At 60.4% G+C, this 55,723-nt stretch carries 58 protein-coding genes and 1 pseudogene (1 of these 59 cut by a window edge); 22 read left to right on the forward strand and 37 right to left on the reverse strand.

The window, feature by feature from the left end; genetic code table 11:
• The first annotated feature begins 438 nt into the window (after nt 1-438).
• The gene (locus ASD36_RS21810) at nt 439-2,406 is read left to right on the forward strand and encodes a M23 family metallopeptidase (RefSeq protein WP_060506336.1); all 1,968 of its coding nucleotides are present in this window, start codon (nt 439-441) and stop codon (nt 2,404-2,406) included.
• A gap of 81 nt (nt 2,407-2,487) precedes the next feature.
• Here the strand turns inward: ASD36_RS21810 and ASD36_RS21815 are convergent, their stop codons facing one another.
• Entirely contained in the window at nt 2,488-3,465 is a 978-nt protein-coding gene (locus ASD36_RS21815; protein ID WP_060506337.1) for a DMT family transporter, read from the reverse strand.
• 89 nt (nt 3,466-3,554) lie between these two features.
• On the opposite strand from ASD36_RS21815, the gene ASD36_RS21820 reads away from it, so the two are divergent.
• On the forward strand, nt 3,555-4,034 hold the full coding sequence (locus ASD36_RS21820; RefSeq protein WP_060506338.1) for an Lrp/AsnC family transcriptional regulator: 480 nt from the start codon (nt 3,555-3,557) through the stop codon (nt 4,032-4,034).
• Between the two features lie 98 nt (nt 4,035-4,132).
• Here ASD36_RS21820 and ASD36_RS21825 read toward each other — a convergent pair whose 3' ends face one another.
• Together ASD36_RS21825 and ASD36_RS21830 are read right to left on the reverse strand one after the other, a co-directional pair.
• A complete protein-coding gene (locus ASD36_RS21825; protein WP_112834733.1) occupies nt 4,133-4,450 on the reverse strand; it encodes an Atu4866 domain-containing protein in 318 nt (105 codons plus the stop codon).
• Nucleotides 4,450-5,175, reverse strand: coding sequence for an SDR family oxidoreductase (locus ASD36_RS21830; protein ID WP_060506339.1), 726 nt, complete (start codon nt 5,173-5,175; stop codon nt 4,450-4,452). Before ASD36_RS21830 ends, ASD36_RS21825 begins: the two co-directional genes overlap by 1 nt.
• A gap of 108 nt (nt 5,176-5,283) precedes the next feature.
• Between ASD36_RS21830 and ASD36_RS21835 the strand changes: the two genes are divergently transcribed.
• Nucleotides 5,284-6,174 carry a LysR family transcriptional regulator gene (locus ASD36_RS21835; protein WP_060506340.1) on the forward strand — a complete coding sequence of 297 codons (891 nt, stop codon included), beginning with the start codon at nt 5,284-5,286 and terminating at the stop codon, nt 6,172-6,174.
• Between the two features lie 60 nt (nt 6,175-6,234).
• Here ASD36_RS21835 and clpB read toward each other — a convergent pair whose 3' ends face one another.
• The 3 genes from clpB to ASD36_RS21850 all read right to left on the reverse strand — a co-directional run bounded on the left by clpB (nt 6,235) and on the right by ASD36_RS21850 (nt 11,195).
• Nucleotides 6,235-8,838 carry an ATP-dependent chaperone ClpB gene (gene clpB, locus ASD36_RS21840; RefSeq protein ID WP_060506341.1) on the reverse strand — a complete coding sequence of 868 codons (2,604 nt, stop codon included), beginning with the start codon at nt 8,836-8,838 and terminating at the stop codon, nt 6,235-6,237.
• 180 nt (nt 8,839-9,018) lie between these two features.
• Nucleotides 9,019-9,906, reverse strand: coding sequence for an aminoglycoside phosphotransferase family protein (locus tag ASD36_RS21845; RefSeq protein WP_060506342.1), 888 nt, complete (start codon nt 9,904-9,906; stop codon nt 9,019-9,021).
• A 269-nt stretch (nt 9,907-10,175) separates the two neighbouring features.
• On the reverse strand, nt 10,176-11,195 hold the full coding sequence (locus ASD36_RS21850; protein WP_060506343.1) for a hypothetical protein: 1,020 nt from the start codon (nt 11,193-11,195) through the stop codon (nt 10,176-10,178).
• A 137-nt stretch (nt 11,196-11,332) separates the two neighbouring features.
• Between ASD36_RS21850 and ASD36_RS21855 the strand changes: the two genes are divergently transcribed.
• A complete protein-coding gene (locus tag ASD36_RS21855) occupies nt 11,333-11,917 on the forward strand; it encodes a TetR/AcrR family transcriptional regulator (protein WP_060506344.1) in 585 nt (194 codons plus the stop codon).
• 24 nt (nt 11,918-11,941) lie between these two features.
• Here ASD36_RS21855 and ASD36_RS21860 read toward each other — a convergent pair whose 3' ends face one another.
• The 7 genes and pseudogenes from ASD36_RS21860 to ASD36_RS21890 all read right to left on the reverse strand — a co-directional run bounded on the left by ASD36_RS21860 (nt 11,942) and on the right by ASD36_RS21890 (nt 20,296).
• On the reverse strand, nt 11,942-12,604 hold the full coding sequence (locus tag ASD36_RS21860) for a DUF2268 domain-containing putative Zn-dependent protease (protein WP_060506345.1): 663 nt from the start codon (nt 12,602-12,604) through the stop codon (nt 11,942-11,944).
• A 154-nt stretch (nt 12,605-12,758) separates the two neighbouring features.
• Nucleotides 12,759-13,721 (reverse strand): DUF4167 domain-containing protein, encoded by a 963-nt coding sequence (locus ASD36_RS21865; RefSeq protein ID WP_060506346.1) that lies wholly within the window; start codon nt 13,719-13,721, stop codon nt 12,759-12,761.
• A gap of 354 nt (nt 13,722-14,075) precedes the next feature.
• Complete coding sequence (gene prmC / locus ASD36_RS21870) at nt 14,076-14,939, reverse strand: peptide chain release factor N(5)-glutamine methyltransferase (RefSeq protein WP_060506347.1); 864 nt, start codon at nt 14,937-14,939, stop codon at nt 14,076-14,078.
• Nucleotides 14,936-16,018, reverse strand: coding sequence for a peptide chain release factor 1 (gene prfA, locus ASD36_RS21875; RefSeq protein ID WP_060506348.1), 1,083 nt, complete (start codon nt 16,016-16,018; stop codon nt 14,936-14,938). Before prfA ends, prmC begins: the two co-directional genes overlap by 4 nt.
• 56 nt (nt 16,019-16,074) lie before the next feature.
• A pseudogene (locus ASD36_RS21880) lies at nt 16,075-16,488 on the reverse strand (DUF559 domain-containing protein).
• A gap of 196 nt (nt 16,489-16,684) precedes the next feature.
• Entirely contained in the window at nt 16,685-18,952 is a 2,268-nt protein-coding gene (ptsP, locus tag ASD36_RS21885) for a phosphoenolpyruvate--protein phosphotransferase (protein WP_060506349.1), read from the reverse strand.
• 90 nt (nt 18,953-19,042) lie between these two features.
• Nucleotides 19,043-20,296: an aspartate kinase gene (locus tag ASD36_RS21890; RefSeq protein ID WP_060506350.1), complete on the reverse strand. Its 1,254-nt coding sequence runs from the start codon at nt 20,294-20,296 to the stop codon at nt 19,043-19,045.
• A 237-nt stretch (nt 20,297-20,533) separates the two neighbouring features.
• Here ASD36_RS21890 and ASD36_RS21895 point away from each other — a divergent pair, with 237 nt between their 5' ends.
• The 4 genes from ASD36_RS21895 (at nt 20,534) to ppk2 (ending at nt 23,587) form a co-directional block, all read left to right on the forward strand.
• The gene (locus ASD36_RS21895) at nt 20,534-20,995 is read left to right on the forward strand and encodes a nuclear transport factor 2 family protein (RefSeq protein ID WP_060506351.1); all 462 of its coding nucleotides are present in this window, start codon (nt 20,534-20,536) and stop codon (nt 20,993-20,995) included.
• Nucleotides 20,996-21,002: 7 nt separating this feature from the next.
• The gene (locus ASD36_RS21900; protein WP_060506578.1) at nt 21,003-21,557 is read left to right on the forward strand and encodes a TetR/AcrR family transcriptional regulator; all 555 of its coding nucleotides are present in this window, start codon (nt 21,003-21,005) and stop codon (nt 21,555-21,557) included.
• A gap of 80 nt (nt 21,558-21,637) precedes the next feature.
• The gene (locus ASD36_RS21905) at nt 21,638-22,621 is read left to right on the forward strand and encodes a glycerophosphodiester phosphodiesterase family protein (protein WP_060506579.1); all 984 of its coding nucleotides are present in this window, start codon (nt 21,638-21,640) and stop codon (nt 22,619-22,621) included.
• Nucleotides 22,622-22,684: 63 nt separating this feature from the next.
• Complete coding sequence (gene ppk2 / locus ASD36_RS21910) at nt 22,685-23,587, forward strand: polyphosphate kinase 2 (protein WP_060506352.1); 903 nt, start codon at nt 22,685-22,687, stop codon at nt 23,585-23,587.
• A gap of 185 nt (nt 23,588-23,772) precedes the next feature.
• Here the strand turns inward: ppk2 and ASD36_RS21915 are convergent, their stop codons facing one another.
• Nucleotides 23,773-24,273, reverse strand: coding sequence for a helix-turn-helix domain-containing protein (locus tag ASD36_RS21915; protein ID WP_200954918.1), 501 nt, complete (start codon nt 24,271-24,273; stop codon nt 23,773-23,775).
• Between the two features lie 90 nt (nt 24,274-24,363).
• Between ASD36_RS21915 and ASD36_RS21920 the strand changes: the two genes are divergently transcribed.
• On the forward strand, nt 24,364-25,023 hold the full coding sequence (locus ASD36_RS21920) for a glutathione S-transferase family protein (RefSeq protein ID WP_060506353.1): 660 nt from the start codon (nt 24,364-24,366) through the stop codon (nt 25,021-25,023).
• A 171-nt stretch (nt 25,024-25,194) separates the two neighbouring features.
• Here the strand turns inward: ASD36_RS21920 and ASD36_RS21925 are convergent, their stop codons facing one another.
• From ASD36_RS21925 to ASD36_RS21935, 3 genes are all read right to left on the reverse strand, one after another.
• The gene (locus tag ASD36_RS21925) at nt 25,195-26,553 is read right to left on the reverse strand and encodes a histidine kinase dimerization/phospho-acceptor domain-containing protein (RefSeq protein WP_347360139.1); all 1,359 of its coding nucleotides are present in this window, start codon (nt 26,551-26,553) and stop codon (nt 25,195-25,197) included.
• Nucleotides 26,550-27,212 (reverse strand): response regulator transcription factor, encoded by a 663-nt coding sequence (locus ASD36_RS21930; protein WP_060506582.1) that lies wholly within the window; start codon nt 27,210-27,212, stop codon nt 26,550-26,552. The genes ASD36_RS21925 and ASD36_RS21930 overlap by 4 nt, the downstream gene beginning before the upstream one ends.
• Nucleotides 27,213-27,357: 145 nt before the next feature.
• Nucleotides 27,358-29,001 (reverse strand): phosphoethanolamine--lipid A transferase, encoded by a 1,644-nt coding sequence (locus ASD36_RS21935; RefSeq protein ID WP_244482358.1) that lies wholly within the window; start codon nt 28,999-29,001, stop codon nt 27,358-27,360.
• Nucleotides 29,002-29,275: 274 nt separating this feature from the next.
• Between ASD36_RS21935 and ASD36_RS21940 the strand changes: the two genes are divergently transcribed.
• The 6 genes from ASD36_RS21940 (at nt 29,276) to ubiG (ending at nt 33,604) form a co-directional block, all read left to right on the forward strand.
• Complete coding sequence (locus tag ASD36_RS21940) at nt 29,276-29,437, forward strand: hypothetical protein (protein ID WP_156393904.1); 162 nt, start codon at nt 29,276-29,278, stop codon at nt 29,435-29,437.
• 210 nt (nt 29,438-29,647) lie between these two features.
• Nucleotides 29,648-30,625: an HWE histidine kinase domain-containing protein gene (locus tag ASD36_RS21945; protein WP_060506355.1), complete on the forward strand. Its 978-nt coding sequence runs from the start codon at nt 29,648-29,650 to the stop codon at nt 30,623-30,625.
• A gap of 5 nt (nt 30,626-30,630) precedes the next feature.
• Nucleotides 30,631-31,011, forward strand: a complete 381-nt coding sequence (locus ASD36_RS21950) for a response regulator (RefSeq protein WP_164491971.1) — start codon at nt 30,631-30,633, stop codon at nt 31,009-31,011.
• A 166-nt stretch (nt 31,012-31,177) separates the two neighbouring features.
• Complete coding sequence (locus tag ASD36_RS21955) at nt 31,178-31,948, forward strand: SDR family oxidoreductase (RefSeq protein ID WP_060506356.1); 771 nt, start codon at nt 31,178-31,180, stop codon at nt 31,946-31,948.
• A gap of 467 nt (nt 31,949-32,415) precedes the next feature.
• The gene (locus ASD36_RS21960) at nt 32,416-32,802 is read left to right on the forward strand and encodes a hypothetical protein (RefSeq protein WP_060506357.1); all 387 of its coding nucleotides are present in this window, start codon (nt 32,416-32,418) and stop codon (nt 32,800-32,802) included.
• A gap of 55 nt (nt 32,803-32,857) precedes the next feature.
• A complete protein-coding gene (gene ubiG, locus ASD36_RS21965; protein WP_060506358.1) occupies nt 32,858-33,604 on the forward strand; it encodes a bifunctional 2-polyprenyl-6-hydroxyphenol methylase/3-demethylubiquinol 3-O-methyltransferase UbiG in 747 nt (248 codons plus the stop codon).
• A gap of 64 nt (nt 33,605-33,668) precedes the next feature.
• Here the strand turns inward: ubiG and ASD36_RS21970 are convergent, their stop codons facing one another.
• The 8 genes from ASD36_RS21970 to ASD36_RS22005 all read right to left on the reverse strand — a co-directional run bounded on the left by ASD36_RS21970 (nt 33,669) and on the right by ASD36_RS22005 (nt 38,165).
• Nucleotides 33,669-34,235: a GNAT family N-acetyltransferase gene (locus ASD36_RS21970; protein WP_060506359.1), complete on the reverse strand. Its 567-nt coding sequence runs from the start codon at nt 34,233-34,235 to the stop codon at nt 33,669-33,671.
• 271 nt (nt 34,236-34,506) lie between these two features.
• A complete protein-coding gene (locus ASD36_RS21975) occupies nt 34,507-34,821 on the reverse strand; it encodes a type II toxin-antitoxin system RelE/ParE family toxin (RefSeq protein ID WP_060506360.1) in 315 nt (104 codons plus the stop codon).
• Nucleotides 34,811-35,092, reverse strand: coding sequence for a type II toxin-antitoxin system ParD family antitoxin (locus ASD36_RS21980; protein ID WP_060506361.1), 282 nt, complete (start codon nt 35,090-35,092; stop codon nt 34,811-34,813). Before ASD36_RS21980 ends, ASD36_RS21975 begins: the two co-directional genes overlap by 11 nt.
• A gap of 97 nt (nt 35,093-35,189) precedes the next feature.
• Nucleotides 35,190-35,774 (reverse strand): DUF3291 domain-containing protein, encoded by a 585-nt coding sequence (locus tag ASD36_RS21985; protein ID WP_060506362.1) that lies wholly within the window; start codon nt 35,772-35,774, stop codon nt 35,190-35,192.
• Nucleotide 35,775: 1 nt separating this feature from the next.
• Nucleotides 35,776-36,204 carry a DUF1178 family protein gene (locus tag ASD36_RS21990; RefSeq protein WP_060506363.1) on the reverse strand — a complete coding sequence of 143 codons (429 nt, stop codon included), beginning with the start codon at nt 36,202-36,204 and terminating at the stop codon, nt 35,776-35,778.
• On the reverse strand, nt 36,201-37,058 hold the full coding sequence (locus ASD36_RS21995) for a carbon-nitrogen hydrolase family protein (RefSeq protein WP_060506364.1): 858 nt from the start codon (nt 37,056-37,058) through the stop codon (nt 36,201-36,203). The genes ASD36_RS21990 and ASD36_RS21995 overlap by 4 nt, the downstream gene beginning before the upstream one ends.
• Before the next feature lie 12 nt (nt 37,059-37,070).
• Entirely contained in the window at nt 37,071-37,328 is a 258-nt protein-coding gene (grxC, locus tag ASD36_RS22000) for a glutaredoxin 3 (protein ID WP_060506585.1), read from the reverse strand.
• 48 nt (nt 37,329-37,376) lie between these two features.
• Entirely contained in the window at nt 37,377-38,165 is a 789-nt protein-coding gene (locus tag ASD36_RS22005; RefSeq protein WP_082512294.1) for a ComF family protein, read from the reverse strand.
• Between the two features lie 75 nt (nt 38,166-38,240).
• Here ASD36_RS22005 and ASD36_RS22010 point away from each other — a divergent pair, with 75 nt between their 5' ends.
• Nucleotides 38,241-39,131: a methyltransferase domain-containing protein gene (locus ASD36_RS22010; RefSeq protein WP_060641750.1), complete on the forward strand. Its 891-nt coding sequence runs from the start codon at nt 38,241-38,243 to the stop codon at nt 39,129-39,131.
• A gap of 15 nt (nt 39,132-39,146) precedes the next feature.
• Here ASD36_RS22010 and ASD36_RS30340 read toward each other — a convergent pair whose 3' ends face one another.
• The 6 genes from ASD36_RS30340 to ASD36_RS22035 all read right to left on the reverse strand — a co-directional run bounded on the left by ASD36_RS30340 (nt 39,147) and on the right by ASD36_RS22035 (nt 43,420).
• Nucleotides 39,147-39,323, reverse strand: coding sequence for a Flp family type IVb pilin (locus ASD36_RS30340; protein ID WP_082512295.1), 177 nt, complete (start codon nt 39,321-39,323; stop codon nt 39,147-39,149).
• A gap of 134 nt (nt 39,324-39,457) precedes the next feature.
• Entirely contained in the window at nt 39,458-39,778 is a 321-nt protein-coding gene (locus ASD36_RS22015; protein WP_060506366.1) for a hypothetical protein, read from the reverse strand.
• A 194-nt stretch (nt 39,779-39,972) separates the two neighbouring features.
• Nucleotides 39,973-40,386 carry an 8-oxo-dGTP diphosphatase MutT gene (gene mutT, locus ASD36_RS22020; protein WP_060506367.1) on the reverse strand — a complete coding sequence of 138 codons (414 nt, stop codon included), beginning with the start codon at nt 40,384-40,386 and terminating at the stop codon, nt 39,973-39,975.
• Between the two features lie 2 nt (nt 40,387-40,388).
• Nucleotides 40,389-41,162, reverse strand: a complete 774-nt coding sequence (locus tag ASD36_RS22025) for a GNAT family N-acetyltransferase (protein WP_244482360.1) — start codon at nt 41,160-41,162, stop codon at nt 40,389-40,391.
• Between the two features lie 5 nt (nt 41,163-41,167).
• On the reverse strand, nt 41,168-42,409 hold the full coding sequence (gene argJ, locus ASD36_RS22030) for a bifunctional glutamate N-acetyltransferase/amino-acid acetyltransferase ArgJ (RefSeq protein ID WP_060506368.1): 1,242 nt from the start codon (nt 42,407-42,409) through the stop codon (nt 41,168-41,170).
• Nucleotides 42,410-42,553: 144 nt separating this feature from the next.
• Complete coding sequence (locus ASD36_RS22035) at nt 42,554-43,420, reverse strand: peptidylprolyl isomerase (RefSeq protein ID WP_060506369.1); 867 nt, start codon at nt 43,418-43,420, stop codon at nt 42,554-42,556.
• Between the two features lie 229 nt (nt 43,421-43,649).
• Between ASD36_RS22035 and secA the strand changes: the two genes are divergently transcribed.
• Complete coding sequence (gene secA / locus ASD36_RS22040) at nt 43,650-46,361, forward strand: preprotein translocase subunit SecA (protein ID WP_060506370.1); 2,712 nt, start codon at nt 43,650-43,652, stop codon at nt 46,359-46,361.
• Between the two features lie 29 nt (nt 46,362-46,390).
• On the opposite strand, the gene ASD36_RS22045 is transcribed toward secA, so the two are convergent.
• The gene (locus tag ASD36_RS22045; protein ID WP_060506371.1) at nt 46,391-46,624 is read right to left on the reverse strand and encodes a hypothetical protein; all 234 of its coding nucleotides are present in this window, start codon (nt 46,622-46,624) and stop codon (nt 46,391-46,393) included.
• Between the two features lie 112 nt (nt 46,625-46,736).
• On the opposite strand from ASD36_RS22045, the gene ASD36_RS22050 reads away from it, so the two are divergent.
• Both ASD36_RS22050 and ASD36_RS22055 read left to right on the forward strand, forming a co-directional pair.
• Nucleotides 46,737-48,158, forward strand: coding sequence for a lipopolysaccharide biosynthesis protein (locus ASD36_RS22050; RefSeq protein WP_060506588.1), 1,422 nt, complete (start codon nt 46,737-46,739; stop codon nt 48,156-48,158).
• Nucleotides 48,155-49,438 carry a GNAT family N-acetyltransferase gene (locus ASD36_RS22055; RefSeq protein WP_060506372.1) on the forward strand — a complete coding sequence of 428 codons (1,284 nt, stop codon included), beginning with the start codon at nt 48,155-48,157 and terminating at the stop codon, nt 49,436-49,438. Before ASD36_RS22050 ends, ASD36_RS22055 begins: the two co-directional genes overlap by 4 nt.
• 25 nt (nt 49,439-49,463) lie before the next feature.
• On the opposite strand, the gene ASD36_RS22060 is transcribed toward ASD36_RS22055, so the two are convergent.
• The 5 genes from ASD36_RS22060 to ASD36_RS22080 form a co-directional block, all read right to left on the reverse strand.
• A complete protein-coding gene (locus ASD36_RS22060; RefSeq protein WP_060506373.1) occupies nt 49,464-51,092 on the reverse strand; it encodes an AMP-binding protein in 1,629 nt (542 codons plus the stop codon).
• Between the two features lie 84 nt (nt 51,093-51,176).
• The gene (locus ASD36_RS22065) at nt 51,177-51,656 is read right to left on the reverse strand and encodes a GNAT family N-acetyltransferase (protein WP_060511831.1); all 480 of its coding nucleotides are present in this window, start codon (nt 51,654-51,656) and stop codon (nt 51,177-51,179) included.
• 212 nt (nt 51,657-51,868) lie between these two features.
• Nucleotides 51,869-52,093 (reverse strand): hypothetical protein, encoded by a 225-nt coding sequence (locus tag ASD36_RS22070; protein ID WP_060506375.1) that lies wholly within the window; start codon nt 52,091-52,093, stop codon nt 51,869-51,871.
• Nucleotides 52,094-52,534: 441 nt separating this feature from the next.
• Nucleotides 52,535-52,738, reverse strand: coding sequence for a hypothetical protein (locus tag ASD36_RS22075; RefSeq protein ID WP_060506376.1), 204 nt, complete (start codon nt 52,736-52,738; stop codon nt 52,535-52,537).
• Between the two features lie 139 nt (nt 52,739-52,877).
• Complete coding sequence (locus tag ASD36_RS22080; protein ID WP_060506377.1) at nt 52,878-53,435, reverse strand: BRO family protein; 558 nt, start codon at nt 53,433-53,435, stop codon at nt 52,878-52,880.
• Nucleotides 53,436-53,842: 407 nt separating this feature from the next.
• Here ASD36_RS22080 and ASD36_RS22095 point away from each other — a divergent pair, with 407 nt between their 5' ends.
• The 3 genes from ASD36_RS22095 to ASD36_RS22105 all read left to right on the forward strand — a co-directional run.
• Nucleotides 53,843-54,541 carry a hypothetical protein gene (locus tag ASD36_RS22095; protein ID WP_060511833.1) on the forward strand — a complete coding sequence of 233 codons (699 nt, stop codon included), beginning with the start codon at nt 53,843-53,845 and terminating at the stop codon, nt 54,539-54,541.
• Between the two features lie 374 nt (nt 54,542-54,915).
• Entirely contained in the window at nt 54,916-55,131 is a 216-nt protein-coding gene (locus tag ASD36_RS22100; RefSeq protein WP_060506381.1) for a hypothetical protein, read from the forward strand.
• Nucleotides 55,132-55,450: 319 nt separating this feature from the next.
• Nucleotides 55,451-55,723, forward strand: the 5' portion of a protein-coding gene (locus ASD36_RS22105) for a hypothetical protein (RefSeq protein ID WP_060506382.1). The gene runs 15 nt beyond the window's last position; 273 of the gene's 288 nt are visible here — the first part of the coding sequence; its start codon is at nt 55,451-55,453; the stop codon falls past the right edge of the window.

Raw genomic sequence — 55,723 nt, forward strand, 5'->3', positions numbered from 1 at the left:
CCCCAAATCCGCACCAAACTTTCGTAAGAAACTTCAGAGCGAGTTCGTCGGTCGCCAGCAGCGCCGCCGCCCTCGTTGGTGAGCGGTTTATAGTCCCAGACATCCTTCACAGTCAACAGGGTTTTTGAAAAAAATGACAGTTTTTTGACAAAAGCCTGCGCCGTAAGGCTTTGCTGCGTTGCGGCAATCGGGATAACCCTTTGTATAGGCCGGAAAACACATTCTCGCCCTCACTTCTTCACAATTGGCGCTCTAATCAGCGCTTCGCAACTGCGTCTTGAGGCTTCTTCTCTATAGGGAAGCCTTGCACTCTATAGGCACCTTATGGAGTGATGGCCGTTCTGTTTGACTTGAAGGCGTGAAAGATGCACATCTTCGCACAACATACCCGGACCATAATAAGAAACGGCGCGTAACCAGGGACCCCGCTCGATTGGCATGATCACGGACAAGACCATGATACGGTCGCTCGGCAACGAGCCGCCGATCCTTGCAGATGGACGCAAGGCTCCCGACCGGCGCGAGATTTCCCTGCGCTGGCTTTCGGGCACGTTTCTCACCGGCATTACATCCAGCCTCTTGATGGGCGTCGCATTGTTCGCAGCCCTTGACGGGCGCCAGCAACTGGCCATCCCTGCCGAAGCCTATGCCGCCATGGATCCGTCCGTCCGTGGCTCGCAGCCGACCGCAGCCGCCAAGCGCGGCGACCGTATCTTGAGCCCCAGCATCGTTGCCAAGCCATCCGACCGCACCATCATGGAAGTCTCGACCATGACCCATGATGGCGAAAAGGAAGTGGTTCGCCGCCAGCCGTTCGCGCATGTGAAGATGACGCTTGCCGCCAACCACCAGCCGGCGGAAAAATATCCCTCCTTCGATCCGCTGGCCATTTTTTCCAGCGACGATGCGGATGCGCCACCACCGGTCAGCCGGACCGGCACGCTCTATGGCTCCGATGTCGAATCCGAAGTGGCGCTGAAGACGGTGGATTTTCCGCTGAAGGGCTCGACGCTGAAATTCGCGCCCTCGATGTCGATGGACGAGGTCGAGGAGAATGTCCGCACCAATGGTTCGGTGCTGACCGACGGCAATACCCAGCTGGCCTCGTTGTTCTACATCGATCCGCGCCGCTTTGCCTCTGACGCTTCCGATCTCGACCTGATCCAGGGCCTGTCGGCCAGGGTGGTCGAGGAAAACATGACCGTCTCCGCGTTTGAGACGATCACCGACCAGACGACCGAATATGCCGACGACGTCATTCCGGTGCGCCGGGCAACGCCGATCGCCACCGTTCTGATCAATGCCGGTTATGGCAAAGCCCAGGCCGAGGATCTCGCCGGCTATCTGCGGCCAGCCCTCGACGCAACCGATCTGCAGGAAGGCGACGTCCTGCGCATCGGCATCATCCAGAAAGGTGAGAACGACGAGGCCAAGGTCGTGCGTGCCACCGTTTACACACGCGGCGCCCATGTCTTTACCATGGCGCTCGACGACAAGGGCAATTTCGTCAAGGCTTACGAACCGCCGCAACTGGCAGCCGTTGCCAGCGCCTTTGACGATAATGGAACCCCGGTCATAACCTCCGGCCACGACCTGCCGCGCGTCTATGATGGTGTCTACCGCGCCGCCCTCTCCTACGGCATGAATTCGACGATGATCGCCCAGATCATCAAGCTTCTGGCCAGCAATGTCGATTTCCAGGCGCAGCTGAAGCCGACCGACCGTCTTGAAGCCTTCTTCTCCGTCGCCGACAGCAGCGGCAAGGCAACCGACGATTCAGAACTGCTCTACGTCAACGCCAAATTCGGCGACGCCGAGACGCGCTTCTACCGGTTCCAGGATCCGGACGACAATTCGATCGACTATTACAACGAACAGGGCAAGAGCATCCGCCAGTTCCTGCTGCGCAATCCCGTTCCGAACGGCACGTTCCGTTCCGGTTTCGGCATGCGCCGCCATCCGATCCTCGGCTTTTCGCGCATGCATACCGGTGTCGACTGGGCGGCTCCGCGCGGCACGCCGATCATCGCGGCCGGTAACGGTGTCGTTGAAAAGGCTGGCTGGGATTCCGGCGGTTATGGCAATCAGACGCTGATCCGCCACGCCAATGGTTATGTCTCGTCCTACAATCACCAGAGCGCAATCTCCAAGAATGTCACTGCCGGTTCGAAGGTCGTTCAGGGCCAGGTGATCGGCTGGGTCGGCACCACCGGCCTGTCGACCGGGCCGCACCTGCACTATGAGCTGATCGTCAACGGCAACCGCGTCGACCCTTTGCGCATCCGCCTGCCCGGCGGCAAGTCGCTCGACGGCAAGGCGCTCGCCCAGTTCGACAAGGAACGCGGACGCATCGACGAATTGCTGGCCAAGGACAATGGCAGCGCCGAAGTGGCAGCCGCACAGTAGCGCGGTTTTGCCCGCTGTGGCCCCGGGTGCCCTCATCTTCCGGTGGCCGCATTTCATGCTGTGCAGCCCTGGATACCGTTTTTATACAGAACACTGTTTGGTATGGAGTTCGCAGCCGGGAGATGATGCGGTGTCATCAAGCAAGGAGGCTGCGGGTCTCCCGGAAAAGACGTTGACGGCACAACAGACGCCGGCAATCTGCAACCCGGCTCCAAGCACTTCCCACCAAAGCGGCCAACGGCCTTCGAATGCAAAGCCGTAGGCAAGACCGAAGACCGTTTCGGCGGCAATGAGCTGGGCCGCAAGAGCAAGAGGCAGACGCCGGGAAGCGACGACCCAGCACCAGGTCGCAAGCCAGGACCCGGCCAACCCCATCACCAACGCCCACCCCATGAAGCGATACAGATCGTGTTCCTGGAATGCATCCATCTGCGTCAGCGACGACAGGGGGAGCAGGAAAAGACTTGCCGCAGCAGCGCCGATCCCCTGCAGCCCCGTCCATTTGAGGCCGTCAGGCGCGTCAGCGGAACGCATGACGGCCGCGTTCACCAATCCATAGACAACCCATATCACCAGCGCGGCGATACTCGCCAGGATACCGCGTTGAAGTGATTGCGTATCGGCAGCATCGATCCGCCCAAGTGCTGCGACATTCACAATCGCGACGCCGGCCCCGGTCAGCAGCAAAGGCAAGGCAAGAGCCGCCCACGGCGCGGTGCGATCACGCGCATTGCCGATAACAGCAAGAAGCACAGGCATGGCGCCGATGATAACGGGAGGGATGGCGGCGCCCGCCAACTGAACGGCAAACGCGGCACAAATGAAATAGCCGGTATAACCGGCGCCGCCGAGAAGCAGACCCGTGAGCAACCGCCGTGGTGCAATACCGGTCGGCCGGAACCGCCTGCCGATCATCAGCAGGGCGCAGGCCAGCCCGAAAATCCCGTAGCGGGCGACGGTCAAGTCCCATGCGGTGAACGGTTCGACAGCGCGGGGCGCAACAAATGTGAGGCCCCACAACGCGCATGTGGCAAGGCCGGCCAGGATTCCGAACAGCATTTTTCATCCCTTTTTCAAAGGATGATCATTCAACATCATTCGCTTGTTTTATATGGAAAAGACGCGGTAAATCTCCTATTCTGCCTTCCATGAAGAAAGCAAAATCAGACATCGGCGTTCAATTCGGAAAGTCCTCATTGGACGATACGGACGCGCGGATTTTGACGGAACTCGATTCCAACGCACGGCTCTCCATGAGTGAACTGGCCCGCGCCGTCGGCATGTCGCAACCGAGCGTATCGGAGCGGGTGCGCAAACTGCAGGCGGCCGGGACCATCCGCGGCTTTACGATCGACGTCGATACGCGGGCAATCGGCTACCCGATACGGGCCATGGTGAAAATCAGACCGCTTCCGGGCAAGCTGCACCTTGTCGAGCGGCTGATTCAGGAGCAGCCGGGATTTATCGAATGCGACAAGATCACCGGTGACGATCCTTTCCTCGCCCGTCTGGTCGTCAATTCGATCGAACAGATGGACGATGTTCTTGAAAGCCTGTCCGAACACGCCGTCACCAGCACAGCCGTCATCAAGGGAACGTCGGTCAAACGGCGCTTGCCACGGCTGTAGCAAGCACAAAGCAGGACCACCTGCTCCATTGATACCAGCGATAACCGTCCAACACGCGATTTCGCCTCAAACCTGGCCAGCAGGCCATGCCTCCTCCGTCACTTCCGGTACAAAATCATCCCGCCATGGTAAAGCACCCCGTCGATGAAATCACCGTCGGCAGTAAAGCCGGTATCGTCCCAATAGTCGATATGATCGCCTGTGACGCTATAGCGCCCCTGATAGGCGCTTTTCCGATGTCCCCGCGCCTCGTCATAGCGGCCGTTCGCCAGCAATTCGTGCCGGACATGGCCATCGCGGGTGACCCACAAGCCGACATAGGGGTGGGGCCTTTCCATTGTAGTCATCGTGTCCCCTGCGAAGGTTGCGCTTGCAAGCGCTGCGAAAAGAAAAATCGTCAGAACGGCGCGGTTCATCAGTGCGCCGCCCGTGTTGGCCTGACGACAATCTCGTTGACGTCGACATCATCAGGCTGCTCGATGGCGAAGCGCACGGCCCGGCCGATCGCATCCGGCTGCAGCGCGATGGCGCGGTACGTCTTCATGGCGTCGGCCGCCGCTGGGTCGGTGATCGTTCCGGCCAGTTCGCTTTCCACCACACCCGGATGGATGCAGGTAACGCGGATATCGTCCCGCTCCTGCCGCAACCCGTCGGAGATCGCCCGAACCGCAAATTTGGTGGCGCAATAGACTGCAGCTGTTGGAACCACGCTGAGCGCACCGATCGAAGCGATGTTGATCACATGGCCTGACCCGCGCTGGGTCATTTCGGGCAGCACCGCCGCGATCCCGTAAAGCACGCCCTTGATGTTGACATCGACCATCCGCTCCCATTCGTCCACCTTCATCGAGGCCATCAGGGATAGCGGCATGACACCCGCATTGTTGACGATGACGTCGACGCGGCCAAAGGCCTGCCGCGCTGCATCGGCAAAGGCCGCCACATCGGCGCGATCTGTCACATCGAGGCGGCGCGTTTCCACCTCCCCTCCTCCCGCACGGATTTCTTCGGCAAGTGCATTGAGACGATCCTCCCGGCGGGCGCCGAGCATCAATTTGAAACCGGCGCCGCCCAACGCGCGGGCGATGCCGGCACCGATGCCGCTGGAGGCGCCGGTAATCAGAACAACCTTGTCAGACATGTGATGATCCTTCCTGTTCTAGCCTGATTGCTTGCCAGAAAGGTAACGCTCCATCATTGTCGCGATAAGATATCGATACGTGACTTCACTGGACAGAAAATCTAACCAATGCAGCTGGACCTAAATGCACTCTCAGTCTTTGCCCTTGTTGCGCAGGAACGGAATTTCCGGGCGGCGGCAGACCGCATGGGGGTCACCCGCTCCGCCGTCAGCCAGACGATATCGCGGCTGGAGGAAACGCTCGGCATCCTGCTCGTACGCCGCACGACGCGCAGCGTCAGCCTGACGGAGGAAGGCCAGCGGCTCTATGACGATATCGCCCCCGCCATTGCCGATGTCGGCGCAGCCCTGTCGGCGGCTGCCGATATCCGGGGTCGCCCCCGGGGCCAGTTGCGGCTGGCCGTCTCCTCGATCGCCGAAAAATTCCTGTCCGGCGCGCTATTGACGGCGTTTGCCGATGCCAATCCCGATGTGCGGATCGATATCACTGTGACGGACGAAGAGTTCGATATCGTTGCCGAAGGCTATGACGCAGGCGTGCGTCTTGGCGAAGTGATTGCGCAGGACATGATCGCGGTTCCGGTGTCCGGTCCGCAGCGGCAGCTTGCAGTCTGCGCGCCCGCCTATCTGCAGCACTGCAACCCGCCGCATCATCCGCGCGATCTTGGCCATCACCGGTGCATCGGCTGGCGTCCGGCCCCGGCCGTCGCGCCCTACCGTTGGGAATTCACGGAGGATGGCCGGGATTTCAGCGTCGCGGTCGAGCCCGAGTTCACCACCAACGACATGGGGTTGATGATCCGGCTCGCCTGCGCCGGCGCCGGCATCACTTTCGGCATGGAGGACAGCTTTCGCCCGCTGATCGACCGCGGCCTGCTCGTGCCTTTGTTGGAAGACTACAGCCAGCCATTCGCGGGCTTCTATCTCTATTACCCCAATCGCCGCAACCTGACACCGAGGCTTCGAGCGCTGCTGGACATGGTCCATCGCATGAAATGACGATACAAAAAAACCTCCCCGGGCTTACCCAGGGAGGTTTTCACTATTGTCGGAAGGGCCTTACGCCGCAGCCTGTTCGCCGCCGCGCAGCTTGAAGTTCAGGCGATCCGAGCCGGCGAAGGCCTTGATCGTCGAACCGTCCGGGAAATTGCCCTGGAGGATCTGCTCGGCGAGCGGGTCCTGGACATATTTCTGCACGGCCCGCTTCAGCGGACGTGCGCCATAGGCCGGATCGTAGCCCTTGTCGGCGAGGAAGGCACGGGCCTCGTCGTCGAGTTCCAGCGTGATCTTGCGGTCGGCGAGCAACTGACGCAGGCGCGAAAGCTGGATATCGACGATCGCGCCCATTTCGCCGCGCTTCAGGCGGTGGAACAGGATGATCTCGTCGACGCGGTTGAGGAATTCGGGGCGGAAATGCCCGCGCACCACATCCATCACCTGATCGCGCACCGTGTCGCTGTCATCGTTCTCACCAAGCCCGACGAGATATTCCGCCCCGAGATTGGAGGTCATGATGATCATCGTGTTGCGGAAATCGACGGTGCGGCCCTGACCATCGGTCAGGCGGCCGTCATCGAGAACCTGTAACAGCACGTTGAAGACATCCGGATGTGCCTTTTCGATCTCGTCGAACAGCACCACCTGGTAGGGCTTGCGCCTTACCGCTTCGGTCAGCGCGCCGCCTTCCTCGTAACCGACATAGCCCGGAGGGGCACCGATCAGCCGCGACACGGAATGTTTCTCCATGTACTCGGACATATCCATGCGCACCAGCGCCGTTTCGTCGTCAAACAGGAAGCGCGCCAAAGCCTTGGTCAGTTCCGTCTTGCCGACGCCGGTAGGCCCCAGGAAAATGAACGAACCGATCGGACGGTTTGGATCCTGCAGACCTGCCCGCGAACGGCGAACCGCGCGCGAAACGGCCTGAACCGCATCACCCTGGCCAACCACCCATTGCGACAGCTCGTCTTCCATGCGCAACAGCTTGTCGCGCTGGCCTTCGAGCATCTTTTCCACTGGAATACCGGTCCAGCGGGAAACGACATGGGCGATATTGTCGGGCGTCACGACCTCCTGAACCATCGGATCAAGCGCCGACGAATCCTGGCTTTCGGAAACCTCCAGCTCCTTTTCGAGCTTCGGGATCACCCCATAGGCAAGCTCGCCAGCGCGCTGGAACTCACCCTTGCGCTGGGCTGCCGCCAGTTCGTTGCGGGCCTCTTCCAGCTGCTTCTTCAGATCGGCAGCCAGACCGAGCTTCGATTTTTCCGCCTGCCAGCGCGCCGTCAGCGCATCGGCCTGCTCCTCGAGCCCGGTAAGGTCCAGTTCCAGCTTTTCCAGCCGGTCCTTCGAGGCACGGTCGGTTTCCTTTTTCAAGGCCTCGCGCTCGATCTTCAGCTGCATGATGCGGCGGTCGAGTTCGTCCAGTTCTTCCGGCTTCGAATCCACCTGCATGCGCAGCCGCGATGCGGCTTCGTCCATCAGGTCGATCGCCTTGTCGGGTAAGAACCGGTCGGTGATGTAGCGGTTGGACAGTGTCGCAGCCGCAACCAGCGCCGAATCCGAGATCCGCACCTTGTGATGCTGTTCGTACTTTTCCTTCAATCCGCGCAGGATCGAGATCGTGTCCTCGACATTCGGCTCGTTGACCATGACCGGCTGGAACCGGCGGGCAAGAGCTGCGTCCTTTTCCACATGCTTGCGGTATTCATCAAGCGTGGTGGCGCCGACGCAATGCAGTTCGCCGCGCGCAAGCGCAGGCTTCAAGAGGTTGGACGCATCCATGGCTCCATCCGCCTTGCCGGCACCCACCAGCGTGTGCATCTCATCGATGAACAGGATGATCTCGCCGGCTTCCGCCTGGACTTCGGAGAGAATGGCCTTCAGCCGCTCTTCGAATTCGCCACGGAACTTCGCACCAGCGATCAAGGCGCCCATGTCGAGCGCCATCAGCTTCTTGTCCTTCAGGCTTTCCGGCACGTCGCCATTGACGATACGCGCAGCCAGGCCCTCGGCGATCGCCGTCTTGCCGACGCCGGGTTCACCGATCAGGACCGGGTTGTTCTTGGTGCGGCGCGACAGGACCTGGATGGTGCGGCGAATTTCATCGTCGCGGCCAATCACCGGGTCGAGCTTGCCGTCACGGGCATCGGCCGTCAGGTCGCGCGCATATTTCTTCAAGGCGTCGAAACCCGCTTCGGCATTGGCGCCATCAGCGGTGCGGCCCTTGCGGATTTCGTTGATCACCTGATTGAGCTTGGATGCCGTCAGCCCAGCCTTCGACAGGATGCCGGACGTGGCAGCCGAGGTCTCGATGATCAGCGCCTGCAGCAGCCGCTCGACGGTAACAAAGCTGTCGCCCGCCTTCTTGGCGGCCTCTTCGGCCGTGGTGAAAACCTTGGCAAGCGGCTGCGAAAGCGAGATCGAGCCGTTGCCGCCAGACACTTTCGGCAGCTTGGCAATCGCACTGTCATTGGCAAGTTTTGCGTCCTTGGCACTGCCGCCAGCCCGCTCGATCAACGATGCCGCCATGCCCTGGTCGTCATCGAGCAGGACCTTCAGCACGTGTTCGGGAACGAATTGCGGATGGCCCTGGGCCAGCGCATAGGTCTGAGCCGATTGCAGAAAACCGCGCACGCGCTCTGAGTATTTTTCAATATTCATATGTCTACCTCCGGTAATCGGTCAGCCCACATTTGGCACTGCCGACGGTTGGAATGAGGCTCCCTGAAAAGGCAAGCCCGTGCCGGCCGCACCCTGCATTGCACAGGACCGGCCGTCTGGAGTGAATATGGGGCCGGGATTTTCGAAATTAAAGAGCAGGAAACGTCATGGTTGCCGATTTCATCGCAGGCTTTGTAAATTCGCCGTTCGCGCCCAGTTTTCGACGCTGTCGATCATGATACGCACATGATCGGGGTTGTCGGCAAGCTCTGCCAGCTCGGACAGACGATGCGCCGCCGTCAAAATGTCCACCCGTCGCCGGTCGATCGCCCGGCCGGTCAGAACCTCGTACGATGCGATGATGCGTTCAGTCAGATCCGGCGAAACGAAGCGCGCATAGATGAATTCCTGATGCACCGGCGCAAAACCGGAATCGGCAAAGTCATACATGCCGGTCAATCGCTGGCTTGGGTGGTCGAAGGCCATGTTCCAGCCGTGGCCATCGGAAAAGCCATAGGTTCTGCCGTAAGGATCAGGCCGCAACTGTTCGAACGCATCAATCGCCGCTGCCGCCTTTTGGCGGATATCCCCAGCAAGCATCGGCAGCGCCCTCTCCCGCATCGCGCTCACCGGCTGCCATTGTGCAACAAGCCCTGCCCCGGCGGCCTGCATCGTCGCCTGATCCAGCCGGTGAAGCTCTGCATAAAACCGCCCGAGCCTCTCACCCAGCTCTTGCCGCGCCGCCTCCGGGAGCCGATCGTAATCGGCGGTAATGAGATGCACGCCCTTGAGTTTTTCATGCACGGAAAACAGCGGCGGCCCCTGCTCGATGCGCAGATCGGGCACCGGCATTGCGATCCGCGGCCGGATGACTGCCAGAAGCCGCGCCTCGCGCAGCAGCGCCGTTTCAGCAACCGCATGGCGGGGAAACTTGAAGATCAGCCGGTCATCCACATCGACCGCGATCGAATCCCACCCCGCAGTCGCCAGCTCGAACCGCGACGTGGCAAGCTCCGGAAATCTGGCGATGATAATGCTGCGAAAAGTGGTGGTATCAGATGCATCCATGGCTCATATATAGCGGTTGCAACGACCACAAAAAACCCTCCAGAAGACGAAACCCTCGCGGTGCTCACCGGCGAGGGTTTCCTGCTGACAAATGCTAGAACCGCTTACTGGAAGAAACGGACATTCACCCTCCCGTCATCCTCGCCCTTGTGGCGGGGATCCAGCGACCCGGCGTCCACCGGGTCAAAAGACCAGCCAGTCCAATGACTTGAGCTGACTGGATTCCTGTTATGAGGACGAGAATGGCTGAGGTTTGAGTTACCCCTTCATTAGACTGCAGCCCTTTTGTCCTCAAAAACCGCTCCAAACTCCTTCATCCGGTCAACGTAGTAGCCGGGCTCGATCAGCACTTCCGGCAGATAGAGACCAGCCTTCGGAGCATCCCCGCCCGAAAGGCCCAGAAGCCGTTCTACGCCGAGCGCAACTCCCAACGCCGTCAGCGGCGCCTGTCCCTGCGGATGGACGATTTCGTGCCGGTCCAGCCGCAGCTTGCCGTCCGTCCCCTGCCCCTCGATCTCAATGGTAATTTCCGTCGAAAACGCCTCGCCACGGCGGCGGCTGGCGGAAACGCTATAGGCAAGATCAAGCCGGATCGCCTTGGCATCGGTGCGGGCGGCAAGCGCCATGATGTCGAACGGCGAATAGGCCTGCGCGTCCAGCTCAACACCATCGACACTGACATAACGCGCCTTGGCTTCCTCACCACTCACCCAGTGCATCTTGCCATCCTTGACGGTCAGCGCCGCCGGGGCAGCGCCGGTGATGCGGTTATAGTCCGTCAGCGCCGCCGGTCCGCCCATGTCCTGCTCATCGAGCAGAACGCCGATGCGAACAGCGTCGATCCGTTGAAAATCCTTGGCAAAGGCGAGGACCGGGAAGATCGCCGCACCCGCCAGCCAATGGCTCGCGAGCAGGACCGGCGCCCGGTCCGGCGCATGAACATATTGCGCAACCTCTGGGCCGATTTCGAACGTGCCGCTGGAAATGCTGATATAGGGAATCTTGTGATGCTGCGCATAGCGCATGGAAGACAGCCTGTCGTCCTTGACGAACACCGCGACTGCGCTGAACGCCTCGCCGCCCGAAAGACCCAGATCGGCGCGGTCGAGATCGACCCTGATGCCCGTCGCACCGCCAATCTCGCGGGCAACGGCCTGTGCCTTGGCAAGGTCGCGCCCGCCGATGGCAAGCGGCAGGCTGGGATGCAGTTTGCGAATGGTCCTTGCCGTCCAGCTGCCGACGACGCCGGAGCCGCCGATGATCAGGACTGGGTTTAATGTGCTCGACATGATCTTATCTCCTGAAACATGGAGACATTGGCATATTGCCAATGTTACCAATAGTAAGTTACTACTGGTAGGTAATTTGAAATAGACCGTTTTCAAGAGGCAGACCGCCCGATTGCAACGAAATAAGGAAGGTGGCGATGGCAAAGCCCGAAATGCGCAAACTCCCCAAGCCGGAGCGGCGCACACAGCTCCTCGACACGGCAAGGAACATCCTGCGTGAATGCGGCGCCGATGCCCTGACGCTCGGGCATCTGGCGGAGCGCGCAGGCGTCAGCAAGCCGATCGCCTACGAACATTTCGGCACGCGCGAAGGCCTGCTGATCGCCCTCTCGGAAGAAGTCGAAGCGCGCCATATCGGAAAGCTGAAGGCAGGCCTCGAAAAGGCGGCCCCCGCCCTGCCGGCAATTGCCGGGATCATCAGCGCCGCCTATATCGGCTGCGCGGTGGAAAGCGGGCCGGAATGGCTGGCCATGTCCGGCGCGTTGCGCGGCAATGCGCAGATGGATGCTGTCCAGCAGGCACTGGCCGACGATTATGCCGTCCTCATCGCCGCTTCTCTTGCCCGTTTCTCATCGCTATCTGCAGAGGACCTGAGACTACGCTGCGCCGCCCTTGCCGGGGCTGCCGAAGTCATCGCCCGCGAACTCATCCGCGGCCGGCTCGATGAAACGGCGGCAACGGCCCATCTGGCCGCATTGATCGTCCACGGTATCACCGCCTGACCAGCGGCTGCACGGCCAAGCTTCCTAACCATTCGCCTCCTGCTTCAGCCCCATGGCCAGCACCGTTGCCGCCGGCACATTCACCCAGGTGGCGGCATCCACCGCCCCGGCTTTGTCCAGCCAGCGCCCGGCGATCTGGTATCCCAGCGTGTAGCCGAACCGGCAGGGCTGAGAAGCCGTACCAAAGAACCACACGGCATGGTCATAGTTCGTAGACGCAAGGTCTTCTGCGCTGGGAAGAGCCGCCTGCAGCACCTCTGGCGCGACGGCACATTCCCAAGGCTCCGGCGGCGTGCCCATGAGACGGCGGACAAACTGCCCGGCCAGCCCCTCGGTGACCAGCGCTTCGCCCAGCGTATGCCCATACCCTGGCCCCGCCATGCGCAGGCAATGATGCACCTCGTGAATGATCTGCCTGTTCAGCGCTCCATCCTTGAGGCTGTCTGCGAAATTCGGCTCGTCCGGATCGACCGTCATCGAAAACAGCGTGCTGCGCTGGGCATATCCGGCAATGCCGACGCCAGGGATTGTCGCACCGGCAAGCCGCTGAACGAGAATATCGAGCCGCGGCGGTGACAGCAGCGTTGAAACAGTCCGGTATGACTGTTCGAACGCCGCGGCTATCTCGGCGCGATACCCGGAGAGGTCGCCAGATGCCTCCAGCCAATGCAAAGTCCAGCTATCCATGCAATCGCCCCCGACGCAACCGGCACTGCCGCCAGTTCTTCCCGTCATTTCATACCAATGTCTATGACAGTTCACGGCAACAAAAAACCCGGCCGCAAAACGGCCGGGCTCTTCAAATCATCGGCAAGCGCCACCTTCCGGCAGCCTTTGCTGATTACTCCGTCGCAGCAGGTTCCAGCGCCGGCGCATCGCCAGCTGGCTCGCCACCGGTTTCCCCGGATGCGGATGCCTCGTCACCACCGGCTTCGCCGCGGCGCGGCTGGCGGCGCGGACGCGGAGCCGTGCGGCGGCGCGTCGGAGCGCGGCCCGTCGGCGCTTCTTCCTCCAGCGAAACCTCGGCTGGCGTGCCTTCGATCACCGGCTGCGGGCCGGAGCCGTCGATGACGGGCTGCGGTGCGAGGTCGGCACGCGGCTGGGCCTGCTCGGCGCGCGGCTGGCGCTGACGCTCTTGCCTTGGCTGGCGCTCCTGCCGTGGCTGGCGCTCCTCGCGCGGCTGACGCTCCTGCTCAGGCTGACGTTCCTGGTCGGCCTGGCTGTCCTGATCAGGCTGGCGATCCTGCTCGGGCTGACGCTGCTGGTCGGACTGGCGGGGCTGACGGTCCTGCTGGCGCTGCTGACGCTCGCCTTCCGGCTGGCGGCGCTGCTGGCGCTCACCCTGCTGGTGATGACGCCCCTGCTCGGCCGGCTGGTCCTGAACGCCTGCGGTCTCGTCGGTCTCGCTCTGGTCCATATCGTCGTCGCGCTCGTTGCCGTCGCGATCCTGGAATTCGTTGCGATCGTTATAGTCGCTGCGGTCGTCACGCTGGAAGCGTTCCTGCATCTGCGCCTGTGCGGCCGCAATGATGCGGTTGTAATGCTCGGCGTGCTGCAGATAATTTTCAGCCACAACACGGTCACCGGAGCTCTGCGCGTCACGGGCGAGCGTCGAGTATTTCTCGGCGATGTGCTGGGCGGTACCGCGAATCTTTACGTCCGGGCCGGAGCTGTCATAGGTCCGGGTCAGCGGGTTGGAACCCTTCCGGTTATGATTGTTGTTGTTACCGCCGCCGCCACTGTTATTGCTGCTGGTATTGTTGTTACGCCCACGGCCGCGCTTGTTCTGCTGTCCTGGCCTCATCGTTCACTCACCTGGATTCTCTTTATATTGATGATCTTGTGGCTTCGCGGCTTGCCAGGAATTCCGTCTCAACGGATTCCGCATCAAGCAGACACGCGCCGCGACCCAACCGCCTCTTGACGGTACCGTCGCTGGTTAAAGTCAAATTAACAGGTACCCGCACCAGGCACTGTCGAACCTTAGAAACTCTTTTTTGAGAGTAATCCCTGCGGCAAGGTCTGACCGGAACGAATCTCTGATCTTTGACCTTCTGCCCAGTGCGTGAGAGGAACCTAGCCCGCTTCCCGTGTGATTCCAAGCCTTTTCTTCACGGTTTCGAAAAAGAACGTTGCAACAAGGGCCGGTTTGCAGGGGTTAGCGGCCGAAGGCGAACAGGATGGCACGGTCATTTCCGCCCAGATCCTTCACCCGGTCGATCACCCGGAAGCCCTGATCTTCGAAAAGCTGGCCGACCACCTGCAACTGGTCGTAGCCGATCTCGACACCGACAATGCCACCCTCGACCAGATGGCGTGCGGCATGTTCAGCGATGGTGCGATAGGCATCGAGACCGTCCGCACCGCCATCAAGCGCCAACGCCGGATCATGATCGCGCACTTCAGGCGCCAGCGATGCAACGACGTCTGTGCGTATATAGGGAGGATTTGACACAATGATGTCGAACTTGCCGACAATCCCCGCAAACCAGTCGCTTTCCACCCCGGCGAAACGCGCACTCAGATCATTGCGCTGCGCATTGGCCTTGGCCATCTCGACAGCACCGGCCGACAGGTCGGATCCGACCCCGGTTGCCTGCGGAACGGCGCTCAGCAGCGCCAAGCAGATCGCCCCCGTCCCGGTGCCGAGATCGATCAGATGACAGGTTCCCTTCTCCGCCACGAATTTCTGCGCGAAAGGAATGAGCCCTTCGACGATCATCTCCGAATCCGGCCGCGGCTCAAGCGTGTCTGGCGACATGCCGAGCGTCAGGCCGTAGAATTCACGCTGCCCGAGAATACGGTGAACCGGCTCGTGTGCCGCCCGCCGCTCAATCGCATCGCGAATGCGCTGCGCATCCTTCTCCGAAACGATCTCGCCGCCACGCGTCATGAACGCCACCGCCGGCAGGTCGAGCAGACCGGAAATCAGCACGCGCGCATCAAGCGCCGCCTCGCCGATATGCGCTTTCAGGAACGCCGTCCGTGCCTCGGCAAACAGGCTGTCGAGTGTATCGGTCATCCCTTCTGCTCGCCCAGTTGCGCCAACTGATCGGCCTGGTAATCGGCGAGCAGCGCATCGACCACTTCGTCGATTTCCCCCATCATCATCCGGTCGATCTTGTAGAGCGTCAGATTGATACGATGGTCGGTAACGCGTCCCTGCGGAAAATTGTAGGTGCGGATACGTTCCGAACGGTCACCGGACCCGACCTGGCTTTTGCGGGAAGCCGACCGTTCATTGTCTGCCTTCTGCCGCTCCATGTCATAGAGCCGCGAGCGCAAAACCTGCATGGCCTTGGCGCGGTTCTGGTGCTGTGATTTTTCAGACGACGTGACGACGATGCCGGAGGGCAGATGGGTGATGCGAACGGCCGAGTCCGTCGTGTTGACGTGCTGTCCACCGGCACCCGACGAGCGCATCGTGTCGATGCGGATGTCTTCGTTGCGGATTTCGATATCGATATCCTCGGCCTCCGGCAAAACGGCGACGGTCGCCGCCGAGGTGTGGATACGCCCCTGCGTTTCGGTATCGGGAACGCGCTGAACCCGGTGCACGCCGGATTCGAACTTCAGCTTGGAAAACACCCCGCGCCCGGTCACGGTCGCGATGATTTCCTTGTAGCCGCCCGCATCGCCCTCGCTGGCCGAAAGCACCTCGACCTTCCAGCCCTTGCCAGCCGCATAACGCTCGTACATGCGGAACAGGTCACCGGCGAAAAGGGCCGCTTCGGAGCCGCCGGTGCCGGCGCGGATTTCAAGGATGGCACTCTTCTCGTCGGCCGCGTCCTTGGGCAGGAGAAGGATCTGCATGTCCTTTTCCAACGCCTCGATCCGCTCTTCGATATCAGGCTTTTCCATCTCCGCCAGCTCGCGCATCTCGCGGTCGGTATCCTTGGCGGATAGCAGCGCGTTGACGTCGGCAAGCTCACTCTGCGCCTTCTCATACAGCCGGATCTTCGTCACAACAGGCTGCAGCTCGGAATATTCCGATGCCAATTTCACATAGACATCCGCCGCCGGCCCCTCGGCCATGCGCGCCTCGATCTCGGAAAACCGGCGCTCCAGCTCGCGCATCTTTTCAACAGGTAAGGTAGCCAATGTGTACTCCACAGGCGCTGTTCAAGAACAGCAATGTTTATGACAACGGCAGCTTTTCAGCCGCCATAATCTGATCTCTTAGCCGGAACGAAAGTGAGATCGAACGATCTCACTTCGAGCACCAGCCGATTCTCGACAATTGCGACGATGGTCTCCAATACGCGGTCACGGTCCTGAAGAACACACCCATTCCAAAAACGAACAACACTCCAACCGTTCATTGTCATGTAGTCGTCCCGCCTTGCATCATGGCGGCTGTTCGCATGCTGACTGCCGTCAACTTCGACAACGAGCCCGGCCTGTCTACATGCGAAATCTGCAAAATACGGACCAACCGGTAATTACCGGACAAATTTAAAGCCGTTGAGGCGTCGCCCACGGAGCTCGAACCAGAGAGCCTCTTCCGCATTGTTTTCGACTTTGCGCAGACTGCGAGCGCGCTCCGTCTTGTGTTTATCCGGACCTCTCATCCTCTCCATCCGTCAAGGATTGCCCCTCACCCTAACCCTCTCCCCGCATGCGGGGAGAGGGAACGACCGAATTTGCCGCCCCTCAATCACCATCAACATCGTCTCCAGTTGGAGAGGAAAAGAGAGTTCGCCGCATATCCCTTCTCCCCGCTTGCGGGGAGAAGGTGCCCGACAGGGCGGATGAGGGGCCGCTTACCTACAACGGCACCCCGGTCTCCGCCGCAAAGGCCACCAGCATCTCGCGCACCGATGTCTGGCTGCGCGTGTCGTCCAGTGCCGCATGAAGCATGGCCGAGAGTTTTTCGATATCGAGCGCCAGGAGCATGGCCTTGACCGGGCCGACCGCCGTCGGCGACATCGAGACGGAGCGGTAGCCGATGCCGAGCAGCGCCATCGCAGAGAGTGGCTTGCTCGCCATCTCTCCGCACAACGTCACGGACGTCTCGTTGCGGTCGCCCGCCCGGACGATGTCGCGCAGGATGCGCAGGAACGGCCGGCCGAGCACGTCGAAACGGTCCGACACCCGCGCATTGCCGCGATCGACCGCCATCGAGAACTGGAACAGGTCATTGGAGCCGACCGAAACGAAATCGACCTCGTCCATCAGCTCGTCCAGCTGCCAGAGCAGCGCCGGAACTTCCAGCATGGCGCCGAACTGCAGCTTGCGCGGCAATTGTTCGCCGATCTTCGATTGCCGCTGGATTTCCTTCTGCAGCAGCTCGCGCACCGTGCGCAGCTCAGACACTTCCGTCACCATCGGCAGCATGATGCGCAGCTCCTGGCTTGCCGAAGCGCGCAGCATGGCGCGCAGCTGTGTGCGCAACAGGCCGGGCCTGTCGAGCGACAGGCGGATTGCCCGCCAGCCAAGCGCCGGGTTTTCCTCTTCCGCCGCGCGGAAATAGGGCACCACCTTGTCGCCACCGATGTCGAGTGTGCGGAAGGTGACCGGCTTGCCGGCCGCCTGCTTCATGACGTTGCGGTAGAACAGTTCCTGCTCTTCCATCTTCGGCATGGTCGAGGCAATCATGAACTGCAGTTCGGTGCGGAACAGGCCGATACCCTCGGCGCCGGATTCCGACAGCTGCGGCAGGTCGACCAGAAGGCCTGCATTCATCTGCAGCTTGATGCGCTTACCGTCCCGGGTCACCGGCTCGACGTCACGCAGGGCGCGGTACTGTTCCTGCCGGCGGGCGCGCAGCCGGACTTTTTCTTCATAGGCCCGCTGCAGGTCGGCCATCGGCCGCAAATGCAGCTGGGCATCATCGCCATCGACGATGATCGCATCGCCATTTTCCGCCAGCGCCACGACGCCCGCGGCCTGGCCGACAACCGGAATGCCCATGGCGCGTGCAACGATCACCACATGGCTAGTCACCGCACCGTCTTCGAGCACGAGGCCCCGCACATTCTCACGCGGATAATCAAGCAGCTCGGCCGCCCCCATGGCACGCGCCACGACGATCGCATCATTCGGAAAATCCGTCGCCGACATCTTGGCGCCGTAGCCGGTCAGCTGCCTGAGTAACCGGTTGGCCAGATCGTCGAAATCATGCATGCGCTCGCGCAGATAGGGGTCCGTCAGCCGGATCATCCGCGCCTTGGTCTCGCTCTGCACCCGCTCGACAGCCGCCTCCGCCGTCAGGCCGTTGCGGATCGCCTCTTCGAGCTTCCTGACCCAGCCGCGGTCATGCGCGAACATCCGGTAGGCTTCCAGCACGGCGCGGTGTTCGCCTTCCATGGAAACATCGCGCCGTGACAGCATGTCGTCGATCGAAATGCGCAGCGAACCCAGCGCTTCCGCCAGCCGTCCCAGCTCATGATCGGTATCGTCGTTCAGAAGGTTGGTCACGACGATGCGCGGCTCGTGCAGCACGACATAGCCAAGCCCGATACCATCGTTGAAGCTCGAGCCCTCGATCGTCACAGGCCGCGACAGGTCGAGTTCAAGTCCCGGGCGGGTAAGCTTCTTCAATTCCCCGGTCGCCACCATTTCAGCCAGCACCATTGCCGTCGTTTCCATCGCCTCGACCTCGTCGTCGCGATAGGTGCGGCTGGCCTTGTTCTGCACGACGAGAACGCCGAGCGAACGGCCGGTGCGCAGGATCGGCACCCCAAGGAAGGAATGATAGATTTCTTCGCCGGTTTCCGGCAGGTAGGTAAAGGCCGGATGCGCCTGCGCGTCGGAGAGGTTGAGCGGACGCGCCGAGGCCGCGATGGTGCCGACGAGGCCCTGCCCCATCTGCAATTGCGCCAGGTGCACGGCGCCCTTGTTCAGGCCTTCGGTAGCATAAAGTTCAAGAACGCCATCGGAGCGAAGCACATAGACCGAACACACTTCTGCGACCATGTTCTGCGCAATCTGGCGAACAATCTGGTCAAGGCGATCCTGCGGCTCGAGCGGTTCCGCCATCAGTTCGCGCAACCGCTTGAGGAGGACGCGTGGACCCGCAGAGAGGTCTCTCATCGCACAACGTCTCCCGAATAAAAGTCAACAACTGGAAGCGGTAATTTGTTCCCGCTTATATAAGCGAAAACGCAGTCACCACCACCCGCTTTAACTCTTATCCAGACCGTAGACGGAATGCAAAGTGCGAACGGCCAATTCGGCATAAGCACCATCGATCAGGATCGAAATCTTGATTTCCGAGGTAGTGATTGCCTTGATGTTGATGCCTTTTTCGGCAAGTGCGCGGAAAGCGGACGCCGCAACGCCCGCATGGCTGCGCATGCCGATGCCGATGACCGAGACTTTGACGAGGCCTGATTCGTTCTGGATGACGTCAAAGCCGATCTGCGCCTTGGCTTCGCTGAGAACCTTCAGCGCCTTGTCGACGTCGGTCGACGGCACCGTGAACGTCATGTCGGTCTTGGAACCGTCTTCGGAAATGTTCTGGACGATCATGTCGACATTGATATGGGCTTCGGCCAGAGGCCCGAAGATCGCCGCCGAAACGCCGGGCCGGTCGGCCACGCGCCGCAGCGAAATCTGCGCTTCATCCTTGGCATAAGCGATGCCGGTGACGACTTCCTGTTCCAAAATCTCATCCTCATCACAAATCAGCGTACCGGGCGGGTTCAGAAAATCGCCCATGCCCGGCGCGTCGGGGTCTACGAAACTGGAACGCACGAAGGTGCGAACCTTGAATACCATGGCAAGCTCGACCGAGCGAACCTGCAGGACCTTGGCGCCGAGCGACGCCATTTCCAGCATTTCCTCGAACGCGATCTTCTTCAGGCGCTTGGCCTTCGGCTCGATGCGCGGGTCGGTGGTGTAGACGCCGTCGACATCCGTATAGATATCGCAACGGTCGGCCTTGACCGCAGCAGCGATTGCAACCGCCGATGTATCGGACCCGCCGCGGCCGAGCGTGGCAATCCTATTGTCAGGCCCGAGCCCCTGGAAGCCGGCAATGACGGCCACCTGGCCCTCGCCGAAGCGGCGGATCAGTTCAGAGCCGTCGATTTCAAGAATACGTGCCGCGCCATGCGCATTGTCGGTGCGGATCGGGATCTGCCAGCCCTGCCAGGAACGGGCGTTGATGCCGATGTTCTGCAGCGCCAGCGCCAGGAGGCCCGAGGTCACCTGTTCGCCGGAAGCAACAACCGCATCATACTCGCGCGCGTCGTGCATCGGCGAGGCATCGCGCGTCCAGGCAACCAGTTCGTTGGTCTTGCCGGACATCGCCGAAACCACCACCGCAACTTCGTGGCCGGCATCGACCTCGCGTTTCACATGGCGGGCCACATTCCTGATGCGATCCATATCCGCGACGGACGTGCCGCCGAATTTCATCACGATGCGTGCCATGTGCCTCTACCGGTCGAAAATGCTGCGCGCAAACCCGCGCCCGTGTCGTCTCAAGTCGCCGGTCTCTTAGCGAAATTGCAGCCCGCGTGCAATGGCCGCGCTGCCGCATTTGCGACATCCGGCCTCGATGTTTGGCACACTGCCGCCTTCTGCAGCAAACACCCCGATTTTCACAAGCGCTTGCTTTTCTAGACCGATCGGTCTACACGATTCCGATCGTTTCAGAAGGAGCCCGCAATGACCGCCTTGCTACCCCCTTTCACCCATGAAACCGCCGTCGCCAAGGTCCGCATGGCCGAGGATGGCTGGAACAGCCGCGATCCCGTCCGCGTCTCGAAAGTCTATACCGAGGATTGCCGCTGGCGGAACCGCGCCGAATTTCCCGTCGGCCGCCCGCAGATCGTCGAATTCCTGACGCGGAAATGGCAGCGCGAACTGGATTATCGGCTGATCAAGGAAATCTGGGCCTTCGAAGGCAATCGCATCGCCGTCCGCTTCGCCTATGAGTGGCACGACGACAGCGGCCAGTGGTATCGCAGTTATGGCAATGAAAACTGGGATTTTGCCGCCGACGGCCTGATGCAGCGCCGCTTCGCCTCGATCAACGATCTGCCGATTGCCGAAAGCGAGCGCAAATTCCACTGGCCGCTTGGCCGGCGTCCGGACGATCATCCCGGCCTGTCCGATCTCGGCCTCTGACCGCCGCATGCGCACCGTTTTCGAAAAAAGCGATGCCATCGCGCTGGTTGCCGAAGTGTTTCGCGAGTGCGGCTATGAAGGCGCCTCGATGAGCACGATCACCGCGCGCACGAGGCTGTCCAAGGGCAGCCTCTACCATTTCTTTCCGGGCGGAAAGGAACAGATGGCGGCGGAAGTGCTCGCGCACGTCGATGCCTGGTTTGCCCGGGAAATCTTCGAGCCACTGGAAACAGCCGAGCCGCGTGCGGCAATCGCGCAGATGTGGACGGCGGTGGACGAGTACTTCCGCTCCGGCAAACGCATCTGCCTGATCGGCGCCTTCGCACTGGATGAAACCCGCGACCGGTTCGCACGGCCGATCCGGGCCTATTTCGCGCGCTGGACAAATGCGCTCGAAACCGCGCTGATCCACGACGGCGCCCCGGCCGATGACGCCAGGCAACTGGCGGAAGACGCCGTCTCCGGCATTCAGGGCGCGCTGGTGCTGGCACGCGCCATGGCCGACGACACCGTCTTTGAACGCTGCCTCGGGCGCATGCGCCTCCGGCTTGCTTCAACCTGAAGGACACAATACCCCGCCGCATTCTCGCCCATTCCGTTGGCAAACTCTGACATCAGGGCGATTCGGAGGAAGTGATGAGGATGCGAAAATATTGGCGCTCGGCCGGCGCGACGCTTGGTCTGCTGGCTGCCTTTGTCTCTCTCAACAATACCAGCCTGTTCAATCCACGCCCGCCCGCGGCACCGGTCTTGCTTGCCCATCGCGGCATCGCCCAGCAATTCGACCCAACGGGTGTTGGCAACGACACATGCACCGCCTCCCGCATGCTGCCGCCGGCCCATGATTATCTCGAAAACACCATCGCTTCGATGCGCGCCGGTTTCGCCGCCGGTGCCGATATTGTCGAAGCCGATATCCATCCGACCACCGACGGCCAGTTTGCCGTCTTTCATGATTGGACGCTGGATTGCCGGACGCAAGGCAAGGGCGTCACCCGTGATCATTCGATGGCCGAGCTGAAAGCGCTCGATATCGGCTATGGCTATACCGCCGATGGCGGCAAGACTTTCCCGCTCCGCGGCAAAGGCATCGGCCTGATGCCATCGCTGGACGAGGTTCTCTCCAGCTTTCCGGACAAACAGTTCCTCATCAACATCAAGAGCAACGATCCGGAGGAAGGCAAAAAGCTCGCCGCCGTTCTGTCAGCCCTTCCCGCAGACCGGCGGCAGACACTGATGGTCTATGGCGGCGACAGGCCGGTTGCCGCCTTGCGCGCAGCACTTGCCGATATCCGCGCCATGTCACGCAGTTCGCTGAAAACCTGCCTCTTGCGCTACTTCGCCACCGGCTGGACCGGCATCGTGCCGGATGCCTGCCGCAATTCGATTGTGCTTGTCCCGATCAACATCGCCCCCTGGCTCTGGGGCTGGCCGGATCGTTTCCTCGATCGCATGGAGGGCGCCGGCAGCCGGGTCTTTGCCCTTGGCCCCTATTCCGGCGGCGATTTCTCGACAGGGCTGGACACGCCGGAACTCATCTCGCGCCTGCCGCAAAACTATTCCGGCGGCATCTGGACCAATGAGGTGGAGACGGTCGCGAGCGAACTTCGCCGCGGTGGCCGATAGCACTGTCACATACCTGTCATCAAACCCTGCTCCTGTGCCTGCGACCAACGGGGATTTGACCAAATGATCGACCAACTCGACCGCATCAAGGCGGAAATTGCCGACAGTTTTGACGAAGAACTGGAAATGCAGATGGAGGAAGACCGGCTGGATGAGCTGGTCGCCGAAGGCATGTCGCAAGAGGCCGAACCGACACTCGACCGCAAGATCTATTTCCGCGAGCTGTTCCGCCTGCAGCACGAACTGGTGCGCCTGCAGGATTGGGTGCAGTACAAGAAGCTCAAGGTCGTCGTGCTGTTTGAAGGCCGCGACAGTGCCGGCAAGGGCGGCGCCATCAAGCGCGTCACCCAGCGGCTCAATCCACGCGTCTGCCGCGTCGTCGCCCTGCCCGCGCCGACCGAGCGCGAAAAGAACCAATGGTATTTCCAGCGCTATGTGCCGCATCTGCCGACGGCCGGTGAAATGGTGCTGTTCGACCGCTCCTGGTACAACCGCGCCGGCGTCGAGCGGGTCATGGGCTTCTGCTCGCCGGAAGAGCTCGACGAATTCTTCCGCACCGTTCCGGAATTCGAGCGCATGCTGGTGCGCTCCGGCATCATCCTGATCAAATACTGGTTCTCGATCACCAACGAGGAACAGGAATTCCGCTTCCAGATGCGCATCCACGATCCACTGAAACAGTGGAAGCTGTCGCCGATGGACATGGAAAGCCGCATCCATTGGGAGGATTACACCAAGGCCAAGGAAGAGATGCTGGCAAAGACCCATATCGAGGAAGCCCCTTGGTGGGTCGTCCAGGCGGTCGACAAGAAGAAGGCCCGCCTCAACTGCATCGCCCATCTTCTGGCCCAGATCCCCTATGAGGACGTGCCGAAACCCGATCTCGTCCTTCCCGAACGCATCCGTCACGACGACTACACCCGCCACCCGGTGCCGTCAGAAATGTATGTGCCGGAAGTGTATTGATTGGGCGGGTTTCCGGGAAACTGCTTCCCCCAGTTTAAAAGGCCCCTCATCCGCCCTGTCGGGCACCTTCTCCCCGCTTTGGCGGGGCGAAGGACCAGCGGCAAGCTCTATCGTCCCCTCTCCCCGCTTGCGGGGAGAGGGTTAGGGTGAGGGGCGACCAGGACCGTTCGCCTCTCGCCACCATATCATCTAGGCTCCGCATTCTTCGCCACCACCGCCAGATACGCCGCCTGCAATTCCGCAAACACCGATCGCTCCGGCACCGGGGCGCCCAGATGCAGCGCCCGCAGCTCGTCCATGAACGCCGCCCACATGTCCGGTCCGCCGTCCTCAAGCAGCTCGGCGCGGATCGACAATTCTTCCGATACCCGCGTGTGCCGCCTGCCCCAGGCACCCATCTGCGCCAGCAGCGGCACCAGCTGGATCGATGGTTCGGTCAGGCTGTAGATGCCTTTCTGCTTGTGACTGGGGTCGTCCCGGCGTGACAGAAGTCCGTTCTCGGTCAGCCGCCGCAGCCGGTCGGCCAGGATATTCGAGGCGATCCCTTCTTCCGATTGGGACAGAAGCTCACGAAAATGCCGCCGGTTGCCGAACATCAGATCGCGGATGACAATCAGGCTCCAGCGATCGCCAAGCATTTCCAGGGTAAGATTGATCGGACATCCCGATCGCTGCACAATATCCACGGCCCGCCTCTCATTAATACCGCTTGCAATATAGGATCAGTTATTTTACGAAACAACCAGTTGCAGATTGAAATCAGTTTGGAGGATATGATGAAACCGCAGCTCTTTGCACACCCCTTCTCTTCCTACTGTCAGAAGGTGCTCGTGGCGATCTATGAAAACGGCACCGCATTCGACTACCGTATGCTCAGTCCAGAAGAGACAGGCACCGTCGAGGAATGGGAGGCGATCTGGCCGATCAAGCGTTTTCCGGTGCTGAAGGACGGTGAAAACGCGGTGATGGAAGCGACCATCATCATCGAATACCTGATGCTCAACTATCCCGGCAGCGTCCGCCTGATCCCGGATGATCCGAAGGCTGCCCTGCGCACCCGGATGATGGACCGCTTCTTCGACAATTACGTCATGACGCCGATGCAAAAGGTGGTGTTCAACCAGATCCGCCCGGAAGCCGACCGTGATCCCTATGGCGTCACAGAAGCCAAGACAATGCTGGATGATGCCTATCGCTGGCTCGACGGCGTCGTCGCCAAGACCGAATGGGCGGCCGGGGATACGTTCAGCCTTGCCGATTGCGCCGCCTGCCCGTCGCTGTTCTATGCCGACTGGGTGCACCCGATCCCCGAGACATTTGCAAACGTCCGCGCCTATCGCGCCCGCCTTCTCGCCCGCCCGTCCTTCGCCCGCGCCGTCGATGAAGGCCGCCCCTACCGTTCGTTCTTTCCGCTCGGCGCGCCGGACCGGGATTGAGGGTGGCGGTTGCAAAGCTGCTTGCCGAGAGGCTGAGCCCAGCCCCTGACCCTAACCCTCTCCCGCCTGCGGGGATAGGGGACGATGGAGCCCGCCGCAAGTTCCTTCTCCCCGCAGGTGGGGAGAAGGTGCCCGACAGGGCGGATGAGGGGCCGACCGCACTCTCCCCAATCAGCCGGCAGCATCCCCGGCGCCAAACCGCAGCACCACTTCGAACCCATTGGCCCGGCCCTGGGCTGGCGAGTAAACCTCGAAACCCACATTCATCTGGGCGAGTAGCCGCTCGGCAATCGACAGGCCGAGACCCGAGCCAGGTGACGCGGTATTGCCGCGTCCAAAACGCTTGCGAACCGCCGCCAGTTCGTCCGGAGAAAGGGCTGCGGCTCCATTGACGATACGGACGATACCACCCGTCTCCAGCCGGATGTCCACCGGCTCATCCCTATCACCGTGCAGAAGGGCATTCTCGATCAGGTTGCGCAACACGATCGCAAAGGCGTCCTCGCTGTAATTGCCGGTCAACACCGCCCCCGGCTGGCGATGAAGGCGCAACCGCTTGGCGCCGGGATCGCTGCGCTCGAAATCGGTCACCACCAGTTCCAGCACGCGCGCCAGATCGACGATGCCTGCACCCGCGCCGATACCCGCTTCGGCGCGTGCCAGCTGCAGCAGCTTCTCGGTCGTATGGCCAAGATTGGCGAGCGATATCTCGATCTGCTGGGCGCGCCGCTTGCGCGGTCCGTCCAGCTCGGCAATCAGCATCTGTGTCTGCGCCAAAGCACCCGCAATTGGCGTTCTGAGCTCATGCGCGCTGTTGGCGGTAAATTCGCGTTCCGCATCAAAGGCCGCCTGCAGGCGGCCAAGCAGCCGGTTGACCGAGCTGGCAATCGGCCGCAGTTCGCGCGGCAGCATGTTGGATGGCACCGGCGCGAGATTGCCACCGTCCTTTTCCTCGATGGCCTCGCGCAGGTCATCGACCGGCGCCAGCGCCCGGCGCACGATCAGCCAGATCAGCAGGATGCTGACCGGGATCAGCACCAGCACCGGCAGGAACAGCGCCATGCTGCCCTCCATCACCGCCTCGGTGCGATTGTCCATGGCGTCGGCAACCTGCACGAAGGTAGTGCCGTCGGCAGCGCTCGCTGTGTAGAAATGATAGGTATCGTTTTCCGAAAAACCGCGCTTCAACGGTACATCGAAAGGCTCCATCGGCGCATCATGCGAGCGGATGAGGATTTTGCCGCTTGCGTCGCGGACTTGATAGACCAGATACTCCTCGTCCAGGTCCTCGGCCTCGCTTTGAAAATGCCGTGGCGATTGCGGCCCCTCGCGCCGCGCAAGATCGTCGAGCACCAGCGGCATCAGCCGTTCGGCCGTTTCCTGCAGCGAACCGTTGAAAAACTCGTCGAATTCGTCCTTCATGACAGCAACGCCGAGGATAGCGGCGATCAGCCAGAAAGCCGTGGTGACACCGGTCAGCCACAGGATCAACCGGCCCATCATGCTGCGGGTACGGATGTCGCGCGTCACGCCGGCGCCCCGATCTTGTAGCCGACGCCGCGCACGGTCACGACGTGATCCCGCCCGAGCTTTTTGCGCAAGCGGCTGACATAGACCTCGACGGTATTGCTTTCGATCTCGGAACCGAAGGCGTACAACGCCTCTTCGATCTGCGCCTTGGAAATGATCGCGCCCGGCCGCGACAACAGCGTGTCGAGCACTGCCCATTCACGCCCGGAAAGGCCGACTTCCGCCTCGCCGGCAAACACCCGCCGGTCGACCGGGCTGATCTTCAGCTCGCCGAAACGGATCACCGGGGAGATATTGCCGCCATAGCGGCGGATGACGGCCAGCATCCGGGCGGAGAGTTCGCCAAGGTCGAACGGCTTGACGAGATAGTCGTCGGCACCGCTGTTCAAGCCCTCGATCCGGTCGGAAATCTGGTCATGGGCCGTCAAGATGATCACCGGCGTAGCGTTAGCTCCCGCCCGCAACTCCTTCAGGAGCGCAATGCCGCTGCCATCCGGCAGGCGTAGATCGAGCAGGATCAGGCCGTAGGCGACGGTGCGCAGCGACATGCGCGCATCATCCAGCGTCTTCATCCAGTCGACGGCATGATCGGCGGCGGCGATATGATCGCGCACGGCCTCCCCCAGTATCTCATTGTCCTCGACGAGCAGAACACGCAAGCCGCTGGTCCCTTTATCGGTCAGCTCCACCGGCATTCTTATTCCTTCTTTGGACTGCGCCGTCAAACGGCTTTGATGACACGGCAAAACACCCGTCCCCGAATACCGGAGACGGGCGGCCAGAACGAAGCGTCCGTTTCGCCGCTTACGACGCGGCGTTGGTCCTGCATGCGGCCAGGGCGTCGAGTGCCGGGTCGTAAATCCCGGTGGCGACGTTCATCAGACCCAGCACCGTGTGGAACAGGTTGTCATGCGACCGCGGCTCACTGGCCGTTGCCTTGAGACAAGGCTGGTCGATACCGGCCCTTGTCTCCTTGCCAGTCCACAGCACAAAAGGAATATGGGTCTGCTGCGACGGCGCAATGAAATAGGGCGCGCCATGCAGATACAGCCCGTTCTCACCCAGCGATTCGCCGTGGTCGGAGATGTAGATCATCGATCCCGCCATCGTCTCCTCACGGGCCTTCAGCATGTCGATCACGGTCGAGACGATGTAATCGGTATAGAGGATCGAATTGTCATAGGCGTTGACGATCTCCTCGGGCGAACAGTTGCCAAGCTCGGCTGTGCGGCAATCCGGCGTGAAGCGGCGGAATTTTTCCGGATAGCGCAGATAATAGGCCGGCCCATGACTGCCGAGCTGATGGATCACCAGCACGCTGTCACCCTTGATGCCGTCCAACCAGGCACCAAGCCGGTCGAGAGCCACGTCGTCCAGGCATTCGTTGTTCTTGCAGAACCGCGGATCGTTGATATCGGAAAACGACGTATAGGCGATGCGATCGGCAACGCCCTTGCTGCCGGTATTGTTCTCCCACCATTCCGCCTTGACACCCGCACGGGTCAACACATCGAGCAGGTTTTCGGTCTCAAGCCCCTTGCGGTGGGTGTAGCTCGCGCGCGTATAAACCGAGAACATGCAGGGCAGAGACACCGCCGTCGCCGTGCCGCAGCTCGACGTGTCGGTGAAATATTGAATATCCTGGCGGGCGAGCAGCGGGTTGGTGTCGCGGCTATAACCGCCCAGCGAAAAGTTCTCCGCCCGCGCCGTTTCGCCGGCAACGATGATGGTAACGCGCGGCTTTCCCGACTGCATTGGGGCGGCCACCCGCGCATCGGTGCCGAGCGGCTGGACGGCAACGTTCTTGTCGGCGCCGGTCGCCACGGCATAGCGCACGGCACTGACGATCGGCGCGACCGGGTTGACGGTTGCGGCAAGATCGCGGTGTTGGCGGATCGCGGCCGTAAACGTCCGGACATTGGCAATGCTGACGGAGGTGAAAACGGCAAGAAGACACAGGACCAGCACGAGATTGTGCTTGAACTTCTCGAAGAACGGCCGGTGTTTGATCCGCACGAACACGATCAGCAAGGACGGCACGATCCCGAAGATCAGCATGTGGGTGAGGAAACCCGCGGTCAACAGATGACCGGCTTCCGAACCGGTCGTCTCGGCCGCATTGCGGATCATATCGGTGTCGATGATCGTGCCGAACGTATCCATGAAGCGTGCGCTTGCAGCGGCAATCATGATCAGCAGGATGAAAAACGGCTTCGTCAGGTACTTCACCGAAACCGTCACGCAAACCGCCGAAAACAGCGCAAAAAGCCCGATGGCAAGCAAAAACAGCGCAAAGCTGGGGGCGCCGAGATAGTCCACCGCCTTCAACCAGAAGGTCCGGTTGGTGGCGAAGACGAGATAAAACGCCACAAGCAGGCTCAGCGTCACACTGCCGATGACAGGACGCTGTACGCGCGCATTGGCGATTGGTAGGCTTTCCAGGGACACGAACACTCCTGCAGAACATCGGGCGGCTGGAAGACGGCTGCAACAATACCGGTCGTTGCCCCAACCGCCAGCCACGGTCCGTTTGCCGGGCTCCGTGCCGCAGCCGTCTCCAGGACGGGACATCTGGTCCGTTTTTCTGACAGGAACCTGAACGTGCAGAAGCGCGTGGCAATCTCTTGGAATCGCGTGGCAGCATGTGCCGGTCCGCCTTGCGCACGTTCAGGCTGCTGTCAGCATTGGCGCGCATGTTTCCAGCAACACTGGAGATTACCGTTTGAAAGCGCGCCGAATTCCTCTTGGATTGCTCTACATCGCCACCCTGATCCTGCTGATCATCCTGATCCCGCTGATTCAGTTTTCCGCGTCGCAATCCTCGTCGCTCGCACACCGGCTTTCCTCGGCAACCACGCTGCGCCTCGACAAGATGAAGCTCTGAAGCGTCCCTCCGTCACCGGCTACGGTCGTCCGTACCGCAAGCGGCTGGCCCCCATCCAACGACGAAATCCACCAAAACGGCAACGCAGAGCCCTTTTCAAAATGGAGCTGAGTCCTAGTCTTTCTGTTGAGATCCAACTTAAGCAACTCAAGGCCGGCGCGAACAAACAGCAGATCGGCCCGACATCGTTGCCCGGGAAGATGAACAGAAATGATGCTGGAAGACCTATACCGGTTACTCAAAAGCGGACACGTCCAGGCTCAGGGCGTCGTCGATACGATGACGCAGCCCATCGTGGTCCTTGATCAGAATTTCTGCGTCAGCACGGCAAACAACGCCTTCATCAGAACCTTCAAGGTCGAGCGGGACGATATTCTCGGCGAAAACTTTTTCAGTCTTGGAGACGGCCAGTGGGACATCACTGAGCTGAAGAATCTGATCGCGTCTGTAATCCCGAAGGCCGCCGCTGTCATTGGCTTCGAGGTGAAGCATGACTTTCCGATGATCGGGCCGCGCACGTTCCTTGTTGACGCGCGCCGCGTCATCCACCCGGATGACAACAGCACGAATATCCTCGTCCTCTTCGATGACATCACAGTCCGCCGGCGCCACGATGCCGAAATGGAGTTCATCCTCTCTGAAACACGGCATCGCATGAACAATCTGTTCGCGGTGGTGCGCTCGATCGCAATGCAGACCAGCATCGAAGACCGCACAGCACGTGATTATCGCGAAACGCTGCTTGGACGTTTGGAAACGACGTTCCGCGCCCAGGAAATAGCCGCGACCAATGACGCAGCGGACTTTGAGGACATCGTGCGGCTGGCGGTCGGCGAGTTGGGCGGCGACCGCCTCCTCTGCAACGGTCCGGCCGTTGAACTGGAAAGCGCGAAGGTGCTTTCGGTCAGCTTGATTTTCCATGAACTGACGACCAATGCCGCGAAATACGGTGCCTTTTCAGTGCCCGGAGGCGAAGTCCACGTCGAATGGAAACTGCAGGCAGAGCCGCAGGGACAGACCTACCTGAGCTGCGAATGGCGCGAGGTAAACGGACCGCCCGTCAAGCCGCCTGAGCGGAAAGGCTATGGCACGAAGCTAATCAAGGGAACCTCCGCTCAACTGCATGGCGAGGTGGAACTTATCTATGCTCCGGCTGGTTTAAGCGCTTTACTCAAGATACCGGTGTGATGGCAATGAGCGCGCTTATGGGAGATACCGAACATAGGGGGTGCGTTCTTGTCGTGGAAGACGAAGTGTTCCTGGCGATGGAACTGGAGGCCGCGTTGACCGATGGTGGCTTCCGGGTCCTGGGTCCCGCGGCCTCCGTCCGGGATGCCCTTGATTTGCTGACCAGCGAATGCCCCGATGCCGCCGTCCTCGATTTCAATCTTGGCAGAGACAAGGTCACACCTGTTGCCCTTCAATTAAAGACGCTGGGCGTACCCTTTGTCCTCGCCAGCGCCAGCAGCGCCGCCGAGTTGTCACGCTATGCCGTGCTTGCGGACATTACCAATCTCGGGAAACCAACCGATCTGAAGCGCCTCGTTGCCGCCGTCCGTGCTCTCCATGCATGAGTTTTGCCAACGCTCCATGCCTGCCCGCAGCGGTGTCTCGATCAAAGCTACGTAAAAACTCTTCCCCACTCTTCGCAAGCCGGACGCCAAAGGCAGGCAGGAATCGGGTGGCGACGGTCCGCCCATGCTGCGATTGAACCTCCCGCAACCCAAAGGAGTTTCAAACATGCCCATGCTTTCCAACAAGGTCGCCATCGTCACCGGCGCCAGCTCCGGCATCGGCCGGGCCACCGCAAAACTGTTCGCCCACCAAGGGGCAAGCCTCGTTCTCTCCGGCCGCCGTCGCGCCGCACTTGATGAGCTTGTTGCGGAGATCGCGGCCGAAGGCGGCAAGGCTGTCGCCATCGATGGCGACGTCCGCGACGAAGCCCACAATCGCGTTCTGGTCGAAACCGCAACGGCAACGTTCGGCGGCCTCGACATCGCCTTCAACAATGCCGGCACCACCGGCGAGATGGCCCCGATTGAAGACCTCTCAACCGCCGGATGGCTGGAAACCATCGAAACCAATCTGACCGCTGCCTTCTTCGGCGCCAGGTATCAGGTGCCTGCGATGAAGGCGCGCGGTTCCGGCTCGCTGATTTTCACCTCCAGCTTCGTCGGCCACACCGCAGGCATGCCGAACACCAGCGCCTATGCCGCTGCAAAAGCGGGGATGATCGGCCTGACAAAAAGTCTCGCAACGGAACTCGGACCACAGGGTATTCGCGTCAATGCCATCCTGCCCGGCGGCACCGATACGCCGATGAGCTTTACCAATGCGCCGGGTGCAGGACCGGAGGTCCTTGCCTTCGTCGAAGGCATCCATGCCTTGAAACGTATGGCAAAACCGGAAGAGATCGCACAGTCCGTCCTCTACCTCGCCTCGGATGCCTCAAGCTTCACCACCGGCACCGCGATGCTCGTTGATGGCGGCGTCTCGATCAACAAAACCTGAAAAAATCATCCCCGCAAATCCCCGCCCCTCAAAACCATGGCACACTCTTCCCGTCCTGCCATCGGATACACCGGAAAGCGTTGCCGGCGAGGTGGGGCCGGTGCCTTCGGCCTGTGTTTGAAACGCAGGCGCAGCCGGAGGGGCCTGCAGAAAGTGGTTTCCCTCCCGTCTGCAAAATGGCGGGGCGTGCCTGTGAGGCACACATGAGGACCGGCGAGCGGTATTGCGACAGCAATATCTTTCCTCGCCGTCATCCCCGCAGAGAAACCGGAGTTGCAGGTAAAAACCGCCGAGACGGGGCACATCGCGTGTCATTTACTACCAAACACTCGGCACACGATGTGCCCCGGCCGATCCTGCCGGCGCGAAAGCGCAAAAAGATCACCGCAGCGGCATGCCACGGGCGCAACAAGCCGCGTGAATGCGAACGCCTGTCTTGTCCGCCCTCGTCGCCAAAGGAGCATCCAATGCCAAAACAGGATTTTTCCGACTATGAAAAGCGCGTATCCGCCGATCACGAACGCCAATGCCGCACCATATTGACCATTCACAGCGCATGGCGCATCTGCCAGGCTCGTAAATGCCGCCGCGACAAGGCCTGCAGCGGAGAAATGCACGTCTCCGCCCATCAGGATCGTAAGGTCCGCGCCCAGCGGGAAATAGGCCTGTCCGGCAATGCCTGCGCAAAACTGCCGCGCTGCATGGCAACAGTGAGTGCTTCAGCCTACGAGACATTCGCGGAGCTGCTCGATGACCTTCAAAGAGACTTGATCGCCCATCCCGATGAAGACCTGCCGAAATTCGACCGCTGCCTGAAAGGCCGTCAATCGCGGCGCGGCACTGCCAACCCTTGACATTCACGGCCGATCATCCGACTTCACCAGAGGTATGATCCAAGGAGTTCCGACCATGACCGAACAGGCCCGCAGCACCATCGACCAGACCGAAGTCGACCGGTTTTCCGCCATGGCCGCCGAGTGGTGGGATCCGAAAGGGAAATTCCGGCCGTTGCACAAGTTCAATCCGGTCCGCCTCACCTATATCCGCGACCGCGTCTCGGACAATTTTGGCCGTGAGGCGAAGGCATTGCAGCCGCTGAAGGGCCTGCGTATCCTCGATATCGGCTGCGGCGGCGGTCTCCTGTCCGAGCCGATGGCCCGCATGGGTGCGGATGTCGTCGGCGCAGACGCCTCGGAAAAGAATATCATGATCGCAAAGACCCACGCGGCCGGCAGCGGCGTCAATGTGGATTACCGCGCCGTGACGGCGGAATCGCTTGCCGAAGCCGGCGAGACCTTCGATGTCGTGCTCAACATGGAAGTGGTCGAGCATGTCGCCGATGTCGAGTTTTTCATGAGCACCTGCGCATCGATGGTGCGGCCCGGCGGCCTGATGTTCGTCGCCACCATCAACCGCACGATGAAGGCGGCAGCGCTTGCCATCTTCGCCGCCGAAAACGTCCTGCGCTGGCTGCCGCGGGGCACCCACCAGTATGAAAAACTGGTCCGCCCGGAAGAACTGGAAAAGCCGATTACGGCGAACGGCATGGAGGTGACCGACCGCACCGGCGTCTTCTTCAATCCGCTGTCGAACCAGTGGAACCTGTCGAAGGACATGGACGTCAACTACATGATCGTCGCAAAACGCCCGGCATAACGCAACTGCCAGTCCTCCCGCGATCGGGTTCGCGGGAGAAACTGTCGTCAGCGGCTGCGGATCGTCAGACGCCCGTTTGCCGCGCCAGCCATTCGTCCCGGAGCAGCGCGTAGATAAACTCGTCGCCCCAGATGCCGTTGAACTGGTCGTTCTGGATCAGATGCGCCTCGCGCCGCATGCCCAGCCGCTCGACCACCCCGACCGATCCGGCATTGGCGGCATCGAGCCGGGCGAAAGCCCGGTGGAAGTTCAGCGTGGAAAACGCGAAATCCAGGATCGCCCGCATCGCTTCGGTGGCATAGCCCTTGCCCGCAAAGGCCGGATTGAAGATGTAGCCGACCTCCACCTGCCGGGCGATCGCGCTTTCAAGCTTCAGCACCACTTCGCCAACGACAGCTCCGTCCTCCCGGCGCTCCACTGCAAACACGGCACAATCGCCATTTTTGCGCAGCCGTGGCACGCTGGCCTTCCCGAATTTTTCGGCCGCCTCTGCGTCATTGAGCGGATCGGCGTAGAGATAACGGTAGACCTCCGGCAGGCTGTGATACGCTCGGAACGCCGCGAAATCGGCGGGTACGAATCGCCGGATTTCAAGGCGCTCGGTCGAAAAGCGAAGGTCGGAAAAATCCATCAGTCTTGAAACTCCATTCTGCATACGGCCCGCAGATGGGGATCAAGCCATTGAATTAAAAGAGCAGCGCAACCTTTCCTGTAACGCGGAAAAGCGGATGCCTGCCGGGCTGCTCAATAAACCTGCACGACATAGTCCCCGCCCCATCCCGCCATGCTAGACTGCAAAGGATCGAGCCAAGTGGAGAAAATCACATCCGGGGTCGTTCCGTTCTTTGACAGGTGACCTCTTGCAGCCACGTTCAATTTCACCTGCTATCACCAAAGCAGGTTTATGAAAAAAGGCTCTCCAAATCGCGCCGCCCATTGATGACACGCACGATTTCCACTATTTTCACGGGGCCTTCGTCGCTGTCGGGTATCGTCTCGTAGAGGATCACGAAAGGTGACTCCACAAGCATTCGAGCGGCCGGGCTGATCGCCGGATGACGCATACCGAGGCGTGGCTGATCGATCAGAAGGTTGGCTTTGTGCTGAAACCGCTCGTAGAAGCGTTCGGCGGCCAATGGCTGCTCGCGGCCAATATCGACATAGATGCGACGGATATCCGCTTGCGCCAGAGGCGACCAAACCAAATCAGCCGGCATGTTTCTGTACGGCACGAAGGTCTTGGCGCGCTTCCTCGCGCAACTTGTCAAAGTCTATGGCCGTGGGCCTGCCGCTGGCTTTGCCTTCGTTCCATAGCTCGCTCAACCTGCGTGTGTCGGCCTGGCGAGCTTCCCATTTGGCGGACCAATCACGGACGGCTTCGCGAACAATTTCACTGGTTGTGGCATAGGCCCCGGTTCCAACGGCATCGCGAAGCATTGCGGCTTGCTGCGTTGTCAGTGCAACGCTGATCTTTTCTACATTGGACATAAGACGTCTCCAGACTTGAATGGTAGGAAATATTACTACCAGCAATCATCGTTGCCAAGCACACCAGGAGCCAATCATCCTCACCCTCGCTGCTATGCTAAACTTTCAACGTCAGCACATGCGCCAGCAGATCGGCCTGCCCCTTACTGTTCTCCTCCACAATCCGCCGGACCTTTTCCCGGTCGATCGCATAGGTTTCGCCATCAGCGGTGAAGGGTTCTTTGAAGGTAAAAGCTCTGGCCGACGCCCCGTGATCGTGCAGATGTTCCAGCCGGCTGGCGCCATCGGACCAGTCGGGAAAACCATGCTCCCCCACCCACCACAGCACCAGCGGCGGCCAGCTGGGTTTGATGTTCCAGTTGCGCGCATGTTTCAACGCATCGGCATGAACACCATTGTACGAAAACGCCATCAAGGATTCGATGTCGGCCCAGAGCGACAGCGACGATGGTGCGCTGCCAAAACCGCTACCGTCGATGAAGCGGGGAAAGGCCTGTTTGCCCCAGCTACGCGGTCCTGGCACGCCGCGATAACCGGAGCGTCCGATAAAACCGGACGCCCGCGACGCCGCCTCGAAATTGGCCGGTTCGCGCGAGACGAAACCGTCGACACGGGGATCGCCTTCAGGCCCGACATGCAGGCCGAAATTGTAGATGGCCAGACGATATTGCCCGGCCACCATCTCAGTTCACATCGTCGGGCAGCACCGGCAGGGCGGCAATCTCGATGCCCTCGTCCAGCAAAGCCTTGGCCTCATCGACGGTCGCCTGGCCGATCAGGCCGCGCTGCTCGGCCTCGCCATAGTGAATCTTGCGGGCCTCCTCGGGAAACTTGGTCCCGACATCCTCGGCATTTTCGCGGATCGACGTGACCAGTTCACGGATCTTGGCGACCGCTTCCTTGCGGGCCTGATCCATCATCAGCACCTTGGTCTCGTCCTTCTTGCGGGCTGTCGAGACTGAAGGCGCCATCAGCTCCTTGCCCACCTTGGCCGAACCGCAGACGGGACAGGACACCAGCCCGCGCTCCGCCTGACCGTCGAAATCGGCGCTTGAGGAAAACCATCCCTCGAAGGAGTGGCCGCTGTCGCAAGCAAGCGTATATTTGATCAAGCGGCCACATCCCCGGAAGCGCTGAGCGGCACCTCCTCAAGCTGGAACGGCCTGCCGTTCTTGAGGTTGGGGATCTTGCCCCGCGCCGCTGCAACCGCATCGACGTCGATATCAGCAAGCACGATGCCCTCGCCGGTGCCACTGGCCGAGGCCAGTACACGGCCCCAGGGATCGATGACCATCGAGTGGCCAAAGGTTTCGCGGCCATCCTCATGGACGCCTGCCTGCGCTGCAGCGATGACGAACATGCCGTTTTCGATCGCCCGGGCGCGCAGCAGGATTTCCCAATGCGCCTCGCCGGTCTGGCGGGTAAAGGCGGCCGGCACCGACATGATCTGTGCACCTGCAGCCGCCTGCGCCCGGAAGAGTTCAGGGAAGCGAACGTCGTAGCAGATGGCGCAGCCGAGCTTGCCGAACGGCAGGTTCACCAGCCGCGCCGTGCCGCCTGGCGTATAGGCCGAGCTTTCGCGCCAGCTCTCGCCATTGTCGAGGTCGACGTCGAACATGTGGATCTTGTCGTAATGGGTGATCTTCTTGCCATCGGGGCCAAACAGAAAACCACGATTGGCCATCTTGCCATCAGCAAGGCCAATGGCCGTCGAACCGACATGCAGGTAAATACCAAGTTCGGCGGCGAGGCTGGAAGCGGCGGCAACGATGAGATCGTTCCCTTCGTCGCGCAGTGCCGCCTTCATCGCAGCCCGGTCGCGCTGAAGAGCCCCGGTCATCTCCGGAGTCTGGACGTAAATTGCGCCCTGTGCGGCTGCTTCCCGCACGAGCCGTCCCATGCTCTGCACATTCCGGGCCGGATCGACACCGGAACACATCTGGATCGCTGCGGCCTTGAACGTCATCACAGTCACTCCTTACGCAGCAAGCATCGCGTCCAGCTTGCCGGCGCGTTCCAGCGCATGCAGGTCGTCGCAGCCGCCGACATGGGCATTGTTGATGAAGATCTGCGGGAAGGTCGTGCCGCCATTCGACCGCTCGATCATCTGCTGGCGAACTTCCGGCGCATAGGTCGCATCATGTTCCTCGAACTGCACGCCCTTGGTTTCCAGAAGTTTCTTCGCCGCGGAACAATAACCGCAGAATTGACGGGTATAAATGACAACCGAAGCCATGAGTTGATCTGCTCCTTCGCCGGCCCTGCGCCAGCATTCCATACGGTCTCATATAGGACCGGACACGGCTCTTGCAAAGGTCAAAACGGTCACATCCGCCACCCCTGCCCTCTTCAGAACGCGGGTGGCGGCCGAGACGGTCGCCCCCGTCGTAAAGACATCATCAACGAGAACGATGCGCTTGCCAAACAAGGCCGTCCTGCCGGTTTCCGTTACCGAAAAGGCCCCACGCACGTTCTCTTCACGCTGACTGGCACCCAGCCCGATCTGTTGGGCGGTGCGCCGGTTGCGGATCAGCGCCGTCGCTAGAAAGGGCTTCCCCGACCTGCGGGCAATCACCCTGGCAAGCTCGGCCGACTGGTTGAACTTGCGGCCCCAAAGCCGGTAGGCGTGTAGCGGCACCGGAACGATCGCATCGCTTGCCGCGACAGTGCCATCGCTGGCCCGGATCATCCACTCCGCCATCATCACAGCCAGATCGGTCCGATCGCGGTATTTCAGGCCATGAATCAGCGACTTGGCAATGCCGTCATGGATGGCGACGGAGCGTAGCCGTTCGAACACCGGCGGATTGGCGATCGCATCGGCCGACAGGATGCCCGCGCCCAGATCGTGCGAAAACGGCAGACCGAGGACCTCGCAATAGGGCCGCTCGATCAGCCGCAGTGTCGCCCAGCAGGCGGGGCAAACACCGCGATGCTGGCCGGTCATCCGGCCGCAACCGGCACAGACCGGCGGATAAACCGCATCGACCGCGGCAGCTATCACGCTGCGCAGCCCCTTCCGCAGGCCACCGGCCAGCCGCCATCCTGGATTTTCCGCCTGTTCGTCCCCCATGAGGTTGACATTACGGCGGACCGGGTTTCATTGCGATCAGATTTTTGGGCGACCAGATTTTTGGAAAGCAAGGCCATGGATATCGTTTTCGACCAGACGCTCATCGAAGCCCGCCGCAAGCGTGCTTTCCGCAACGGCGATCCGAAGGCGCAGTTCCTGCTGGAGATCGCAGCACAGGAATTGTCCGAGCGCCTGAGCGTGGTAGAGCGCCATTTCGACAAGGCGGTCGAGTTGCACGGCTATACCGGCCTCACCGCCCGCTACATCGCCTAKACCGGCAAGGTGACGGATATCGAGCGGGTCGAGACAGATGCGGCCTTTGCCGCCCCGGATGAAACGGTCTCCCCGGCTTCGCTGGAGACGGTGCCGCTCGCCCCGGAATCAACCAATCTGATCGTTTCGCCGCTATCGCTGCACCTGACCAACGATACGCCCGGTGTCTTCATCCAGGTCCGCAGGGCACTCAAACCCGATGGCCTGTTCCTCGCAGCGATCCCGGGTTCCGGCACGTTGCAGGAATTGCGCGAAGTGCTGCTGGCGGCCGAAAGCGAGTTGACCGGCGGCGCCAGTCCGCGGGTCATCCCCTTTGCCGATGTTCGCGACATCGGCGCGCTCTTGCAGCGTGCCGGCTTCAGCCTGCCGGTCGCCGATACCGAGAGCTACACGGTGCGTTATGCGTCGCTGTTTTCACTGCTGAAAGATCTGCGCTCGATGGGGATGACCAATCCGCTCGCAGCCCGCAGCCGCAAGCCGCTGACACGGCGTTTCTTCGTTCGCGCCGCCGAAATCTACGCCGAGCGCTTTGCCGATCCGGATGGCCGCATCCGGGCGACGTTCTCGATCATCTATATTTCCGGCTGGGCACCGCACGAAAGCCAGCAAAAGCCGCTGAAACCCGGCTCAGCAAAACAACGGCTATCCGATGCGCTGAACACACGGGAATTGCCGTTGAAAGATAAACAATAGAAATGTCTGCCGGGCTTAAGCGGGACGCACGCCGACGACCGCATCCGTGATCGACTGAAAGACAGCCTGCAAGGAGTCCGAGAACGCCCCTAGCCCGGCGATCATGCCTAGCGAAATCAGGCTGGCGAGCAGGCCGTATTCAATGGCCGTGGCTGCGGATTTGTCCTTCAGTAAACGGATCAGTATCGTCATGTGCTCCCTGCCTGTCCTGCGCCTGCCTCTGGGTGACATCACCCGAAAAGCACGATGCGCACCATCGTTATCGGTCGGTCCCGACCCCGGCTGGCAACGAACAGGAAAGCCGGAACAGTTCCGGCCCCGGGACGTCAGCAGCCGCTCTTGCTTCCATTTCCGTCAATAATGCAGACGGCACCTGGCATTTCCTGCAGCACACTGCGGCGCACTGTGTAGCGTTTGGCCGGCGGGCTGCCCGGGATCGAGCCAGTTGAAATATTATCGTAGTCGATCGGCGCGTCGGCCAACACCTTGTTGTCCGTCTTCGAGGTCAGCATCGGCGTCAGGATGAGGGTCAGCGCGATAACGGCGGTGCCAAACAGCAGCGACAAATTGAGCGCACCGGTACGGCGGCTCTGGGTCGTCACCAGATCCTTGTCCTGAACCGTTCTCCAAAAATCGTCGTCGACCATCGTCTGCCTCTTCGAATACGTGCGTTTCCCTGAAGCGGTCTCACGCACCACTTCATCATGTCGACGCCTATAAAAAACCGGCATCGGTTACGGGAATCATCCCCAAACCAATAGACACCGGTACTTACTCGAAGCTGATTGTGCGGGAGGGTGATAAATGTTCGATTAATAAAATAGAAATTTCAGGGATTAGGTCAGAGCAAATCCATTAAGTAGGGGATAAGTGGCTCATCGGCGGGCGGCATGGGATAGTCGCGCAGCGCCTTCGGGCGAACCCATTTCACCGCCTGGCCTTCCCGCCCGTGAGCAACGCCTTCATAACGCCGGCAGACATAGAGCGGCATCAGCAGATGAAAGTCGTCATAGGTATGGCTGGCGAATGTGAGCGGGGCCAGGCAGGCAACCTTGGTCTGGATCCCCAATTCCTCGTCCAGTTCGCGGATCAGCGTTTCTTCCGGCGTTTCGCCGGGCTCGACCTTGCCGCCTGGAAACTCCCACAACCCGGCCAGGGACTTTCCTTCGGGCCGCTGGGCAAGCAGGATCCGGCCGTCGCTATCAACCAGCGCGCAGGCCGCAACCAGCAGAATCTTTCGGCCAGCAACGTCCATAATCACGCTCCCTCACGCCGGTAGGCATACCGGTAGACGTCCTTGAAGCCGAACTTGCGATAGAGCCGAATAGCGCCCTCGTTATCGGCTTCGACCGAAAGCCAGGCCGTGCGGGCGCCACGCAGGCGGGCCCAGCGCAGTGACGCATTGACGATGGCGCTGCCCACACCCTGCCGCCGGACATTCTCGGAGACCGCAACCTGCAAAATTCCGGCAAGATCGTTGTCATGAACGGCAAGCGAGACCGCGATCGGTCCTTCGTCCTGCGCCTCGAACAGAAACAGCCCGCATTCCGGCTTGATCGCGTTGATGACTTCCGTGAGACCCGCCTTGTCCTGGTTGCTTTCACCGCAAATTTGCAGCCGGGCATCGACGAAACGGCCAACATCACGCAACGGCAGATGTTCGATCGCTTCCGTTGTATCGTTCGGCGGAATATCAGCCATCATCACGATGGTCTCGGAAAACAGCGGCCAGCGATGCTCATCCATGTAGGCGATCAGGGGCAGCGGGGTGAGCGGCGTCTGGCGAACCGTCAGCGGCCGGCCATAGTCGGAAAAGCGCTTGGCAGCCTTCGCAAGCCGGGTCTCGATATCGCGGCTGTCGGAGGGATCGAGTGGATTGACCGAATTCAGCCGTTTGGAATCATGGCCAGCCGTCAGCCGGATCAGCCAGCTGCCGTCATACTGTACGGACGCCGCAGGCCAGGCGCGAAAACCGACGGCCTCCAGGCGGCGCACGTTCGGCAGATCGGCTTTCGAAATGGTATTCTGCACTGCTATCAGCTCCGGTAATCGCCGTTGATCTCGACATATTCCTTCGTCAGATCGCAGGTGTAGACGGTTGCCTTGCCGGTTCCGAGACCAATCTCAACACGGATGACGATGTCTTCTTCTTTCATCACAGCCGTTGCAGCAGCTTCCGAATAGGTTGGATCGCGCTCGCCATCGACGGCAACGCGAACGTCGCCGAACCAGATCGCCAGCCGGTCGCGATCGGCCAGTTCGCCGGACTTGCCGACGGCCATGACCACGCGGCCCCAATTGGCGTCCTCACCGGCGACCGCGGTTTTGACCAGCGGCGAATTGGCAATCGACAGACCGATGCGCTTGGCCGCCTGGTCGCTTTCGGCACCTTCGACGGTGACCGCAACCATCTTGCGCGCACCTTCGCCATCGCGCACCACCTGCAGCGCCAGATCCCGCAGGAGATCGTTCAACGCGGCGCGGAAACCATCAAGCGCCGGATCGGCCGGGCTGACGATATTCGTCTGCCCATCCTTGCCGGCAGCACCGGTGGCAAACAGCATCAGTGTGTCGGAGGTGGACGTATCGCTATCGACGGTGACGGAGTTGAAGGTCGGACCAGTGCCTTCCGACAAGAGAACCTGCAAGGCTTCCGGAGCAATATCCGCGTCGGTCACGACAAAGGACAGCATCGTCGCCATGTCGGGCGCGATCATTCCAGCGCCCTTGGCAATGCCGTTGATGGTGACGGTGACGCCGCCAATATCAGCGCTGCGGGTGGCAACCTTCGGATAGGTATCGGTGGTCATGATCGCCTTGGCGGCTTCAAACCAGAAGTCGCCGGTTGCCTGCGTGGTCATGTCGCTGAGAACACCGGCAAACTTTGTTGCATCCAGCGGCTCGCCGATGACGCCGGTCGAGGCAAGAAACACTTCCCCGGTCGAGCAGCCGACAGCTTCCGATGCCGACTGTGCCGTCAGTTCGGTCGCCGCCTTGCCCTTCTTGCCGGTAAAGGCGTTGGCATTGCCGGAATTGACGACGACGGCACGGGCGACACCGCCTGCCAGGTTCTGGCGGCAGAAATCAACCGGCGCCGACGGGCAGCGCGATTTGGTGAAGACGCCGGCAACGGCGGCCGGTTCATCGAAAACCATCAGGAGAACGTCGGTGCGGTTCTTGTACTTGATACCGGCAGCGGCGGTCGCCATGCGCACACCGCGCACTGGCGGCATATCAGCGAAGGATTTCGGAGCAAGTGGAGAAACGGAACCGGACATGATCAACCCTGTTTAGCGATGATGGCCCGGCCTTACGGGCCCACAAACGAAATCCCGAAGAGCCTAACGCCTCCGGGACTGTGTCGTTCACTGGATATCAGAACGGCGTGACCGGCCGAAGACGAACAGTCACGCCAGATCTCATCAGTTGGCAGTCGCAGCTTCCGCCTTGTTGGCCTCGTCATAGGCCTTCTTCAGGGCCGGGTCGGTGATATCGACGCCGGCTTCCTTCTTGGCCGCAGCGAGAAGCTCGATGTACTTGTCGCGCATGACCAGCTGCTTGACCTGCGGCTCAACCTGTTCGAACGGCGGCGGCGGCTGCATGCGCTTGTCTTCAAGCAGGATGACATGGAAGCCGAACTGCGTCTTGACTGGCGCTTCAGTATACTTGCCCTTTTCGAGCTTGAAGGCGGCTTCCGAGAATTCCGGAACCATGCGGTCCTTGGTGAAGTAACCAAGATCACCGCCATCGGCCTTGTTCGGATCAGTCGACTTTTCCTTGGCGATCGTCGCAAAGTCCTTGCCGGCGTCCAGATCCTTGATGATCGCCTTGGCTTCTTCCTCGGTCTTTACCAGGATGTGACGGGCCTTGGCTTCTTCCTGCGCGGGGATCTTGGCGATTTCCGCGTCGTAACGGGCCTTGACCTCTTCCGGCTTGACGGCATCGACGACGTGCTTCTTGAAGAAGGCGTTATGCAGTTCGCGATCGGTCAGATAGGCGAGACGCTTCTTGAAGTCCGCGTCGTTCTGCAGGCCTTCCGTGTCGGCATTCTTGGCCAGAAGCTTGACGTCGATCAGACCGGAAAGTGCTGCTGCGCGCTTCTGGTCTTCCGGCAGCTGTGCGAGCTGCGGATCAAGACCGGTCAGGGCATAGTCCAGCTCGGACTGGTGGATTTCCGCACCGCCAACCTTGGCGATAACCGGATCAGCGGCATCCTGTGCCGCTGCCGGGCCTTGTGCGGCCATGACAGCGATCAGGGCAACTGCCGCAAGCATTTTGTATTTCAACATCCTCATACCTTCCACGCTGGTATCCGAAACCGTGGTCACGGCCGGCCTGAAACGTTCCACATCATCAGATTGTGGCCGTTCTGTAGCCTTGGCGTGCCTCAACTCCGTTGACATAATTCGACCCCCCTCTTATCTGTCACGCAACCTCGCGTCCAGAACAGTTCCGGGCGTTTCATAGTATTTCGCGGAAATCGACCGCGTTGGCGACATAGAAGAAAGGACCATTCTTATGGTCAGTCTCGGCGGCCTCGCCCGCAAAATCTTCGGCTCATCGAATGACCGCCGTGTGCGGGGCTACAAGGCCAAGGTCGATGCCATCAATGCCCTGGAAGCGGAAACCAAAGCGCTTTCTGACGAGGCACTGGCCGCCAAGACGGTGGAATTCCGCAAGCAACTGGCTGACGGCAAGACACTGGACGACCTGCTCGTGCCGGCTTTTGCGGTTGCCCGCGAAGCTGCGCGCCGTGCCCTTGGCCTGCGGCCTTTTGACGTCCAGCTGATCGGCGGCATCATCCTGCATGAAAAATCGATCGCTGAAATGAAGACCGGTGAAGGCAAGACGCTGGTCGCGACCCTGCCGGTCTATCTCAATGCGCTCGCCGGCAAGGGCGTGCACGTCGTCACGGTCAACGATTACCTCGCCACCCGCGACTCGGCGACGATGAACCGGATCTATTCGTTTCTCGGCCTGACCACGGGCGTCATCGTCCACGGCCTGACCGATGACCAGCGCCGCGACGCCTATGCCTGCGACGTCACCTACGCGACCAACAACGAACTCGGCTTCGATTATCTGCGCGACAACATGAAGTACGAGCGCAGCCAGATGGTCCAGCGCGGCCACTTCTTTGCGATCGTCGACGAAGTCGACTCGATCCTCGTCGATGAAGCCCGCACGCCACTGATCATCTCCGGCCCGCTCGACGACCGTTCGGAACTCTACAACACCATCGACCGATTCATTCCGCTTTTGTCTGCGGAAGACTACGAGATCGACGAAAAGCAGCGTTCGGCCAACTTCTCCGAAGACGGCACCGAAAAGCTCGAAAACCTGCTGCGCGAAGCAAACCTCCTGAAGGGCGAAACGCTTTACGACGTCGAGAACGTCGCGATCGTCCATCACGTTAACAACGCGCTGAAGGCCCACAAGCTTTTCCAGAAGGACAAGGACTACATCGTCCGCAACGACGAGATCGTCATCATCGACGAATTCACCGGCCGCATGATGCCGGGCCGCCGTTATTCGGAAGGCCAGCACCAGGCGCTCGAAGCCAAGGAAAAGGTTACCATCCAGCCGGAAAACCAGACGCTGGCTTCAGTCACCTTCCAGAACTATTTCCGCATGTACAACAAGCTCGGCGGTATGACCGGCACGGCGTCGACGGAAGCCGAGGAATTCGGCAACATCTACGGTCTCGAAGTCGTGGAAGTACCGACCAACCTGCCGATCAAGCGTATCGACGAAGACGATGAAGTCTATCGGTCGGTGGAAGAAAAATACAAGGCGATCATCGCCGAGATCAAGGAATCGCAGGACCGCAAGCAGCCGGTTCTGGTCGGCACCACCTCGATCGAGAAATCCGAACTTCTGGCAGAGATGCTCAAGAAGGCCGGCTTTACCAATTTCCAGGTCTTGAACGCCCGCTACCACGAACAGGAAGCCTACATCGTTTCTCAGGCCGGTGTTCCGGGTGCCGTAACGATCGCCACCAACATGGCCGGCCGTGGTACCGACATCCAGCTCGGCGGCAACCTCGACATGCGCATCGAGCGTGAACTCGGCGAAATGGAGCATGGTCCGGAACGCACGGAGAAGGAAGCCGCGATCAAGGCCGAGGTCCAGCGCCTGAAGGAAGTCGCGCTGGCTGCCGGCGGTCTCTACGTTCTGGCCACCGAACGTCACGAAAGCCGCCGCATCGACAACCAGCTGCGCGGCCGCTCCGGCCGTCAGGGCGACCCCGGTCGCTCAAAGTTCTTCCTGTCGCTGCAGGACGACCTGATGCGCATCTTCGGCTCCGACCGGATGGATTCGATGCTGCAGAAGCTTGGCCTGAAGGAAGGCGAAGCGATCGTCCATCCCTGGATCAACAAGGCGCTGGAACGCGCCCAGAAGAAGGTCGAAGCCCGCAACTTCGACACCCGTAAAAATCTTCTGAAATACGACGACGTTCTCAACGATCAGCGCAAGGTGATCTTCGAGCAGCGCATCGAGATGATGGATGCGACGGACATTTCGGAAACCGTTTCCGACATGCGCCATGAGGTCATCGAAGACATCGTCGCCAAGCGCATTCCGGAAAAAGCCTATGCCGAACAGTGGGATGCCGCCGGTCTGAAGACCGACGTGCAGACCTCGCTCAACCTCGACCTTCCGATCATGGAATGGGCCGCCGAGGAAGGCATCGACGAGAACGATATTCGCGAGCGCATCACCGCTGAAGCCGACAAGGCCGCAGCCGACCGCGCCGAACGCTTCGGCCCGGAGATCATGCTCTATGTTGAGCGCTCCGTGGTTCTGCAGACGCTCGACCATCTCTGGCGCGAACATATCGTCAACCTCGATCACCTGCGCTCGGTCATCGGTTTCCGTGGCTATGCCCAGCGCGACCCGCTGCAGGAATACAAGTCGGAAGCCTTCGAGCTGTTCCAGGCACTCTTGGCCAACCTGCGCCAGGCCGTGACCGCACAGCTGATGCGCGTCGAACTGGTTCGTGAAGCAGCCGAAGCGCCGCAGCCCGTGCCGCCGGAAATGGTCGGCCATCACATCGACCCCGACACCGGGGTCGACGACTTCGCCGACAGCGTCAACCTGAACTTCGTCGAGCCGGAGAACCGCAATCCGCAGGATCCGTCGAGCTGGGGCAAGGTCTCCCGCAACGAGGCCTGCCCTTGCGGCTCGGGCAAGAAGTACAAGCATTGCCACGGTGCATTTGAAGCGTAACGATCAATGCCGCCTCCGGGCGGCATTTTTCATTCCGGAGCACGGCGGGCGTGCTGAATGAGGTTTTCCAGAGCCCGCACACCTTGCCCGTTGATGTGGCGCCGGCCGAGCATCACGTTGATCTGCAGCGCCAAATCACCCGCATCGGCATTCTCCAATTGCGAAAGGCTCTCGACGCCTATCAGCTCGAGATAATCGGTCATTGCAGGACCTATGGAATGTGCCACCTGCATTTTCCGCCGTTCGGTATCGCTCAAAGCCATGATCGAATCCTCAATTTTCCCGATACCTGCAAGGCTCCGCTGCACCCTTTGTTAACGCTGTTCTGTCAAGACTGGCATCCTGTTTTGCGTAGTTTTGGGTATTTCCGTGTTCATGGCAGCATGTCAAACGGCTGGACGAATTCTGCCGCCCGCGGTGAGGGACCGGCTGGCGCCTCTGCTTGAAAAGCTCGTGCCGGTGCTGACGAGCAACGATCCCAAACATCTTGCACAGCGCATGGCGCTGGTCTCCTTTGCCATCCGTATCGTCAGCGCGGCCATAGCCTTCATGTCGCAGATCATCCTCGCCCGTGTCATGGGCGAATTCGAATACGGCATCTTCGTTTTTGTCTGGGTGCTGGTCGTCCTGTTCGGCAACCTCTCTTGCCTCGGCTTTCATACCGCAATCATCCGCTTTCTGCCGCAGTATCGCGCCCGCGAGGCGCTGGCCGAAATCCGCGGGCTGACCACGACCGTGCGCATCTTCGCGCTCCTATCTGCAACCGTGCTTGCCGTCATCGGCATCGGTGGCCTCTGGCTGTTCGGAGACCGTATCGAAAGCTACTATCTCGTGCCGCTCTATCTCGGCGTCTTCTCGCTGCCGATGATCGCGCTTGGCGACGTGATGGACGGGACGTCGCGGGCACATAGCTGGGCTGTCTCGGCGCTGAGCCCCACCTATATCATCCGGCCGGTTCTGATCCTTGGATTGATGATGCTGGCAGTGGCGATCGGCGAGCCGCATACCGCCCGCACCGCGATGATGGCTGCGATGGCCGCGACCTATCTGACAAGCGTCAGCCAGTTCTTCATCCTGACCTGGCGCTTGCGCAGGCGCTATGTCAAAGGCCCGAGCCGCATCGAGTTCCGCACCTGGTTCCGTGTCGCGCTGCCGATCTTCCTGATCGAGGGGTTCGGCTTCATGCTGACGAATTCCGATGTTGTCATCGTCGGCCTCTATCTCGATCCGGCCAGTGTCGCGATCTACTTCGCCGCCGCCAAGACCATGGCGCTGGTCCATTTCGTAATGTTCTCGGTGAAGGCTGCCGCATCACCGCGCTTTTCCGCCGCCATGGCCAACCCGGACCGCCAGCAGCTGGCCGTCATTGCTGTTGAAAGCGCCAAATGGTCGTTCTGGCCGTCACTTGCGGTCGGCCTGATGGTGCTTGCCTGCGGCTCGTTCCTCCTGTCGCTGTTCGGCCCCGCCTTTGTCTCCGGCTATCCGCTGATGGCCATCCTGTATGCCGGCATCATGGCAAAGGCACTGGTCGGGCCTGCCGAGGCCTTTCTGACCATGGCCGGCCAGCAGAAGCTGTGCGTCGCGCTCTATGCGGTGGCCCTTGTCTTCAATCTGGCCCTCAACGTCACGATGATCCCGATGTTCGGGTTGACCGGTGCGGCAATCGCCACGGCCGGCGCCATGTTTGTCGAGGCGATCCTTCTTCACGTCGCTGTCCGCCATACCTTCGGCATCGCTCTCTTCGCCTTTGCCGACCCGTATGCCCAAACCATCAAAGCAGAGGCACCCCGCTCATGACCGGCAACCCGCATTTTCCAGACGACGCCAACAGCCGGTCGGCTCGCATCCTCGGCGGCCTCGCGCAGCCGGTGCCCGACCAGCCCGTAGCGGATAATACAATCGACATCGGCCGCCCGGGCCGCCAGCTGTGCTTCTATCCGGCCCGCCAGGGCTATGAATTGCAGACGGAACTGGACTTCCTCTCCAACCGGGCGATGGAGCCGAATGTCTTCTTTACCGGCCGCTTTCTGGCACCAGCCATGCCGCGCCTGGAAGACCGCGTCATCCGCCTGGCGCTGATCCGCGACACCGATGCGCGCCGCAGCCGCATCCGTTTCCTGATGCCGTTTTCAATCGAAAAGCCGGGATTTTCGATCGGCGCGCCGATCATCCGCGCCTGGTCCAACCCGTTCGGCCCGCTCGGCGTACCCTTGCTCGACGCGGAAGACGCGGCCGAAACCATCGATAATTTCTACGAAGCGCTGAGCGCCCCTGCGGCGAACCTGCCCGGTGTTCTCGTGCTGCCCGATATCCGCCTCAAGGGCAAGTTCGCCCAACTGGCACGCGCCGTCGCCATCGGCCGTAACCTACCGCTGACCGTCACCGACACCTTTTCCCGGCCGATGCTCGAAAGCCTGCAGGACGGCCAGACCTATCTGCGCCATGCCATCAGCCCCGGGCATCTGCGCGAACTGCGGCGGCAATGGAAGTTGCTGGAAAAGGCCGGCCGCGTCTCCTACAACGTCGCCCGTCAACCCGCCGATATCCGCGTTCGGATGGAGGAGTTTTTGGCTCTGGAGGCGAGCGGCTGGAAAGGCCGGGCCTCCAGCGCCATGGTACTCGACCGCTACCGCGCCGCCTTTGCACGAGAGGCGATTACCAACCTTGCCGAAGCCGACAGCGTGCGTATTCACACGCTCGATCTCGACGGCACCGCGATCGCCTCGATGATCGTCTTCATGATGGCGGGCGAGGCCTATACCTGGAAAACCGCCTATGACGAGCAATATGCCAGATATTCTCCGGGCAAGCTGCTACTGGCCGAATTGACGGAATGGCATCTCGACGACGCCAACATCATGCGTTCCGACAGTTGCGCCGTTCCAGACCACCCGGTGATGAGCCGCTTCTGGGAGGAGCGCGAGGAGATGGGAACGCTGGTGATCGGCCTCAAGCAGAACCGCGACCGCGACGTGCGGCAGGTGGCGGCTCAGCTTCACCTCTACCGCAATACCCGCAACATGGCGCGGCTTCTGCGCGAAAAGATCCGGTCGCTGGCACCACGCGTCATGCGATAGAGCTAAGCCGATACCGCCGGCAGGATCATCCCTGCGCGATAGCCCTGTCGCGCAGGATGCGGCGGATGACCTTGCCGGACGTGGTCAGCGGCAAACTGTCGAGAAATTCGATCTCGCGCGGATATTCGTGCATCGACAGCCGCGTCTTCACCCAATCGCGGATATCGGCGGCAAGCTCGTCACTTGGCGCGTACTCCGGCCGTAGCACGACATAGGCCTTGACGATCTCGGTGCGCACAGGATCCGGCTTGCCGATGGCGGCGGCAAGCTGAACGGCCGGATGTCCCGCCAAGCAATCCTCGATCTCCCCCGGGCCGATCCGGTAGCCCGACGAAGTAATGACATCGTCGTCCCGGCCAAAGAAGGTGATGTAACCCTCTTCGTCCTGAACGCCCTGATCACCTGTCGTCATCCAGTCGCCGATGAATTTTGCCACTGTTGCCGCATCATTGTTCCAATAGCCGAGGAACATCACCGGATCAGGCCTGCGGACAGCGACCTGCCCGACGTGCCCGGCGGGCAGTTCCCTGCCCTCCCCGTCAATGATCGCAACCTTATGGCCGGGCGCCGGTTTGCCCATAGAGCCCGGCTTCAGTACGCCGAGATTGGCTGCCGACGACAGCACGATGTTACACTCGGTCTGGCCATAGAACTCATTGACCGGAACCCCAAAGGCCGCACTTGCCTGTTCCCAGGTTTCGCGTCCGAGCGATTCGCCTGCCGAACCGATGGTGCGCAGGTTGAGCTTGTAGAGCGAGCGGGGATTATCGACTGATTTCATCAGCCGCAACGCCGTTGGCGGAATGAAAGCGTTGCGCACATCCATCTCTTCCAGAATCCAGAAAGCCATGTGCGGATCGAATTTCTGGCCGGGTGAGGACACTACGGGAACGCCGAGCAGCAACGAGGGCAGAAGCGCATTCAATAGTCCGCCGGCCCAAGCCCAGTCGGCCGGCGTCCACATCCGGTCGCCCGGTTGCGGCAGAAAGGCATGGTGAAACTGGAAGCCCGGGATATGGCCGAGCAGAACGCGATGCCCGTGCAGCGCACCCTTCGGCGGCCCGGTCGTGCCCGATGTGTAGATCATCATTGCCGGGTCATCCGGCGTCGTATCGGCAGCGGTGAAATCCGGAGCAGGCGTTTGCGCAAGTCCCGCAAAACCGATCGTATCCGGTTCATCTCCCTCAACAAGGACAATTAACTTCAAATCCGGCAAGCGCTGGCGGAGCGCGGCGACTTTCTCATAGCCGAAGCGGTTGGTGACGACAGCCACAGCACCCGCATCGCGCAGCCGGTATTCGAGCGCCTCGACCCCGAACAACAGCGCCAGCGGCAGGGCGATGGCTCCGAGCTTGTAAATACCGGCATGGGCTATTGCCGTCTCGAAACTTTGCGGCAGAAGGATCGCCACACGGTCTCCGGGCCTGACGCCGTGCTCGAGAAGCCCCTGTGCAAAGGATGAGGATTGCGCCGAAAAAGCGCCGTAGGTCAACGATCGGTGCGCGCCATCGGGGCTGAAATGTTGCAGACAGACCCGCTCGGGCTCGCACTGCGCCCAATCATCGCTGACGGCGGTGCCGATGTTGAATTTTGCCGGAACCTGCCAGCGGAAGTCGCGGCGGAGGTTCTCATAGGTATCGCTGATCGGAAGCATGTGCCCGCCGCAAGAAATTTCGCTGCAGCGCACCTAACACTTCCGGACCAGGAAATTCAACTGAGCCCGGCGCGGAGTATCGTCTCACTCAGAACTGAGCTTATGCCTGCGGTGTTGTGGCAAATCCTTGAGCAATTCGGCTGCAGGAGCAAAATCCGTCGCGACCGTTCCGGCGAATCGATATCCCGAAGCTTCGTAGAATGGCCTGGCCCGCTCGCCAGCGACCACATGTACCGATCGTGCCCCGAGCGCTGCGGCACGATGCTCCGCCTGCGCGAGCAGCTCTCTGCCGATCCCCATTCGCCATGCTTCGGGCGCGACAAACAGGTCCTCCAGTTCGGCCGGCATAGCGCCCTCGTTGGAAAAGACGGTTACGAAGCCCACGATCTCTCCGTCGAGTTCCGCGACGATGGCATGTGGTATGTGCTCGGCCCGCACTTCCTTCGCTTCTGGCAGCGCTTGCAGCTCTTCGATATGATCTCCCCAAGCCAGCGAAGACCGCAGCTTAAGTGCTCCGAGGGTGATCCTGTCCTCGTCATGTGCCGCTCGAATGAAAACTGCCATTGCAACTCCTATGCGCCGAGCAGTCATTACACCGAAGTCCGCCGTCCCCGATAGTGTTGGAAGGCTGCTCAGCGGCGTGCGGCGATAAGATGGCGGTAATGAAACCTGCGCAACAAGTCTTAAGACGACTGCCTTAACCAGCATGTTCCGCGTGCGGCTTTGCCCCGGGCTCGCATATCGGGCGGGAAACGGCCCCGTTGGAGCCGGCCGCGTCAGGACGCGAAGACGACTTCGCGGCTATGACGTTCATTCAAGGCACCGAGCAGTTCGTCCTGCGTTGTGTATCCCGCGAAGAACAGATCGATGACGGCACCAGCAGCACTGACACCCTCCTGGCTGCGCAGGCGGACACCGCGCTCCGCGCACCACGAAAACAGGGCACCGGACAGTGCATCGACATCATCGAAAATGGCGCAGGACGTAGCAGACTGGGACATGCTCGACTCCGTGATTGCAAGGCAAAGTGTGCCGATGGGGGATTGATTTGTTCCAGACTGGGCATCGTCAGAGAATTTTGCAATCGTGATGCAGCGGGGCGGTTAACCGACTTTTCGATCTGTCCTGATTTGAAGCAAACCGGCAGCAATATCCACGCCCCGCACGCCGGAAGGTTGTATTTCGGTTAAGCAAGTTGCGTGATGCGATCGCCGTGTTCAGCCAGACGATTCGCAATCTTGTGGGAAGGACTTGAAATCAAAGTGGTGCCCCGTGCCGGAACGCGGCAGTGTTTTCAAGAAACGAGGTTAACCAATTAACATCTTAAAATCAACAACTTGAGCTTCAGGCCTCTCCGGCCCTAGACGGAGCAGATGTACCAGATCAGCCGGTAAAGTGTACCACTTTCTTGAGCTTCGCTAGCTTTCCGTTGAGATGTGGTCCTAGCCCTTCACGACCTCCCACGCTTCCCCGGCATATTTGCTTGTGGTTCGCCCCGTCTTCCGGTCTATCCAGTCCGCTACGGGAATCCCTTGACCTGACCAATCACGGAAGGTCTGGTAGCGCCAGCGCTTCCCGAGGTTAATACCGAAGAACAGGCTGCTGCGGCTGATTTCGAGTTCGAAGCTGCGGATTTTGATGTGCACTGCGTAGTCTCCCTTTCGCAAATCACTTGGGGCTCATCCCCGGTGCCGCTTTAGGAAGCGATAGATGCACGGTCAATCCGCAAAATCGCAAATAAATCAATGAAATCATTGCCATAACGGAACAGTTGCACGAGTGGAACTAATCAATCCACTCGACAGAAACACAGGAACCCCATGAATTGAGGCTGTCGAGGGCGTCGGAAGCTCCTTTGGCAGGGAGATGGTTGCACCAACGCAAACAATTGTGGTCGTCAAAAAAAATTTGGATGATCGCCTCTTGCTTGGCATTCTCAGCCGAGAGCCGGTCGACCTTGCGCTTCATGACCTCCATGGCCTTGAACACCAGTTCATCCTCAGTCATCGCCCCGGAGACCACATGCTCCTCGCCATGGATGTAGCCGCCGTCCTTGCGGACCTGAGGCTTGTCGGAGCGCATGACGAACTTGTAGAGGCCGCTCTCGGATAGCAGCATCAAGCGGTAGGTGCTGGGTTTAAGGTCGCGAAAGAGGGCTTGAGTGATTGGATCACTTTTCAACGCAAGCCGCTTCTCTGACGCATCGAGATGATTGAACATCGGTCCTGATTGGGGAATGCCGAGGGCTTCGCGGACGTCCTGAGCCACGAACCATGGCTGACCGTCGATCTTTACCGTGCGGATGTCGCTGCCGTTGAAATTGAAAAGAGAAGTGTTCGTCATTGGTGTTCCTTTGGTTTCTCGTGACGCTCCCCGCCAATAGCCATGGCGAGGGTTCGGGCCGCGCTTTCAGCCCGTTGTGTGTTCAGCATGATTTCTAGGAGAAGCTGCTTGGTGTCGCGGTAGGACAGGCCAGCCCGGTTCGCGAGGATGTGGACCCCGGCGCGGTTCTCAGCCACTGCGTTCAGCCACCGGTCACCACCCCAGGTCCTGACTGGGGAGATACGCCTGTACCTGCTGCCGGATTTCGTTGAGCGGACCCTTGGTCAGCGTGTTGACCGAAGCGCGGAAGAAGAACCGCCAGCCGTCGCCCGTCGCCGGGATTGCACGGTGGTAGTCCCGAGGGCTGAACTTGAAGACGGAAAGAGATTGAGCCACTACTCCAGAACAACATTCGGAAGGAGCATAATTTGGCAGACAACTCTTTGCGGTTTGCCATCGGCGATGATGAACCGCTCTCGGAGATATGGACCGTGACGGTCAACCGATCGGACGTTTATCTGTCCAGCAGCGGCTTCAACAGCGTGATGAAGCTAAGTCTACATCAAAGCGGCGTGTGCCAGATGGCAACATCTCAACAGCTTTATGAGGAACGCCTGTCTGTATTGGAGGGTGGTCCCGATAGTAGGACGGTGCTTCGTTGGAAGAGGTGCATCACACCTGACACGGGCGGGGCTCTTGCTGCGCGAATTATATTTGCAGCCTGTGGGCGCTGGCCAAACCCCAGCACAGCAAAAGCAAGCAAGCCTCCACTTTTGCTACCATGCCCACCGGAAGGATATGGTGTCGAACTGACAATCTTTTACTCCAAGGAAGACCCGCGTCAGCACACACATGACATCCAACAGGAAATGAATTTGATTTCTGTGCTGAAGCTGGCCAACGATGACTGCGTAAGCTTTTTTGGTCGCTTCTTGGAATTGCCGGGCGACTTCTTCTCATTTCGGCGAGTGCCCAAGGGTCAAACGTTGGCAACCGTTGGCTTCGATCAAGGAGGCGGAGAGACGGAGTGGGGCGATCTCTCCTCATATGAAATTCTCCAAGACTTCGAGAACGCCGCAACAATCTATTCATTGCACAACATGCAACTTAAGCGGATGGCCCGTTAATCCCTGCCGACGACCCGGATGACAAAAGACACCGATAGGCCGACAAGCGAGCAAAACACACAGATGAGGTGGACCGTATAAGCTCGGGACTGCGAGGGTGTTCTTGGCGGGAAGCCAGCGACAGGATCGCCAGCTTCACCAAAGTCGCGCGTTTGTCATCCCCGGCTATCCAGAGCACTTGGCCAGTGACTATTCGGAGGGGCGGATCAGTACAGAATTAGCGCATGAAGGCCCATCCAAATTAAAATACAAAAGCATGTCTTTGTTTGTATCCTTTTTCGAACCATAAGCGTAAGCTTAATTGTCGCTGGCCTTTTCGGGCACCTGCGCTTGGAAGATCATTGTGCTTTCGCCCAAAACTGGAGGGCAAGCCAATGCGTGCCGCCCAAGAAAATCTCCCTCATGAATATATCGGCGACCAGTCTCTGTCGATGATGAGACGCGTCCTCGTGGAAGAATGCGCCCGGCGTGAGGTCGGTCCTGACCACAGCATGGGAAAGGACCTTGCCGCCGTGATCATGAACGCCTTTCAATCTGGAATGACAGAAGAAGCAGAATTGGTGGTACTGGTTCGCAACCTTTGCGATTGAATTGATGAGGGGAGAGAATGCATACTTTTGATGAAGCTCCGGTTTATTACTGGGTGCCTATGTACCTATCACCTAATGACGATTTTGTAGGCTACGACGGCCCTAGAATGATTGGCCGGGTGTCGCGCGACGGGCGCTCAAGGTTCGCCGAAACCTGGGTGTGGTCGAACGCCATAGGATCCGAGACAAGCCAGAATGACGTTCGCCAAGGCTACGCCTCGACTAAAGAGCTCGCCGTTCTTGCGACTGAAAATCACGACCGCGAAACGATCGGGTCATCCGGTCCTTAGGGTCTACCACATAGAGGGAGTTTCAGGCGATGCAAGCCTTTGAAAAGACCAAGGCGGAGCACCAACACGAACTCCGGTTGGCTGTCGTATTCGGATGCATACTTTTTCCGGTTGGGTACCTCACTGCGTCATTGATGACCTACGGGTGGGGCTGGACTGCAGGATTGGCGGAGCTGATTTCCGCAATTGGTTTTGGAACGTCGGGGATCATAGTCGGCAGCGCGATCGGCGGCAAAATGGACCGCGCTTCTGAGAAGCAGGCTTCAATGACCCAGTCCAAACCGTCCTCTACGGGACGCGAA

It is taken from the genome of Rhizobium sp. Root1334 (assembly GCF_001426665.1).
Lineage (GTDB): Bacteria > Pseudomonadota > Alphaproteobacteria > Rhizobiales > Rhizobiaceae > Pararhizobium.

What these genes read in the sequence shown, in the direction of transcription:
- ASD36_RS21865 (WP_060506346.1), bottom strand. Translation starts at nt 13,721, where the DNA reads ATGAGGCCAGGACAGCAGAACAAGCGCGGCCGTGGGCGTAACAACAAT.
- prmC (WP_060506347.1), bottom strand. Translation starts at nt 14,939, where the DNA reads ATGACCGATACACTCGACAGCCTGTTTGCCGAGGCACGGACGGCGTTC.
- ASD36_RS22070 (WP_060506375.1), bottom strand. Translation starts at nt 52,093, where the DNA reads ATGTCCCAGTCTGCTACGTCCTGCGCCATTTTCGATGATGTCGATGCA.
- ASD36_RS21825 (WP_112834733.1), bottom strand. Translation starts at nt 4,450, where the DNA reads ATGAACCGCGCCGTTCTGACGATTTTTCTTTTCGCAGCGCTTGCAAGC.
- ASD36_RS22035 (WP_060506369.1), bottom strand. Translation starts at nt 43,420, where the DNA reads ATGTTGAAATACAAAATGCTTGCGGCAGTTGCCCTGATCGCTGTCATG.
- ASD36_RS22055 (WP_060506372.1), top strand. Translation starts at nt 48,155, where the DNA reads ATGACCGGCAACCCGCATTTTCCAGACGACGCCAACAGCCGGTCGGCT.
- ASD36_RS21945 (WP_060506355.1), top strand. Translation starts at nt 29,648, where the DNA reads ATGATGCTGGAAGACCTATACCGGTTACTCAAAAGCGGACACGTCCAG.
- ASD36_RS21830 (WP_060506339.1), bottom strand. Translation starts at nt 5,175, where the DNA reads ATGTCTGACAAGGTTGTTCTGATTACCGGCGCCTCCAGCGGCATCGGT.
- ASD36_RS21845 (WP_060506342.1), bottom strand. Translation starts at nt 9,906, where the DNA reads ATGGATGCATCTGATACCACCACTTTTCGCAGCATTATCATCGCCAGA.
- ASD36_RS21970 (WP_060506359.1), bottom strand. Translation starts at nt 34,235, where the DNA reads ATGGATTTTTCCGACCTTCGCTTTTCGACCGAGCGCCTTGAAATCCGG.
- secA (WP_060506370.1), top strand. Translation starts at nt 43,650, where the DNA reads ATGGTCAGTCTCGGCGGCCTCGCCCGCAAAATCTTCGGCTCATCGAAT.
- ASD36_RS21920 (WP_060506353.1), top strand. Translation starts at nt 24,364, where the DNA reads ATGAAACCGCAGCTCTTTGCACACCCCTTCTCTTCCTACTGTCAGAAG.
- ASD36_RS22045 (WP_060506371.1), bottom strand. Translation starts at nt 46,624, where the DNA reads ATGGCTTTGAGCGATACCGAACGGCGGAAAATGCAGGTGGCACATTCC.
- ASD36_RS21900 (WP_060506578.1), top strand. Translation starts at nt 21,003, where the DNA reads ATGCGCACCGTTTTCGAAAAAAGCGATGCCATCGCGCTGGTTGCCGAA.
- ASD36_RS21985 (WP_060506362.1), bottom strand. Translation starts at nt 35,774, where the DNA reads ATGGTGGCCGGGCAATATCGTCTGGCCATCTACAATTTCGGCCTGCAT.
- ASD36_RS21850 (WP_060506343.1), bottom strand. Translation starts at nt 11,195, where the DNA reads ATGTCGAGCACATTAAACCCAGTCCTGATCATCGGCGGCTCCGGCGTC.
- ASD36_RS21815 (WP_060506337.1), bottom strand. Translation starts at nt 3,465, where the DNA reads ATGCTGTTCGGAATCCTGGCCGGCCTTGCCACATGCGCGTTGTGGGGC.
- ASD36_RS21860 (WP_060506345.1), bottom strand. Translation starts at nt 12,604, where the DNA reads ATGGATAGCTGGACTTTGCATTGGCTGGAGGCATCTGGCGACCTCTCC.
- ASD36_RS21810 (WP_060506336.1), top strand. Translation starts at nt 439, where the DNA reads ATGATCACGGACAAGACCATGATACGGTCGCTCGGCAACGAGCCGCCG.
- ASD36_RS21995 (WP_060506364.1), bottom strand. Translation starts at nt 37,058, where the DNA reads ATGACGTTCAAGGCCGCAGCGATCCAGATGTGTTCCGGTGTCGATCCG.
- ASD36_RS22065 (WP_060511831.1), bottom strand. Translation starts at nt 51,656, where the DNA reads ATGGCAGTTTTCATTCGAGCGGCACATGACGAGGACAGGATCACCCTC.
- mutT (WP_060506367.1), bottom strand. Translation starts at nt 40,386, where the DNA reads ATGGACGTTGCTGGCCGAAAGATTCTGCTGGTTGCGGCCTGCGCGCTG.
- ASD36_RS21955 (WP_060506356.1), top strand. Translation starts at nt 31,178, where the DNA reads ATGCCCATGCTTTCCAACAAGGTCGCCATCGTCACCGGCGCCAGCTCC.
- ASD36_RS22060 (WP_060506373.1), bottom strand. Translation starts at nt 51,092, where the DNA reads ATGCTTCCGATCAGCGATACCTATGAGAACCTCCGCCGCGACTTCCGC.
- ASD36_RS21960 (WP_060506357.1), top strand. Translation starts at nt 32,416, where the DNA reads ATGCCAAAACAGGATTTTTCCGACTATGAAAAGCGCGTATCCGCCGAT.
- clpB (WP_060506341.1), bottom strand. Translation starts at nt 8,838, where the DNA reads ATGAATATTGAAAAATACTCAGAGCGCGTGCGCGGTTTTCTGCAATCG.
- ASD36_RS21950 (WP_164491971.1), top strand. Translation starts at nt 30,631, where the DNA reads ATGAGCGCGCTTATGGGAGATACCGAACATAGGGGGTGCGTTCTTGTC.
- ASD36_RS30340 (WP_082512295.1), bottom strand. Translation starts at nt 39,323, where the DNA reads ATGACGATACTGATCCGTTTACTGAAGGACAAATCCGCAGCCACGGCC.
- ASD36_RS21975 (WP_060506360.1), bottom strand. Translation starts at nt 34,821, where the DNA reads ATGCCGGCTGATTTGGTTTGGTCGCCTCTGGCGCAAGCGGATATCCGT.
- ASD36_RS21980 (WP_060506361.1), bottom strand. Translation starts at nt 35,092, where the DNA reads ATGTCCAATGTAGAAAAGATCAGCGTTGCACTGACAACGCAGCAAGCC.
- ASD36_RS22080 (WP_060506377.1), bottom strand. Translation starts at nt 53,435, where the DNA reads ATGACGAACACTTCTCTTTTCAATTTCAACGGCAGCGACATCCGCACG.
- ASD36_RS21905 (WP_060506579.1), top strand. Translation starts at nt 21,638, where the DNA reads ATGCGAAAATATTGGCGCTCGGCCGGCGCGACGCTTGGTCTGCTGGCT.
- ppk2 (WP_060506352.1), top strand. Translation starts at nt 22,685, where the DNA reads ATGATCGACCAACTCGACCGCATCAAGGCGGAAATTGCCGACAGTTTT.
- ASD36_RS22005 (WP_082512294.1), bottom strand. Translation starts at nt 38,165, where the DNA reads ATGGGGGACGAACAGGCGGAAAATCCAGGATGGCGGCTGGCCGGTGGC.
- ASD36_RS21820 (WP_060506338.1), top strand. Translation starts at nt 3,555, where the DNA reads ATGAAGAAAGCAAAATCAGACATCGGCGTTCAATTCGGAAAGTCCTCA.
- ptsP (WP_060506349.1), bottom strand. Translation starts at nt 18,952, where the DNA reads ATGAGAGACCTCTCTGCGGGTCCACGCGTCCTCCTCAAGCGGTTGCGC.
- ASD36_RS22050 (WP_060506588.1), top strand. Translation starts at nt 46,737, where the DNA reads ATGGCAGCATGTCAAACGGCTGGACGAATTCTGCCGCCCGCGGTGAGG.
- ASD36_RS21890 (WP_060506350.1), bottom strand. Translation starts at nt 20,296, where the DNA reads ATGGCACGCATCGTGATGAAATTCGGCGGCACGTCCGTCGCGGATATG.
- ASD36_RS21835 (WP_060506340.1), top strand. Translation starts at nt 5,284, where the DNA reads ATGCAGCTGGACCTAAATGCACTCTCAGTCTTTGCCCTTGTTGCGCAG.
- ASD36_RS22015 (WP_060506366.1), bottom strand. Translation starts at nt 39,778, where the DNA reads ATGGTCGACGACGATTTTTGGAGAACGGTTCAGGACAAGGATCTGGTG.
- ASD36_RS22100 (WP_060506381.1), top strand. Translation starts at nt 54,916, where the DNA reads ATGCGTGCCGCCCAAGAAAATCTCCCTCATGAATATATCGGCGACCAG.
- argJ (WP_060506368.1), bottom strand. Translation starts at nt 42,409, where the DNA reads ATGTCCGGTTCCGTTTCTCCACTTGCTCCGAAATCCTTCGCTGATATG.
- grxC (WP_060506585.1), bottom strand. Translation starts at nt 37,328, where the DNA reads ATGGCTTCGGTTGTCATTTATACCCGTCAATTCTGCGGTTATTGTTCC.
- ASD36_RS21855 (WP_060506344.1), top strand. Translation starts at nt 11,333, where the DNA reads ATGGCAAAGCCCGAAATGCGCAAACTCCCCAAGCCGGAGCGGCGCACA.
- ASD36_RS21895 (WP_060506351.1), top strand. Translation starts at nt 20,534, where the DNA reads ATGACCGCCTTGCTACCCCCTTTCACCCATGAAACCGCCGTCGCCAAG.
- ubiG (WP_060506358.1), top strand. Translation starts at nt 32,858, where the DNA reads ATGACCGAACAGGCCCGCAGCACCATCGACCAGACCGAAGTCGACCGG.